General features: G+C 42.7%; 23 protein-coding genes and 2 pseudogenes. All 25 read left to right on the forward strand.

Annotation, left to right across the window (positions count from 1 at the left end; genetic code table 11):
- The first annotated feature begins 1,416 nt into the window (after positions 1 to 1,416).
- The gene (locus E4T79_RS08340) at positions 1,417 to 2,121 is read left to right on the forward strand and encodes an HAD family hydrolase (protein ID WP_135029402.1); all 705 of its coding nucleotides are present in this window, start codon (positions 1,417 to 1,419) and stop codon (positions 2,119 to 2,121) included.
- Positions 2,122 to 2,247: 126 nt separating this feature from the next.
- The gene (gene ybeY, locus E4T79_RS08345) at positions 2,248 to 2,745 is read left to right on the forward strand and encodes an rRNA maturation RNase YbeY (RefSeq protein ID WP_135029404.1); all 498 of its coding nucleotides are present in this window, start codon (positions 2,248 to 2,250) and stop codon (positions 2,743 to 2,745) included.
- Positions 2,726 to 3,127: a diacylglycerol kinase gene (dagK, locus tag E4T79_RS08350; RefSeq protein WP_135029406.1), complete on the forward strand. Its 402-nt coding sequence runs from the start codon at positions 2,726 to 2,728 to the stop codon at positions 3,125 to 3,127. The genes ybeY and dagK overlap by 20 nt, the downstream gene beginning before the upstream one ends.
- Positions 3,128 to 3,136: 9 nt before the next feature.
- Positions 3,137 to 4,036 carry a GTPase Era gene (gene era / locus E4T79_RS08355; RefSeq protein ID WP_135029408.1) on the forward strand — a complete coding sequence of 300 codons (900 nt, stop codon included), beginning with the start codon at positions 3,137 to 3,139 and terminating at the stop codon, positions 4,034 to 4,036.
- A gap of 245 nt (positions 4,037 to 4,281) precedes the next feature.
- Positions 4,282 to 4,584, forward strand: a pseudogene (locus E4T79_RS11340) (GNAT family N-acetyltransferase); the annotation flags it as partial.
- 345 nt (positions 4,585 to 4,929) lie between these two features.
- Positions 4,930 to 5,754 carry a DNA-formamidopyrimidine glycosylase gene (gene mutM, locus E4T79_RS08365; protein ID WP_135029443.1) on the forward strand — a complete coding sequence of 275 codons (825 nt, stop codon included), beginning with the start codon at positions 4,930 to 4,932 and terminating at the stop codon, positions 5,752 to 5,754.
- Entirely contained in the window at positions 5,751 to 6,347 is a 597-nt protein-coding gene (gene coaE, locus E4T79_RS08370; protein WP_135029411.1) for a dephospho-CoA kinase, read from the forward strand. The genes mutM and coaE overlap by 4 nt, the downstream gene beginning before the upstream one ends.
- Positions 6,348 to 6,351: 4 nt before the next feature.
- A complete protein-coding gene (locus tag E4T79_RS08375) occupies positions 6,352 to 7,554 on the forward strand; it encodes a multidrug efflux MFS transporter (RefSeq protein WP_194183811.1) in 1,203 nt (400 codons plus the stop codon).
- Positions 7,554 to 7,703, forward strand: a complete 150-nt coding sequence (rpmG, locus tag E4T79_RS08380; protein ID WP_075099873.1) for a 50S ribosomal protein L33 — start codon at positions 7,554 to 7,556, stop codon at positions 7,701 to 7,703. Before E4T79_RS08375 ends, rpmG begins: the two co-directional genes overlap by 1 nt.
- Positions 7,704 to 7,748: 45 nt before the next feature.
- Entirely contained in the window at positions 7,749 to 7,982 is a 234-nt protein-coding gene (secG, locus tag E4T79_RS08385; protein ID WP_135029413.1) for a preprotein translocase subunit SecG, read from the forward strand.
- Between the two features lie 1,805 nt (positions 7,983 to 9,787).
- Positions 9,788 to 12,143 (forward strand): annotated as a pseudogene (gene rnr / locus E4T79_RS08390) (ribonuclease R).
- Positions 12,130 to 12,597 (forward strand): SsrA-binding protein SmpB, encoded by a 468-nt coding sequence (smpB, locus tag E4T79_RS08395; RefSeq protein ID WP_135029417.1) that lies wholly within the window; start codon positions 12,130 to 12,132, stop codon positions 12,595 to 12,597. The pseudogene rnr and the gene smpB overlap by 14 nt, the downstream one beginning before the upstream one ends.
- Before the next feature lie 1,506 nt (positions 12,598 to 14,103).
- A complete protein-coding gene (locus E4T79_RS08400; protein ID WP_135029419.1) occupies positions 14,104 to 16,569 on the forward strand; it encodes a heavy metal translocating P-type ATPase in 2,466 nt (821 codons plus the stop codon).
- 568 nt (positions 16,570 to 17,137) lie between these two features.
- The gene (gene tpx / locus E4T79_RS08405; RefSeq protein ID WP_135029421.1) at positions 17,138 to 17,629 is read left to right on the forward strand and encodes a thiol peroxidase; all 492 of its coding nucleotides are present in this window, start codon (positions 17,138 to 17,140) and stop codon (positions 17,627 to 17,629) included.
- 1,231 nt (positions 17,630 to 18,860) lie between these two features.
- Complete coding sequence (locus tag E4T79_RS08410; RefSeq protein ID WP_135029423.1) at positions 18,861 to 19,562, forward strand: ABC transporter ATP-binding protein; 702 nt, start codon at positions 18,861 to 18,863, stop codon at positions 19,560 to 19,562.
- Between the two features lie 9 nt (positions 19,563 to 19,571).
- A complete protein-coding gene (locus E4T79_RS08415; protein ID WP_135029425.1) occupies positions 19,572 to 22,934 on the forward strand; it encodes an ABC transporter permease in 3,363 nt (1,120 codons plus the stop codon).
- Between the two features lie 201 nt (positions 22,935 to 23,135).
- Positions 23,136 to 23,768: a hypothetical protein gene (locus E4T79_RS08420; RefSeq protein ID WP_135029427.1), complete on the forward strand. Its 633-nt coding sequence runs from the start codon at positions 23,136 to 23,138 to the stop codon at positions 23,766 to 23,768.
- 11 nt (positions 23,769 to 23,779) lie between these two features.
- The gene (locus E4T79_RS08425; protein ID WP_135029429.1) at positions 23,780 to 24,220 is read left to right on the forward strand and encodes a hypothetical protein; all 441 of its coding nucleotides are present in this window, start codon (positions 23,780 to 23,782) and stop codon (positions 24,218 to 24,220) included.
- Entirely contained in the window at positions 24,220 to 30,882 is a 6,663-nt protein-coding gene (locus E4T79_RS08430; RefSeq protein ID WP_135029431.1) for a putative Ig domain-containing protein, read from the forward strand. The genes E4T79_RS08425 and E4T79_RS08430 overlap by 1 nt, the downstream gene beginning before the upstream one ends.
- 270 nt (positions 30,883 to 31,152) lie before the next feature.
- Complete coding sequence (locus E4T79_RS08435) at positions 31,153 to 33,507, forward strand: G5 domain-containing protein (RefSeq protein WP_167752659.1); 2,355 nt, start codon at positions 31,153 to 31,155, stop codon at positions 33,505 to 33,507.
- A gap of 289 nt (positions 33,508 to 33,796) precedes the next feature.
- Positions 33,797 to 36,436 carry a DNA polymerase I gene (polA, locus tag E4T79_RS08440; RefSeq protein ID WP_135029435.1) on the forward strand — a complete coding sequence of 880 codons (2,640 nt, stop codon included), beginning with the start codon at positions 33,797 to 33,799 and terminating at the stop codon, positions 36,434 to 36,436.
- Between the two features lie 17 nt (positions 36,437 to 36,453).
- Complete coding sequence (locus tag E4T79_RS08445) at positions 36,454 to 37,215, forward strand: hypothetical protein (RefSeq protein WP_135029437.1); 762 nt, start codon at positions 36,454 to 36,456, stop codon at positions 37,213 to 37,215.
- A gap of 491 nt (positions 37,216 to 37,706) precedes the next feature.
- Positions 37,707 to 38,174, forward strand: a complete 468-nt coding sequence (locus E4T79_RS08450; RefSeq protein WP_135029439.1) for a deaminase — start codon at positions 37,707 to 37,709, stop codon at positions 38,172 to 38,174.
- A gap of 864 nt (positions 38,175 to 39,038) precedes the next feature.
- The gene (gene metK / locus E4T79_RS08455; protein ID WP_135029441.1) at positions 39,039 to 40,232 is read left to right on the forward strand and encodes a methionine adenosyltransferase; all 1,194 of its coding nucleotides are present in this window, start codon (positions 39,039 to 39,041) and stop codon (positions 40,230 to 40,232) included.
- A 529-nt stretch (positions 40,233 to 40,761) separates the two neighbouring features.
- Positions 40,762 to 41,502 (forward strand): PHP domain-containing protein, encoded by a 741-nt coding sequence (locus E4T79_RS08460; RefSeq protein ID WP_135029448.1) that lies wholly within the window; start codon positions 40,762 to 40,764, stop codon positions 41,500 to 41,502.
- Positions 41,503 to 42,009 lie beyond the last annotated feature (507 nt).

A 42,009-nucleotide genomic window follows, 5' to 3' on the forward strand; every position in this document is an offset into this window, starting at 1 on the left:
TATATTGAGTTTTACAATACACGACGCTATCAGACCAAATTAAATAACCTGACTCCTATAGAATTCAGGAATCAGGTTGCTTAATATCTTTTATTATTTGACTGTCTACTTGACAGGGAGCCGTTCAAAGAGTCCCAGCCTTTTAACTTTATGAACCGAATGACGTTGACGCAGTGGTTGCTTGCTTCAATGGCTATTATGCCCTTGAAGATTGGAAATGACATGCTGCTTTTTTTCAGGGACAGGGAGCAGGCTAAAAAGCTCCACTGGAGCTTTTGATAGTCTTTTAGTTTGCTTTTAGTACTAGGCAAGGAGCTGCAGGCAGTACTAGAGTATGGCAAAGTGAGTTAACGAAGTAATAAAAGATAAACGAAACGATTATACTCATATTTGTTCGTGTTTCCCACTCCACATCTGACCTCTGCGACTGATGCGAATTCGTTGGCTTCATTTCCAACTTCCAACAGTCATTACTCTGACTGTTGGAGCTATGCAGGGGCATATGCTTCCTAGGAAGTAGAGTGAAAACCTCCACAGGAGCTTTTCACTCGTCGTATTTTCTATTTTTACAGTAGCTGTTGTAGGCTGTGCCTGCTTTACAGATATGGAAGAAACTATCCAGCGGAGAGTTTCTTAGACACAGGGTACATTCGCTTTTACACGCTTTTGTATCTTAATATAATTGAACTCGGGTTAAAAGCTCGGAAAAAAGATAGACTTCCTTGTGTTTACTGCACACAGCGTCAGTCTCCTATTTTTCATTCGCTTTTTACACGCCCTTGTATCTTGGTGTAACTGAACTCGGGTTAAAAGCTCGGAAAAAAGATAGACTTCCTTGTGTTTACTGCACACAGCGTCAGTCTCCTATTTTTCATTCGCTTTTTACACGCCCTCGTGTCTTGATGTAATTGAACACGCCCTAAACTCTGTGCAAAAAAGAAACGAAGCCGTTGCGAACCATGTTCGCTTACGGATACGGCTCCCTTTAGGTGCCAATCTCATTGGTTGCAAGTCACCCAGCTTCGATTGTTTAGCGGTAGCTATCTGGCTCCTCCCTGCATTTCATTTGTGATGAGCCTAGCTATCTTCGCAGGGGTTTCACTACGAAGTGTTCCACTTCTGTTCGGCCGCCTATTTTTATCTTGCTCGCTTCAACAGTCTAGAAAGACTGTTGAAGGTGGCAGATAAAACGAGTGAAACTCGTGTCAAACGGCTTTTGTATCTTATGCTGCATTTGGTTATAAGTTGAGTTGTAGGTTGAGCCTAGAAACTAAAAAGCGGTGTTACGGTACTTGAACAGAGAAATAATAGAGGATAGGTGAGACTTCAACATCACAATCTTATCTCATTCCCTATTCGGTGATTCTCTGGGTCTGATTTCAGCAATAAATCTCAATTTTTGCTAGACATAGAAGAATGAAAGCATTGATTTTTGATTTGGACGATACCTTATATAATCAAGAAGAGCCTTTTAAGCGAGCTATTCAGAACTTTCTTCCTATCCAAGATGAGCAAATAGAAGCCTTATATATTGCCTTTCGAAAGTATGCCGATGAGGTATTTGAGGCGACAACGATAGGTGAAATGACACTTGAGGCTAGTCATATTTACCGCATGAAGCGTTCCTTGGCAGACTTCGGCTACCATGTTCCAGAAGAGCAGGCTCTCATTATACAGAAAGAGTATCAAAAAAATCAAGGAAACATCGTACTCAGTCCAGAATTTCCAGCTATTTTTGACTACTGTCGGAAAAACAAGATTTGCCTGGGTATTATTACCAATGGTCCACATCTTCATCAGTTGCGCAAGTTGCAGTCCTTGAGATTACATGAGTGGTTCTCAGAGGAGTTAACGATTATCTCTGGTCAAGTAGGGATTACCAAGCCTACAAAGGCTATCTTTGACTTGATGTCAGAGAAGTTACAGGTATTACCAGGGGAGATTTGCTATGTCGGTGCTTCCTTTGAAAATGATGTTGTAGGTGCAAAAGGAGCAGGCTGGAAAGCCATTTGGCTCAATCATCGGAGGCGGAAAATTCTTGGTAGTCCTTACAGGGCAGATGCAGTGGTTGAAAAACTTGGAGATTTGTTCGGCGCGATTCAAAAATTAGCTAATTGCTAAGCTTGGTCATTTTAGAGCGGATGCAGACTAGCTTGAATATTGAATTTCTGGCAAGTGATAGGCTGGCACTTTTTCCTTTCCCCCTACTTTGTGATATAATAGTGGGAAGAAAGAATGTGGTGAAACATGTATATTGAAATGGTTGATGAGACAGGGCAAGTGACAGAGGAGATGCAGCAGCAGATTCGAAACTTATTGGGACTTGCGGCTCAAAAAATTGGCAAAGAGCAAAAAGAAATGGCTGTAACCTTTGTTGACAATGCACGTGTGCATGAGGTGAATTTAGAATATCGAGGAATTGATCGTCCGACAGATGTGGTAAGCCTAGAGTATAAACCAGAAACAGAGATTGTCTTTGACGAGGAAACTCTGCTGGAAAACCCTGACTTGGGTGAGTTGCTTGAGGATTTTGATGTCTATATTGGCGAATTGTATATTTCCATTGATAAGGCATACGAGCAGGCAAAAGAGTACGGTCATAGTTTTGAACGCGAAATGGGCTTTTTAGCAGTACATGGTTTTCTGCATATTAACGGGTATGATCATTATACACCTGAAGAAGAAGCGGAAATGTTTGGATTACAAGAAGAGATACTGACGGCTTATGGACTTACACGAGAATAATTCACAGAAAAAATGGAAGAATAGAGATTTAGTTGCCAGCCTTGAATTTGCGGTGACAGGCCTGTTTACGGCTTTTAAGGAAGAGCGCAATATGCGCAAACATCTCGTATCAGCGATTCTCGTCGTGATAGCGGGAATCATTTTTCAGGTTTCGATGACAGAGTGGCTGTTTTTACTGTTGAGCATCAGTTTGGTCATCGCTTTTGAAATCGTCAATTCTGCGATTGAAAATGTCGTTGATTTGGCTTCAGATTACCATTTCTCCATGTTGGCAAAAAATGCCAAAGATATGGCAGCAGGAGCAGTATTATTTGTATCAGGATTTGCTCTTTTAACAGGGGGCATCATTTTTGTTCCAAAAATTTGGAATTTAATTTTTTAAGAGGTATATATGACATTTAAATCAGGCTTTGTAGCCATTTTAGGACGTCCAAATGTTGGGAAATCAACCTTTCTTAACTACGTTATGGGACAGAAAATTGCCATTATGAGTGACAAAGCGCAGACAACGCGCAATAAAATCATGGGGATTTATACAACAGAAGCAGAGCAGATTGTCTTTATTGACACGCCTGGAATCCATAAACCCAGGACAGCTTTGGGAGATTTTATGGTCGAATCTGCCTATAGCACCTTGCGCGAAGTGGACACAGTTCTCTTTATGGTCCCTGCAGATGAGCCACGGGGTAAAGGTGATGATATGATTATCGAACGCCTTAAGTCGGCTAAGGTACCTGTGATTTTGGTGGTGAATAAGATTGACAAGGTACATCCAGATCAGCTCCTGGAGCAGATTGATGATTTTCGCAAGCAAATGGACTTTAAGGAGATTGTTCCAATTTCTGCTACCCAAGGAAATAATATCAATCGTCTCATGGAAATCTTGAAAGAAAGTTTAGATGAGGGATTTCAATATTTTCCGCCAGAACAGATTACGGATCATCCAGAGCGTTTCTTGGTGTCTGAAATGATTCGTGAAAAAGTCCTGCACTTGACCCGGGAGGAAATTCCACATTCAGTAGCCGTTATCATTGACAGTATGAAGAGAGATGAAGAGACAGATAAAATCCACATTCGGGCAACGATTATGGTCGAGCGTGATAGCCAAAAAGGAATTGTCATTGGAAAGGGCGGTACGATGCTCAAGAAGATTGGCTCTATGGCTCGCCGTGACATCGAGTTAATGTTGGGGGATAAGGTCTTTTTAGAAACCTGGGTCAAGGTTAAGAAAAATTGGCGCGACAAGAAGTTAGACTTGGCGGACTTTGGTTATAGTCAGAAAGAGTATTAGTCTATTTGGTTTTGAGAAAGTCTCGTTTCAAGACGGAAAATGATTGAACAAACGGGTAGCAATAGCATAGCCCGTTGACTTTTTAGATAAGTGCAGTAGGTGGAGCATGACAAATGACTGAAAAGATAGTTCCAGTGAAAAAAGACGAAGTGAAAATTTGGCTAAGCTTTGCAAGCCAGGTTTGCTCTAGCGATATGGATTATTTGCAGGAAGCTTTTTAAAATGAGCAATTTCCGCATGAATTTCTATACTGGAGGGCAGGTAAAGCATTGGCATGGCTGAGCTTGTCCATCCGAAAGGAATATGTTGAGGGATGTTCCCACCTACCGCTTGCTTATCTAGAGGGTGTTGCTGTTACACAAGAAGCTAGGCAGCAGGGAATTGCTCAAGAATTACTCGAATTTGCTAAATTATGGGCTAAGGCTCAAGGTTGTGTTCAGCTGGCTTCGGACTGTTCGTTAGAGAACATTGCTAGTCAAGCATTTCATCACAAAATGGGTTTTCGTGAAGTAAGTAGAAGTGTTCATTATATCTTGAATGTAGATTAGACGTTGACATCATTTTGTTATAGTCATTTCGTTTATCTTTTATTACTTCGTTCACTCGCTTGGCCGTACTCTAGTCCAGCTTACAGCTTGTTGCCTCGTACTAAAAGCAAACGAGAAGACTATGGTATTTAGAGAAAGAGAGTATAGAGGCTTGTTGTGAGCTAGCCTTTAACTCTATGAAAAAAGCTTGTTTTCCATATAAAACGAATAAAGAAAGGATAGGGTGTAAGGTGGCCTGAACCCGAGTGAAAAACTCGGAAATGAGAGAGGATATCATGTGTGTCAGCACACTTCGGTCTTTCTCCTAGATGTCAGTCGCTTTTTGTCGCTCTCGGTATCGTCATTATGCCAGAATTACCAGAGGTTGAAACGGTCCGCAAGGGATTGGAAAGACTGGTTGTTGGAAAAAGAATTCAGAAAGTAGAGATTGCCTATCCGCGCATGGTCTTGACTGGAGCAGATACTTTGACTGAAGCTCTCGTCGGTCAAGAGATTTATGGCATTAAGAGGCGTGGAAAATACCTCCTATTTGACTTGACAGACTTTGTTTTGGTTTCTCATTTACGCATGGAGGGTAAGTATCATTATTTCCCAAATCAAGTGTCAGAAAACAAGCATTTTCATGCCTTTTTTACTTTTACAGACAGGAGCCATTTAGTCTATCAAGACGTACGAAAATTTGGGACGATGGAGTTGTTGGGAAAAGAGCAAGTGGCAGCGTACTTCCTCTCTAAAAAATTAGGACCAGAGCCGACAGAGGAAGAGTTTGTTTATGCTCAATTTCAAGCCCAGCTTGCCAAGTCGAAAAAGCCGATTAAGGCTGCCTTGTTGGATCAGACCTTGGTTGTGGGGCTTGGTAATATCTATGTGGATGAAGCCTTGTTTCAAGCAGGGATTCACCCTGTAAGGACTGGTCAAAGTCTCTCAGCCAAGGAAAGTAGAAGCTTGCACCAAGCTATTATTGCTGTCTTGCGACTGGGTGTTGAAAAGGGAGGGTCGACTATTCGAACCTATAAAAATGCACTCGGTATGGACGGCACCATGCAGGATTATTTACAAGTTTATGGAAAAGGGGGGCAGGCCTGTCCACATTGCCAGACGGAGATTGTGAAATTCCAGTTGGCTGGTCGTGGAACCCATATTTGTCCCTTGTGTCAGGTGGCTCCATGACACAGGTAATTGGGATAACAGGTGGCATCGCTTCGGGAAAGTCCACGGTGACAGCTTATTTACGAAAGCTTGGTTATCAAGTGCTTGATGCAGATCAAGTTGTCCACCAGTTACAGCAAAAAGGTGGTAAGCTTTATCAGGTTTTGGTGGAAGAATTTGGTACGACTATCTTAACTAAAAATGGAGAATTAGATCGCGAGCAACTAGGGCGCTTGGTCTTTGAACATGCAGAAGTGCGCGACCGTCTCTCACAATTACAGGATAGGATTATTCGACAAGCATTGTTAGCAGAGCGTGATCGGCTAGCTGAGAGCGAAGATGTTTTCTTCATGGATATTCCCCTGCTCTTTGAATTGAACTACGAGGAAGTCGTTTCTGAAGTTTGGCTTGTTGTACTTGCGCCTGCTCTACAAATAGAGCGGCTAATGGAACGAAATCAATTAGAACAGGAGGCAGCTAGGCAGCGTATAGCTGCACAAATGCCTCTGGAAGAAAAGAAAAAGCGAACCCCTTATCAGATTGATAATGGTGGTCCAAAGCTTGCAACTTATGCACAAGTTGATCAGCTTTTACAGCGCATAGAAAGAAGATGATGATATTTTGAGTTCAGATATTTGGAAGCAAAATTTAAAGATTGCTTGGGTAGGAAATTTTTTGACAGGAGCCAGCTTTTCAATGGTCATGCCTTTTATTTCGGTGTTTGTTGAGGAATTAGGTGCACCGAAAAATCAGGTTGAATTTTATGCAGGTCTGGCTGTTTCAACAACAGCTCTGGCCTCAGCCATTATGTCCCCGATTTGGGGAAGTCTTGCAGACCGTTATGGACGAAAGCCAATGATGGTCCGAGCTAGCTCGGTCATGATTATCAGTATGGGAGGGTTGGTCTTTGTACCGAATGTATTTTGGCTGATTCTCTTACGGATCATGACAGGAGTATTTGCAGGCTATGTGCCGAACTCTACCGCTTTAATTGCTAGTCAGGTTCCTAAAGGAAAAACGGGCTACGCTCTTGGAACCTTGTCGACAGGCTTGGTTGCAGGAACCTTGATTGGTCCTATGCTAGGAGGCTTTTTAGCAGAAGTTGTTGGTATGCGTTTGGTTTTTCTAATTGTGGGGATTTTATTATTACTTGTGACCATCGTGACCTATTTCTATATTAAAGAAGATTTCACACCGATTAAGGCTGGTCAGGAGATGAGCTTGAGAGAAGTCTTTCATCAAATTAAAGACAAGCAGATTGTCCTTAGTTTGTTCGTGACCAGTATGATTATTCAAATGGCAGCTCAGTCGGTGGTGCCTATATTAACTCTTTATATTCGGTATTTAGGACAGGTGGAAAATCTCTTGTTTATCTCAGGAGTGATTATCTCAGCCTTGGGTATTTCATCTATGATTAGCTCGCCCCAACTTGGAAAGTTAGGGGATAAGATTGGAAATCACCGCTTGTTACTTGCGGCTCTGTTGTATAGTTTTGTAATGAATTGGCTTAATGCACATGCTACAACACCTTTGCAATTAGGAATTTTTCGCTTTTTATATGGCTTTGGGACAGGGGCTCTCTTGCCTTCCGTCAATTCCTTACTCGCAAAATTAACACCTAAAGAGGGGATTTCACGGATTTTTTCATTTAACCAAACCTTTATGTATATGGGCTCTGTCCTGGGTCCAATGTTGGGATCAGGAGTTGCGACTTATCTAGGTTATCGTTGGGTCTTTTATGTAACTTGTAGCCTAGTTATGGTCAACCTTATCTGGTCGCTCTTTAGCTTTAGAAATTACTTGAAAGTAAAGGAAATTTAGTGAGAGTTAAAATCAATTTACAATGTTCAGAATGTGGTAGCAAAAATTATTTGACCAGTAAGAATAGTAAAACACATCCGCAGAAGATTGAAGTCTTAAAATATTGTCCCAAAGAGAGAAAAGTAACACTACATCTTGAAACAAAATAAATTTTATGGTATACTGTGGGGAGTTCTTAAAGAAAGAGAAGAAATATGTACAACGCTTTATTAACCATTCTTTTAATTTTATCTGCTATTATTATTATTGCAATCTTTATGCAACCAGCTAAAAATCAATCTAGTAATGTATTTGATGCTAGTTCAGGAGCCCTCTTTGAGCGAACAAAAGCGCGTGGCTTTGAGGCTGTTATGCAACGGCTAACAGCTGTTCTCGTCTTTTGCTGGATGTTGATTGCGCTGGCCTTGGTAATTATTTCAAGTAAGTAAAAAGACTGGGACTTGTTCTTAGTCTCTTTTTTATCATTTGCTAGTGGGAAGAAATTAGGACACAAAGACCCGATATTCTGTGGAGGTCAAAAGCCTAGGTTGTCAGCCTGTCTCTGTGAATATCCGTTCTATCCTTGCCTTAATTTTTAACGTGCTTGTGGCTTATTTAACTGAGTTCGGACTAAAAATGTTAGAAAAAGGGACGAAGCCGTTGCGAACTATGTTCGCTTACGGATACGGCTCCCTTTAGGGGGACGAAGCCGTTGCAAATTTTATTTACTCTAAAGGTACGGCATACCTTTGGTGCTGTGGTTCCCTTTAGGTGCAATCTCATTGGCTGCAAGCCAACCTGCTTCGATTACTTAGCGGTATCTATCTGGCTAGTCCCTGCATTTCATTTGTGGCGAGCCTAGCTATTCTCGCAGGGGGTTCACGACGAAGTTGGTTGCAACTTCTGTTCGGCCGCTTGCCGGTAGCTAGCTGGCAATTCCCTACACTTCCGTTTGGGACTAGCCTAGCTATCCTCGTCGGGGTCTCACGAGGAAGTTGGTTGCAATTTCTGTTCGACCGCTTGCCGGTAGCTAGCTGGCAATTCCCTACACTTCCGTTTGGGATTAGCCTAGCTATCCTCGTCGGGGTCTCACGAGGAAGTTGGTTGCAACTTCTGTTCGGCCGCCTATTTTTACCGTAGCTGTTGCAGGCTGTACCTGCTTTACAGATATGGAAGAAACTATCCAGCGGAGAGTTTCTTAGACACAGGGTACATTCGCTTTTTACACGCCCTTGTATCTTGATGTAATTGAACTCGGGCTAAGAGCTGTGTAAAAAAGAGACGAAGCCGTTGCGAACTATGTTCGCTTACGGCTACGGCTACCTTTAGGTATAGATTTCCTTGTGTTCATCGAACACTACGTCAATCTCCTATTTTTACTTTGCTCTTCACACCCTCGTATCTTGGTGTAATTGAACACGGGCTAAAATTTTAATGAAAAAGAAACGAAGCCGTTGCGAGGTTACTTGCTTACGGATACTTTTAGGAAGTAGGCTGAAAACCTCCACAGGAGCTTTTCACTCGTCAAATTTCCTATTTTCGCTTTGAGTTTTTAACGGGCTTTGTATCTTGATGTAATTGAACTCGGGTTAAAAGCTCGGAAAAAAGAGACGAAGCCGTTGCGAACCATGTTCGCTTACGGCCACGGCTACCTTTAGGTGCCAATCTCATTGGTTGCAAGTCAACCTGCTTCGATTGCCTATTTTGTCTAGGAGTTGTTTCACGCCCTTGTATCTTGATGTAACTGAACTCGGGCTAAAAGCTCGGAAAAAAGATAAATACTCCTAGAAGCAGAAGCTTCTTCGTCGTATTTTCTATTTTTCATTCGCTTTTTACATGCCCTCGTATCTTAATGAAATTGAACTCGGGCTAAGAGCTGTGTAAAAAAGAGACGAAGCCGTTGCGAATTATGTTCGCTTACGGCTACCTTTAGGTATAGATTTCCTTGTGTTCATCGAACACTACGTCAATCTCCTATTTTTACTTTGCTCTTCACGCCCTCGTATCTTGGTGTAATTGAACACGCCCTAAACTCTGTGCGAAAAAGAAAAATTCTCCTAGAAACTAACGTTTCTTCGTCAAATTTCCTATTTTCGCTTTGAGTTTTTAACGGGCTTTGTATCTTGATGTAATTGAACTCGGGCTAAAAGCTCGGAAAAAAGATAAATACTCCTAGAAGCAGAAGCTTCTTCGTCGTATTTTCTATTTTTCATTCGCTTTTTACACGCCCTCGTATCTTAATGAAAAGAGAGAAATGAAAAAAGAAATTATTAACTATATTCAAACAGTTGGTCCTGTGACCATGAATCAGCTTGCAGACTATTTGCAAGCAAGGTCTGCCAAAGAGTTTGTACAGCTGGTCAAGCAGGTGTCTAATATGGAAAGACGCCGGCAATTATGCTTTGACAGTAAGGGCAGAATTGCCTTACCAGAAAAGAAGAGCCCCCATCGCGTGACCCTAACAGGTATTTTTCGTGCCAATAAAAATGGTTTTGGTTTTGTAACGGTTGATGAAACAGAAGATGACATCTTTATCGGGAGAAACGATGTCAACCATGCCATTGAGGGAGATAAGGTTGAAGTGGCTATTAAAAAAGTGGCTGATCGCTTCAAGGGTACAGTGGCAGAAGCAGAGGTGATTGATATCTTGGAGCATAGTCTTAAGACGGCTGTCGGCCAGGTCATCTTTGATGAAGATAAAAAGGAATATGCAGGCTATATCAAATCGAAAAATCAAAAGATTAGCCAGCCGATTTACCTGAAAAAATCAGCCCTGGTTCTAGATGGGACAGAGATTGTCAAGGTTGCTATTGAGCAATATCCTAACAAAAAACGAGATTATTTTGTGGCAACAATCCTGGATGTCATTGGGCATAAGGATGATGTTGGGATAGATGTTCTCGAAGTGTTAGAATCAATGGATATTGTTGCAGAATTTCCAGACGACGTTCTGGCAGAAGCGAATCGAATCTCAGACCACCTCTTAGAGAAAGACTATGAGGATCGCTTGGATTTGCGTCAGGAGATTATTTTTACGATTGACGGAGCAGATGCCAAGGACTTGGACGATGCAGTTCATATCAAACAATTAAAAAATGGTAATCTAGAACTCGGAGTTCATATAGCAGATGTTTCCTATTATGTGACTGACGGATCTGCCTTGGATCGAGAGGCCCTTAATCGTGGGACATCTGTCTACGTGACAGATCGTGTGGTACCGATGTTACCTGAGCGCTTGTCAAATGGTATTTGTTCCTTGAATCCCAACGTTGATCGCTTGACCCAGTCAGCTATTATGGAGATTGATCACAAGGGGCGTGTAGTGAAGCATTGGATTGGTCAGACCGTAATCAATACTACTTACCGTATGACCTATGCAGATGTTAATCTGATGATTGCTGGAGATAAGGCGAAGCTAAAAGAATTTTCAAGAATCGTACCCAGTGTCGAGAAAATGGTTCGGCTTCACGAAACGTTAGAAACCATGCGCTTTAGGCGCGGTGCGCTTAACTTTGATACCAATGAAGCTAAGATTATTGTCAACAAAGATGGTATGCCAGTTGATATTCAATTACGCCAACGTGGTATTGCCGAGCGTATGATTGAATCTTTCATGTTGATCGCAAATGAAACAGTTGCCGAGCATTTTAGTAAATTAGATTTACCGTTTATCTATCGGGTTCATGAGGAGCCAAAGGTAGATAAACTGCAGAAGTTTATCGATTATGCGAGTAGTTTTGGAGTTGGAATTGCAGGTACGGCAAGCTCTATCAGTTCAGAATCCTTGCAGGCTTTGATGAACCGTGTGGCAGATGAGCCCTACGCTGATGTTCTTAATATGATGTTGCTACGTTCGATGCAACAGGCCCGCTATTCGGAGCATAACCATGGTCACTACGGGTTAGGTGCGGATTACTATACGCACTTTACTAGTCCGATTCGACGTTATCCTGACCTCTTGGTGCACCGTATGGTACGAGAATACAGTACTGTTACGCCAGAAGTAGTAGCACATTTTGAAGCAAGCATTCCTGCGATTGCTAAACAGACTTCCAACTTAGAACGCCGTGCGATTGATGCTGAGCGTGAAGTAGAAGCTATGAAAAAAGCAGAGTACATGCAGGAGTTTGTTGGGCAAGAATTTGACGGTGTGGTGTCCAGTATTGTCAAATTTGGTCTTTTTGTTGAGTTGCCAAACACTGTTGAGGGATTGATTCACATTCAAAATCTACCTGAATTTTATCAGTACAATGAGCGAACCTTGACCCTCAAAGGTGAAAAATCAGGGCGTGTGTTCCGAGTGGGTCAAGCTATCCGCGTAAAACTAATGCGAGCCGATAAGTTGACAGGAGAGATTGATTTTGCCCACCTACCGTCTGATATGGATGTCCTTGAACCACCACTCAAGGCAATTCGAAAGAGTAAGAGCCATGCCAATCGTGATCGTTCAGACCGTACGGGGCGTGGCAAAGGAAAGGGGCATAAGCAAGAGGAGAGAGCTTATCGTTCCAGTAAAAACATTCCGTCAAAGGACAAGAAAAAGAAGCCATTTTATAAAGAAGTGGCCAAAACAAAACGCAAAAAAAGGAGATAGAGATGGCAAAGGGTGAGGGAAAGGTTCTCGCACAAAATAAGAAAGCCCGTCACGATTATACCGTTGTTGATACGATTGAAGCAGGTTTGGTCCTAACAGGGACAGAAATCAAATCCATTCGAGCAGGGAGGATAAACCTAAAGGATGGCTTTGCACAAGTTCGTAAGGGAGAAGTTTGGCTCAATAATGTCCATATTGCACCTTATGACGAGGGCAATATCTGGAATCAAGATCCGACCAGAACGCGTAAATTGCTGCTACGTAAAAAGCAGATTGCTCATCTTGAAAATGAAGTGAAAGGAACAGGTATGACCCTAGTTCCGCTCAAGGTCTACCTCAAAGATGGCTTTGCTAAGGTTTTAATCGGTCTTGCTAAAGGAAAACATGATTATGATAAACGTGAATCGATTAAACGCCGCGAGCAACATCGAGACATCGCGCGTACTATGAAAGCAATCAATGCGAGATAGGAACAGATGCTCTATCGAAATCCAATTCTGATGAACTTTCATACTTGAGAATGGTGAAAGGTTAGGGATAGGGAGCGGGAAATAGACGTTTGCAGAGCAACCTGCTTCAATTACTTAGCGGTATCTATCTGGCCCACCCTGCATTTCATTTGTGAGGACCCTAGCTATCCTCGCAGGGGTCTCACGACGAAGTTGCTTGCAACTTCTGTTCGGGTGCTTATTTTTACCGTAGCTGTTGCAGGCTGTGCCAGCTTTATAGATATGGAAGAAACTATCCAGCGGAGAGTTTCTTAGACACAGGGTACAGTCGCTTTTTAACGCCCTCGTATCTTGATGAAATTGAACTCGGGTTAAAAGCTCGGAAAAAAGAGACGAAGCCGTTGCGAACCATGTTCGCTTACGGATACGGCTACCTTTAGGTGCCAATCTCATTGGTTGCAAGTCAACCTGCTTCGATTGCCTATTTTGTCTAGGAGTTGCTTCATGCTCTTGTATCTTGATGTAATTGAACTCGGGCTAAAAGCTCGGAAAAAAGATAAATACTCCTAGAAGCAGAAGCTTCTTTGTCGTATTTCCTATTTTTCATTCGCTTTTTAACGCCCTCGTATCTTGATGTAATTGAACTCGGGCTAAGAGCTGTGTAAAAAAGAGACGAAGCCGTTGCGAGGTTTACTTGCTTACGGATACTTTTAGGAAGTAGGCTGAAAACCTCCACTGGAGCTTTTCACACTCGTCAAATTTCCTACTTTTACCGTAGCTGTTGCAGGCTGTGCCTGCTTTACAGATACGGATGCCCTAGGGGTACGCTTTGAGTTTTTTACGGGCTTGGTATCTTGATGTAACTGAACCCGCCCTAAACTCTGCGTAAAAAAGAGAAGCCTTTGCTAGACGAAACGTCTTCGCAAAGTTTCCTATTTTTACCTTGAGTTTTACGGGCTTTGTATCTTAATGTAACTGAACTTGGGCTACAAGCTGTGCAAAAAGACAAAATAGTCAAAAAATGACTACCAAACCACAAAATAAATATTTTTTCTTAGCGGTATCTATCTGGCTCCACCCTGCATTTCATTTGTGAGGACCCTAGCTATCCTCGCAGGGGTCTCACGACGAAGTTGCAAGCAACTTCTGTTCGGCCGCCTCTTTTTCTTTCCGTGCTTACCTCTTATTTGAATTTTATAGCTATTTAGTTTACATTTTTATTACTTCGTTCACTCGTCTTGCTGTACCATTGAGAAAAGTTACACTTTTCTTATCTGTCACTTGAAATAGTTATCAACTATTTCAACTACCTGCGACTCGTTGCCTAGTACTAAAAATAAACGAAACGGCTATATTTTCGCAGTGGATAAGGGGGAGAAAGTGATATGTGATAACTATAAAAAATCTGCATTCAGCTAACCAGTGGATACAGTTTTTTTTTAAAACAATATTGTTTACAAATGTAGTCAAAAGAAGTATACTGGTTTTATATAGAGATTACAACTGTAAACGAAAGGAGATGCTGATATGAAGAAAATTTATACAGTTGAGGGGATGAATTGTGCCTCCTGTGCCATGACGATTGAAAAAACGCTCCAGTCCTTGGTAGGTGTGACGGAAGCTAGTGTTAATGTTGCAACCGAGCAAGCTACTGTTATCTATGAAGCAGAAAGAATCAAAGAGGCAGCGTTTTTAGATGCTGTGGCAAAGGCTGGATATCGCTTAATCTCAAATGCAGTCGAGGAAACCTATCAGGTCAAGCGCATGAGTTGTGCTTCTTGTGCTATGGCTATTGAAAATAGTGTTGGAAAGTTGGATGGAGTGGAGGAGGCAACGGTCAATCTGGCAACAGAGAGCCTTTATGTGCGTTATGATGCGAGTGTGCAGTCCGCGGCAACCATTCAGCAGGCAGTGAAAGAAGCAGGCTATGAAGCCTTTTTAGAGGAAACGAATCAGCCAGTTGATAAAAGTGTTGAACAAAAAGAGCAAGCAAGAAAATTGTGGCAACGTTTTGTGTGGTCAGCTCTATTTGCTATACCACTGGTTTATCTTGCGATGGTTCCCATGATTTCGTGGAGCAATTTCCTACTTCCAGCTATTTTTCAACGAGCTTCAATTTCAGCCCTTGTTCAGTTAATCCTAGTGCTACCCATTGTATATCTAGGACGAGGCTTTTATCAAAAAGGTCTGAAAACGTTGAAGAAAGGACATCCCAATATGGATTCCTTGATTGCGCTTGGAACAGGAGCAGCCCTGATTCAGGGAATCGTTATGACAGCCCTCTTATGGCTAGGGAGGGTTGAGGCGGTGCATGGTGCCCATGCGGAATTGTATTTGGAATCGGTAGCAGTTATCTTGACCTTGATTACGCTAGGGAAATATCTAGAAACGGTATCAAAAAGCCGAACATCCGCAGCCATTCAACATCTAATGGCCTTGACGCCTCCAACTGCTCGCGTTCTCCGAAATGGTCAAGAAGTAGATGTTGCGCTTGAGACTGTCATGGTAGGGGATCAGATTTTGGTACGTCCGGGTGAAAAAATTCCTGTTGACGGAGAGTTGCTAGAGGGGCAATCAACGGTTGATGAGGCTATCTTGACAGGGGAAAGCCTCCCTGTTGTAAAGAGGGCTGGTGATGTAGTATTTGGTGGTTCTATCAATAAAAATGGAGCCTTTCGCATGGTGGCTACTAAAGTTGGCAAGGATACAGCTCTTTCACAGATTGTGCGCTTAGTAGAGGAGGCACAAGGATCGAAAGCTCCGATTGCCAAATTAGCAGATCAGGTAGCAGCAGTCTTTGTTCCAGTTGTGATGCTCTTAGCTTTGGGAGCAGGGCTTTTCTGGCTCTTAGTAGGTGAATCAGGGACCTTTTCACTGTCCATTATGATTGCGGTCCTCATTATTGCCTGTCCTTGTGCCTTGGGACTTGCGACACCAGCAGCTATTATGGTTGGAACTGGAAAAGGGGCTGAACAGGGTATCCTGATTAAGTCAGGTGAGGTGCTTGAACAGGCAGAGAAACTTGATACTATCATTTTGGACAAGACAGGAACATTGACACAAGGCAAGCCAAAGGTGACGGATGTGTTGACCTACCAAGATATATCAGAAGATGTTATCTTACAACTAGCAGCTAGTATGGAGCATTATTCAGAGCATCCACTGGGTGAGGCTATACTTTCTCGAGCGACAGAAAAGGGACTTTCTTTACAGGTAGTGAGTAATTTTCAATCTCTTTCTGGAAGAGGTCTAATCGGCAATATCAATGAAAAAGAAATTCTTCTCGGTAATCTTGCTTTAATGAGTGCCTACGATGTGGTTTTGGGGCAGGCAGAAGTTGATAGTCACATACTTTCTCAAAGGGGAAAAACACCTATTTTTCTCGCTATGGACAAGCAGGTAATCGGTGTCCTTGGTATTGCAGATAAGTTGAAACAGACTAGTCCTGAGGCTATAAGACAATTACAGGCAATGGGCTTGGAAGTTGTGATGTTGACAGGTGATATACAGGCTACAGCTCAAGAAATTGCTACTCAAGCAGGGATTCAAACGGTCATCAGTCAGGTCTTGCCAGAAGATAAGGCAACTATTGTCAAAAACTGGCAGGAAAAGGGTAAGATAGTTGCAATGGTTGGTGATGGGGTTAATGATGCACCAGCACTTGCACAGGCAGATGTAGGCATTGCGATTGGATCTGGTACAGATGTGGCCATTGAATCAGCCGATATCGTTTTGGTGCGCAGTGACGTGATGGATGTGGTACACACGATTCAATTAAGCCAGGCTACTATGCGGGTCATCAAGCAAAATCTTTTCTGGGCTTTTGCTTATAATGTTATTGGTATTCCTATTGCTATGGGGGGCTTATACTTATTCGGTGGGCTTTTACTCAATCCTATGTTGGCCGGGGCGGCTATGTCGTTGAGCTCTGTATCGGTATTGGCCAATGCTCTTCGTTTAAAGAGAGCACGTTTGGTGAATGATGCCCATTGAGAAAGACTATCTCCATATCCCCTCTAAAAACCAACCTCTAACTGGTTTGGAGACAAGGATAGTGACGAAGTAGAAAAGGTGGAACGGAAATTCAGTAAGGTGAGCAAATGGCAGAAGAAATGGATGTTTGACTAGTGTTACGGGTTATTTTCCATGCTTTCCATTTTTAGGCTTGGCTAGCAAATGCTAAACAGCTGAAACGGAATGATGAAACTTCAACGAGCTTTACTTGTATCTGTACTGGCTAAGAAACGATTAAAACCAGGAAATATTGGGGATGAAACATGGTTCAAGTAGAGGCGGGAAATATTCTGGGTATAAATGAAGAGGAGATTCCAATCAAAATACTAGCATTTCAGAGGTGAAATGCTTACAATAGACATACTAGATCTATCTCACAGTTCACGACTTTTACTTTTCATTTAAGGCTTCGTTTCAGCTAAACATCGCTCGTTTTGCCAACATAGGGTCCATATGTCTGTAAAAAGATGCCTTGATAATCGAAAAACAGCTTTTAAATGAAAGTCCCTTACTTGTGAGTATAGTTTTTTAAGAAAAGGAGCCTACTATGACAACATTTATCGGAAAACCAGTTACCTTGGTTGGACCTCAACTACACGTAGGAGATCAAGCGCCTGACTTTCTCTTAATGGCCAATGATTTAACCTTGAAAACCCTCAATGACTTTGCTGGGAAACGCAAGGTGATTAGTGTCGTTCCGTCTATTGATACAGGAATTTGTGATACACAGACTCGTCGTTTTAATCAAGAGTTAGCGGACACAGACAATATGGTTGTCATTACCGTTTCGGCAGATTTACCTTTTGCACAAGCTCGTTGGTGTGGTGCAGCAGGTCTTGAGGATGCGATGACCCTATCGGACTATTATGACCATGCCTTTGGAAAATCATATGGTCTTTTGATGCAGGAATGGAATCTTTTGGCGCGAGCGGTCTTTGTCCTCAATGAAAACAATGAAATTGTCTACGTTGAATACCTGGACAATGTCAATGCACATCCAGATTACGATGCAGCCCTAGAAGCGGCAAAGAGCATATAATACATAAAAAGCGAGTAAGGATCACCTACTCGTTTTCTAGTCCTTTCGTTTATCTTTTATTACTTCCGTAACTCGCTTTTCCCTACTTTAGTACAGCCTGCAAGTTCGTTTTCTAGTACTAAAAGACCATATTTGATGAATGTCAGAAATGCTGAAATTCGAGAAAATGTACGTTTCGGGAGTGGGAAAGAACTCGACAGGTCAAAAAAGAGTTCGGTTTTACCTTATTTCCTACATTCTAGCTTAGGCTGAAACAGTCTATTCCCAGACCGTTTCACTTCCTCCCTCATAGCTCCAATAGTCAAAGTAGTGACTGTTGAAGCTTGGAGATGAAGCCAACGCGTTCGCATCAGTCGTAGAGGTCAGATGTGGAGTGTGAAGCACGAACAAATATGAATATAATCGTTTCGTTTATTTTTTATTACTTCCGTAACTCGCTTTTCCCTACTCTGGTACAGCCTGCAGTTCGTTTTCTAGTACTAAAAGACCATATTTGATGAATGTCAGAAATGCTGAAATTCGAGAAAATGTACATTTCGGGAGTGGGAAAGAACTCGACAGGTCAAAAAAGAGTTCAGTTTTACCTTATTTCCTGCATTCTAGCTTAGGCTGAAACAGTCTATTCCCAGACCGTTTCACTTCCCCCCTCATAGCTCCAATAGTCAAAGTAGTGACTGTTGGAAGTTGGAAATGAAGCCAACGCATCAGTCGTAGAGGTCAGATGTGGAGTGTGAAGCACGAACAAATATGAGTATAATCGTTTCGTTTACCTTTTATTACTTCGTTAACTCACTTTGCCATACCCTAGTACAGTCTGCAGCTCCTTGCCTAGTACTAAAAGCAAACTAAAAGACTATCAAAAGCTCCAGTGGGGCTTTTGAGCCTGCTCCCTGAAAAAGAGCAATATTTCATTTCCAATTTTCAAGGGCATGATAGCCATTGAAGCAAGCTACCATTGCATCAAGGTCATTCGGTTGATAAAGTTGAAAGCTGGGACTTTTTGCCAGCCTCGGGTTATATTTTCATAAAGAAAGATAAGAGTAGACTCCTCGATTAAGCTATAGGTGCTGTAATGCTAGGTGTAAGGAAGCCCTACTCATTTTTTCCGTTGAAAGCGAAAACATGGTATAATGATACTTAAGGAAAATCAAATAAGGTAAAGCCATGAGAAGCTAGCCTGACGATGCAGTTGGGAAGAGTGAGATGAGAAGTGGAAGAAAAGAGGTAGGGGATGGCTTATATTGAAGTCAAGAATAGTTCAAAATCTTATGCTATGGGCAATACCCGCATCGTTGCAAATAAGGATATTTCTTTTGAGATTGAAAAAGGAGAGTTGGTCATTATTCTAGGTTCTTCTGGTGCAGGAAAATCAACCTTGCTCAATATATTGGGTGGTATGGATACCAATGATGAGGGCGTGGTCCAGATTGACGGGGTGGATATTGCTCAGTTCACCAATAAGCAGTTGACCAAGTACCGCCGTGAGGATGTTGGATTTGTCTTTCAATTTTATAATTTGGTTGCAAATCTGACAGCCAAGGAAAATGTGGAATTGGCTTCAGAAATTGTACACGATGCCATGGACCCGATCGAAGTTTTGGAAAAAGTTGGATTGGGACACCGTTTGGATAACTTTCCAGCCCAACTGTCAGGAGGAGAGCAGCAACGGGTGGCGATTGCGCGTGCAGTAGCTAAGCGCCCTAAGATGCTCTTGTGTGATGAGCCGACAGGAGCTCTTGATTATCAGACCGGCAAACAGATTTTACAGATTTTACAAAATATGTCAAAAAAAGAAAGGGCAACTGTAGTTATTGTCACCCACAACGCAGCTCTTGCTCCTATTGCAGATAAAGTGATTCAAATGCGGGATGCGAGTGTGCATTCGATTCAGGTCAATCCCAGTCCACAGGACATTATGACCTTAGAATATTAGGAAAAGAAGATGAAAAAGAGGATGTATTGGAAAACGATGTGGCAGTCCTTGCTGTCATCAAAGGGTCGTTTTTTCTCCATTTTTAATCTGATGTTGATTGGTTCTATGACCTTTATAGGCTTGAAGGTCGCAGCTCCTAATATGGAAAAAACGGCGCAAGATTATATTGAGCAAGGACAAATGTTGGATATAGCTGTTATGTCAGATTTGGGTATCAGTCAGGCAGATAAGGTGGAGTTGGATAGGGTGACAGGAGCCCAGATTGAATATGCCTATTTTAAGGATGTGACGTTCGAGACAGGAAAAGAAGCCATTCGGCTATTCTCTATCCCCAAAAACATCTCGCGTTATCAGCTAAAAGCAGGTAAGGCTCCCTCATCAGCTAGGGAAATCCTATTGTCAACCAATCTTGATGGAGCCTATCAGATTGGTGATAAAATCACCATTAAAGAGGGAGATAAGCAGGCATCGATTTTAAAAGAAACAGTATTTATAGTGACAGGCTTTGCGGATTCGTCTGAAATTTGGGGGAAGATTAATCTTGGACCAGCCAGCACAGGGACTGGTCAGTTAGCTGCCTATGCCTTTGTACCTGAGGCTGCTTTTGATTCAGAGGTCTATACGATGGCTCGGATTCGCTATGATGATGTGAGCAAGGTTCCCTACTATCAGGCAGTCTATAAGCAAAAAGTTATCAGTCACCAAGATGAGCTCAATAAACTTTTGGCAGATAACGGTAAGGAACGGCTCGCGAATATTCGCAAGGACGGAAAAGACAAGATAGATGATGCTGAGAGAAAAATGACAGCTGCCCAAGACCAACTGGAAACAGCGGAGAAACAGCTTGCAACAAAAGAAGCGAGTTTAGAAGCAGCCGAGCAGCAACTAAACCAAGGGCAAGCGGACTTGGAACTGAAAGCCAATAGATTAGATCAGATTGCAGCAGATTTAGCAGCCGCCCAAAAACAGCTAAACAGTAGCTACAGTCAATTACAGGCAACCAAAAAAGAATTGGATACCAAGCGTACTGACTTAGACAAAAGAAAGCGGGAATTGGAGCAGATAGAAGCAGGGCTTCTCTCCACTCAGTCCGACTTGAAAGGGAAAGAGCAGGACTTGGAAAAATTGGCTGATCGAATCAATCAAGCAAAGAGTGATTTTGAGGCAACGACCCAGGCTATTCAGGATCAGATTGCTGTGGCGGTAGCCATGGGAGAAAATCCAGGCGATATTCCGGAGCTTGTCGAGTTTCAACTTCGCTTAAAGCAATTAGAAACAGACATTGCTACTATGCAGCAGGCGTATCAAACAGGGCAAGTCGCCTATGAAACAGCAGTGGTTCACTATCAGCAGCAAGAAGCCACGTATAGGAGTGCTAAGGAGCAGTACGAATATGGAGAAGCTCAGTATCAAGTAGCTCTAAGTAGCTATCAAGAGGGTGTTACTGCTTATCAGATAGGTCTTTCTGAGTATGAATCGGGTCGTCTTGCCTTTGAAAATGGTCAGAATCAATTAGAGCTTGCTCGCACTAGTTTAGCGGATAAACAAGCAGAAAGCGACCGAGGAAAAGCAGAACTTCAAAAGGCTAAGAAAGATTTTGAACGGAAGCGTGCAAAGGCTGAAGAAGAAATCAAGACGACACGCAAAGATTTACAAGTTGCACAAGCAAATCTAGCACAGCTTAATACACCAGAATACAAAAGTTATACTAGGGATAGCTTGCCTGGGGGCAATGGGTATGCCAACTATGTTAGTAGCACCAAGAGTATCTCAGCGGTAGGCAATATCTTTCCTATTGTTCTCTATGTAATAGCAGCTCTTGTAACCTTTATGACCATGACCCGTTTTGTCGATGAAGAACGAGTCAATGTGGGGATTTTAAAGGCTCTTGGGTACACGAACGGGCAGATACTAATCAAATTTGTCCTCTATGGCTTATTATCTGGTTTGTCAGGCACCATTATGGGCTTACTCTTGGGAAATTTTCTCCTTGCTCCTATGATTAGTCGAATTATTACAGATACGACTGTCATCGGAGAGAGCCAGTTGTCTGTTTACCCTAAGTGGATAATGCTAGCACTTATCTTTTCTCTCCTTTCTTCTGTTTTACCAGCCTATTTGGTGGCACAAAAGGAATTAAGAGAAAGGCCGGCGCAATTATTGCAGGCCAAGCCACCGGTTTTGGGAGCTAAGATTTTCTTAGAATGTTTTCCTTTTATCTGGCGGCGAATGAGTTTTACGCAAAAGGTTACAGCAAGAAACATCTTTCGCTATAAAAAACGTATGTTTATGACCATTATTGGAATAGCAGGATCCGTTGCTCTCTTGTTTGCAGGCTTAGGCATCCGTTCTTCGATTTCAGGTGTCATGCATCAGCAGTTTACCCAGCTCCTCCATTATCATATGGTTGTGGTTGAGCAAGAGCGAGCTAGTAAGGAAGAAAAAGCTAAGGTAGAAACGGTACTTCGTTCAAAAGACATCAGAGATACCTTGTCTATTGCTTACTACAGTTTAAATGAGACAATTAAAGGGCAAGACGAAGCCCTTACCGTCAACTTCTTTGTCAGCAAAGAAAAGGATTTATCTTCTTTTATTACCCTGCGTAATCCCGAAACAGGTCAGTCACTTGTGCTTCCAGAAAAAGGGGCGATTGTCTCTGAAAAATTCGCCCAACTTAATCAGGTTGAAGTTGGAGATAGGATTACCATTCATCTCAATCAAGAACCTATTAGCCTTAAGGTAGCGGGCATTACAGAAATGTATGCAGGTCACTTTATCTACTTATCTGCACCAGCTTACCAAGAGGTAACTGGGAAGTCCTACCAGCCAAACGCAACTCTCGTGATGTTAGCTGATGATCGGACCAAAATGGTTGAAAAAGTCTCAGCAGACCTTCTTGATATGAAAGGAGTGGTTGCTGTTGTGCAGAACACCTCCTTGATTACCTTACTTGAAACCATCGTCCAGTCGCTCCAGTCTGTTATGATGATTTTGATTGTTTTGTCTGTTTTATTGGGGATTGTGATTCTTTATAATTTGACCAATATCAATATGGCAGAGCGAGTTCGAGAAGTGTCTACCATTAAGGTTCTGGGCTTCTATGACCGCGAAGTGACATTCTATATCTATCGGGAAACCATGACCTTATCTCTTGTGGGAATTGGTCTAGGATTATTTGTAGGTTTCTTTCTGCATAGACTGCTTCTTGTTGTAATTGCTTCCCCAGCCATTCATTTTGCTCCGACGGTGTCCGTTGATGTTTACCTCATTCCGATTGGTGCAGTTCTGAGTATCTTAGCAATTTTGGGTATATATGTTCATCACCACTTGAGTAAACTTAATATGCTAGAAGCTCTCAAATCTGGTGAATAAAAACTGAAAATACTTATGACAGATGTGAAAATATCCTGCTTATAAAGCAGGATATTTTCACATCTTTTTTTTTTAATATATACCCCTTGACAAAATCGGGGGGGGGGGATAAAATGTAGTTTAAGATATAGGTATCTGTCTGTTTTTTTGATTATTTCCAGAATAACTGTACAGGAGTATCGAACATTTAAGGAGGAACATATGGCTGAGTTGAAAGGGACATTGTTTTTGGGTTACTCAAAAGCTTCTGTCCATAGTGTTTTGGATGCTCAACGTAGAGAGCATGAAAGTGAGTTAAATCGACAACGAGGAGACTATGAAAAAAAGATCCATGATTTGGAAGAATTGAATGCGACCTTACAACAGACAATTAAACGCTATCAAGAAAAAGAACTCTTTATTTCAGAAGCTTTGACGGAAGCAAAACGAATTTCAAGAGATATTCTGGCTGACTCAGAAGTGAAAGCCGAAGAATTAATTCGTCTAACGAAAGAAAATCTTAGTGAGCGCGTACGGGACACTGAGGAGAAGTTACAAGAGTTAGATGAAGCTCGTCGGAGGATTGTGAACCATGAAGAGTTCATGAAAGTTGAACTTCGTCAACTACTCAATCGGCATATGGAGATGATAGACCATATTGAGTTAACAGATTTACATGATCGTAATTCGGAATTGAATACGATTCTGGAGAATAGTCGAAAAGTGCTCTATCTCACCAAACAGATAGCCAATGAGTCTGATAAGAGCGTGAAAAATTCGTCTCAAATCGAAAACGATGAGGGTAATAAAGAGGACATAGAAGAAATTCCTCTCTACTCAGTTGGTCACCAATAGGAGTGGGGTTCATGTCGGATTTAAACCAAACATTTCAACAGTTGTTAGAAGACAAAGGTTTCCCTCTCAAAGTGAAAGAAGAGGAAGATGCAATAGTCTATAAAGGGAGGCTATTGCTTTTTGAGGAGCATCAGGTAGATTTTGCCCTCTCGATGTCGAAGGGAGCATCAGAGTGTATTGCGCAGATTGTGTTTAATAATTTGGCCACTCTAGCGAATGAAGATGAGCGCTCTCTTTGGTTGCAAGGTCTCAATCTTCTCAATTTACATCATGGACTCTATTATTATTTTGCACTGAATGAAGAAAATCGATTGTTTGCACGTTATGTGACTAGAGTTTCAGGAGATATAGAAGACCTATTTTACATTCTTAGTAAGGGAGGCTATATTGTTGAGCGCTCTCTAACGTTTTTAACAGATTATATACTAAACCACAAAGGAACGATGAAGTAATGAGTAAAAAACAAAGAAATAAAAAACGCTTGCGTTTGGAACAGAAACGACTGAAAGCAGTTGTTGCAGCTGCGGCTATCGGAACGACAGTAGGTGTCGGAACACCTCTTCATGCAGAAGAAGTGCCTCTTAGTAATGTTGGTACAGAACAAGTAGATACGAGTGTAGCAGAAAAAGAAGCATTGATGGCTGAGGGAAGCTCGGCAGAAGCTGAGGTATCAGAAAAAACGGTTTCAACTGAAGAGCCGATAGAAACGACTCTTGTTGATAAAGCAAGCTTAGCACAGACATTAGATACCTTAAATGCATTGATTGAACAAAGTGCAAATACAGATACCAGTGATAAAACAGCAGAGAGCGTGACAAGCTATGAGGCAGCCCTTGCAGTAGCTAGGCAGGAACAAGAAAGAGCAACTGCTCTTAAGGCAAACTTGTCCGCGACCCAAGCAGAGATAGATGCTCAAAATCACGCATTAATAGCAGCGATTTCGACCTTATCTCAAGCTCGTGCGGCATTGGTTGTATCCATTCCTGCTGGAGAAGAAAGCGCAAAAAGTGAGGAGCTTGCTAGGCCAGTCAGTGAGCCTCTTGTTGCTGTAGCAAGTGGTGAAACGATTGAGGTAGCACCTGTAGAGCGTGAGGTCGCTTTAAGCTATAAGGTAGTGTATCAAGATATCGAGACAGGTGAGCGAATCGCCTCTGAAAACCATAGTGTCACCTTCATGACGACAGATGAAGTCGGCGAAACGAAAGTGACAGAGGTTGCTCGTGCCATTGAGGGCTATGTCCTAGCGGAAAATCAAAACCCAGCAGTGGTCTTTACCATCCGTGAAAAGGAACGCAATATCCTTATTTTCAACCTCGCAAGGGCTCAGCAGCCAAATGACACTGTAGTCAATAAGGACAAGGCTACTTTCCGGGCAAATACTGCAGTGGATAATGATAAACCATATATTACCATTGAGCGGTATTGGGGAACTGGTGATCGGAGTCGTGTTGAGATGACTTCAACTAAAAATGGAGACACGGTTGAACTCATCTATAAAACAGGTCTCACTCGCATTACTTCCGATGAGGTAGAGTTGACAGAAGACGCGAAAAAATTAGGCTTGACCTATGATCCTGTAGCCAACTATATTCGTGGGAATGTAGAGTTGGGCGTAGCTCTAGCAATTGGAGATTATCAGATTGGACTCGTCTCAAAGAGTGATTCGACTGTTAAGGCGACTGCACTTTGGAAAGTGCAGAGTCACAAAGGCTTTGTACCGAGAGTAGATGCCACGTACACTGGAGAGTTAGGAGAGGACTTACCTAGCAGGACATCCTATAACGTAACAGGTCCGTCGGTATGGATCGGTGGCGGTGGTTCCGATAATTTTAATTGGTATGTGAAAGAGGGAAGTTTTCAAAGTACCGATGGAGAAACGGTACAAGTTGGTGGGGAGTTTAGTGATGGTCACAATCAACCAGCTACAAATCTTCGTTATCGAGATTTGAAAGTAACAACGACACCTTTTGGTTATTATATAGGTAATGGAACTATTGAAAATGCGACCTCCACTACCCAGCAGTATCAAGCACGTTTCTCGCTTCTAGGTTTGGATGATCTAGGCACATTTTCAAAGCAGCTCACGATTGCTGAGTTTAAGCAAACAGGAGGATCAGCAGGTGTTGAGCTAGAATTTATTGATAAAAGCGAGCTTTACCCAGCAAATACTTATTGGACACTGTCAGGGTATCCTCCTTCAGGAGGAAGCTCTGTTGATGCTATGCGTACAACACCCTACTTGGTTAACTTCAAAAAGCTTCCTGATTTAGCAGGTAACTATTATGTGACCTTCCAAGTGACAGATAATCTAGGCTTAACGAAAGATTTTCGGATTGATTTTACAACTATTGAACGTTCACAAAATGGTGCTCTAACCAATGCAGACATCAAGTTTGAAGGAAATAAAGACTACACATTAGATGAACCAACCAAGGTACGTGTGCCGATTAGTTCGGAAGAACAAGAACTCGGTGTTATTACTAAAAATAAAGAGAACGCTACGCTCAAACCGGTTCGTTTCCCTGACGGAACAGAACTCACTGCCGATGGACGTTTGGTGAAAAAAGCAGGGGCTGAATTGTTGCCAGGTAAATACACCTTTGATGTTGGGGTCATCGATGGACACTTTGGAGATAATGCACCGACTCGTACCTTTGAGTTTGAGGTGGTAGATGCTATCAACCCAATTTCACATCAAATCTGGAAAGAGGGGGAGCCTATCACGCCGATTTCTATCACCATGAAGAAGAATACTCCATTGGCAGAAATAAAGGTCATCCCAAATGACGGAGATACTTTTGCAGTACTTTCCGCCAACAATACAGATAGAACGCTCGTTGGTCATGGTTTGACTCGTACAACTGAGCCCAAGACAGCTCGTGTGGAAGCTCAATATCTAAATGCCAATGGCGAAACGGTAACAGTGGTGACACACTTCACCTATGAAGTCCAGCCAGGAGAAGAGACAGGGCTAGAATTAGATGTTACAAATGCCAACCAGACAGTTGTAGAGGGTACACGTTGGGAAGATATGGTGATTACCCATACAGAAGGAGCAACCCTAACGGTTGATAGAACGAAACTTCCAGCCGGTGTACGCTATAATAATCGGACTAAGACCATCTCTGGTCGTGGCTTGTATGAGGGAACCTATAAAATTCCGATTACAGTAGAAAAAGATGGTAAATCCTTGACCAAAATGGTGAATCTGACTGTGACACCAGGTGAATTTGTCGTTGCTCCAGTAGATGAAACTGTCCAAGTTCTTGACAGCTTCAATTATAGGTGGGACTTGCCTGAAAACTATCGCATTTCTTATGCAAAGAAACAAAGAGAATGGGATATCGAACCTCAACCTTTTGAGATTCCTGGTATTTCTATTCGTGACTTGAAGCTTAATGGAACTCCGACTAAGGCAGGAACCTATGAAACCCAAGTTACTGTTATTCGGGTACGCGCAGATGGTACGAAACAATCAGCTAATACAACCTTTAAATTGACCGTTACACCACTTCCCCACATTATTGAAGTCAGCAACGATAACCAGACGATTACTCGAGGAGACAGTATTACACCCATGGTAGTGACTGGAACAGAGCAAGCTACCAGAACCCTTGATACTGAAAACCACTATCTCAATGAATTTAGTAAACTTCCAAAAGGTTTAATCTATGATTCTGAAACAGGTATAATTAGTGGCATACCTGAGAAAGCAGGGACATATAGATTTGATATTCTCTCAAAAATTCACAAAGATTTGACAGGGGAAAGCTATTATTATGATGACTATGATGATGCTAAGTATAGTCAAATACGGAAAACAGTGACGATAACAGTCTTACCTAAACCACTAGAAATTGGTGCTCCTGATCGTGAAGTTACCGTTCTTTCTCCGATTGAGCCAATTATCATCAGTCATACAGACGGAAGTATTTTGGATGAAAGCTTTGTTCGATATTTACCAGAAGGTGTGACGTATGATTCTGCTACTAAGACCATTAGTGGAACTCCTACTCGGGCTGGAGAGTATAGAGTTTACCTCTTTGCTAACTATGAGGGCAACGGTCAAGGGATTACAGAAAAAATGTTCACAATCAAAGTAAATCCACTTCCTGCTAGTATTGAAGTCAGCAACAACGGTCAAACCATTCAGCTAGGTGAGCCAATTAAGGCTGCTCTTGTGACGAATAGTGAACATTCTTCTATTGTTGGACGCTACTTATCTACAGAATTGGAAGAGGCCGATCTTGTAGATTATATTGCAAAAGAATATGGTTTAACTTATAACCCAGCGACGAAGACCATTAGTGGTACACCTAAAGAAGCAGGAGTACATCGTATTCGTTTTGGTGCACAAAACCCTGATGAACTTGGTAGAGCGTCTGCAGAAACAGTATTTGAATTTACTGTTTTACCAGATTCGCCAATTTCATTGAACGTGACAAATGATAGACAGTTTATCCTATTGGGAGATAGTGTCCGTCCGTTAAACATCAAAAATAGTGATAATACAACCTTGACTGTGGATGAGACGACGCTACCAGAAGGTTTGGTGTATGATGCAGCTACTAAACAGATTACAGGTACTCCAACGAAGACAGGGAAATATGATTTTGTTGTAACTGCGACTAGTCAAGATGGTAGCAAAACATTAACACATACAGTGTCGATTGATGTGATTGAATTACCTAAGAATGATCATGAAAGAACTCAGTCAGCTGATCCACGTATTCATTCAGTTATTGAGGGGCAAACGACGGTATCTGGTACGGGTCTAGCAGGTGCGACAATCATGGTGGCATTGCCAGATGGTAGCACACAAACGGCAACAGTAGCAGCTGATGGGACATGGTCTGTCGAAAATAGTAGGCCTTTTGTCAAAGGTCAATCTGTTACAGTGAAGCAGACAGAAAGTGGCAAAACACCGAGTGATGCAATCAACGCGACCGCTGTGCCAGTTATCACACAAGGCGATAAGGGTGAGCCAGGTAGAGATGGTGTTGACGGTAAGTCCCCAACTATCACAACTGAGCGTGGTACAGATACTGTCAATGGTGAGGAAGTCACAGGTACATGGATTATTGTGACACCAGCAGACGGTGGTGAAGCAACACGTACCTTTGTGTCAGACGGTAAGAACGGCACAAATGGTCAAGACGGTGCTCAAGGTGAAAAGGGTGAAAGTGGCAAATCTCCAACTGTTACAACCGAGCGTGGTACAGATACTGTCAACGGTGAGGAAGTCACAGGTACATGGATTATTGTGACACCAGCAGACGGTGGTGAAGCAACACGTACCTTTGTGTCAGACGGTAAGAACGGCACAAATGGTCAAGACGGCGCTCAAGGTGAAAAAGGTGAAAAAGGCACCGACGGTCATGACGGTGTCGACGGCAAAACTCCAAGTGTAGAAACAGTCAGCGGCAAGGGTACGAACTCCGACGGTGTAGAAGTAGACGGCACATGGATTATCACCAAAGACGGCGACGGTAATGAGGTTCACCGTACCTTTATTCCAAACGGCGCTCAAGGCGAAAAGGGCACCGACGGTCGTGACGGTGTCGACGGCAAAACTCCAAGCGTGGAAACAGTCAGCGGCAAGGGCACGAACTCCGACGGTGTAGAAGTAGACGGCACATGGATTATCACCAAAGACGGCGACGGTAATGAGGTTCACCGTACCTTTATTCCAAACGGCGCTCAAGGCGAAAAGGGCACCGACGGTCGTGACGGTGTCGACGGCAAAACTCCAAGCGTGGAAACAGTCAGCGGCAAGGGCACGAACTCCGACGGTGTAGAAGTAGACGGCACGTGGATTATCACCAAAGACGGCGACGGCAATGAGGTTCACCGCACCTTTATTCCAAACGGCGCTCAAGGTGAAAAGGGCGAAAAAGGCACCGACGGTCGTGACGGTGTCGACGGCAAAACTCCAAGCGTGGAAACAGTCAGCGGCAAGGGTACAAACTCCGCCGGCCTAGAAGTAGACGGCACGTGGATTATCACCAAAGACGGCGACGGCAATGAGGTTCATCGTACCTTTATTCCAAATGGCGCTCAAGGTGAAAAGGGCGAAAAGGGCGAAAAAGGTGCTGACGGTCGTGACGGTGTTGACGGCAAAACTCCAAGCGTGGAAACAGTCAGCGGCAAGGGCACAAACTCCGCCGGTGTAGAAGTAGACGGCACGTGGATTATCACCAAAGACGGCGACGGTAATGAGGTTCATCGTACCTTTATTCCAAACGGCGTTCAAGGTGAAAAGGGTGAAAAAGGCACCGACGGTCGTGACGGTCGCGATGGCGTAGACGGTAAGTCTCCGACAGTCAAAACTGAACCAGGTAAGGATACGGAAGGTAACACAGGTATCTGGGTGATTATCAGCGATGGTGATGGCAATGAAATCAGTCGCGAATTTGTCCGAGATGGAAAAGATGGTAAGAGTCCGACAATTAAGACTATTCCAGGTAAGAATACAGACGGTCACATCGGTGTTTGGGTCGTTATTACAGACGCTTCCGGTAATGAAATCAGTCGTGAGTTTGTTCGTGATGGCGTAGACGGAAAAGATGGCAGAGATGGGGTATGTACTTGTATCAATAAACCAACCCCAGAGGGAGAAAACCCAGGTAAGCCAACTCCACCAACCCCAGAGGGAGAAAACCCAGGCAAGCCAACTCCACCAACCCCAGGGGGAGAAAAGGACCCAGGTAAGCCGACCCCACCAACCCCAGGGGGAGAAAACCCAGATAAGCCAACTCCGCCAACATCAGGAGAAAAAGACCCAGATAAGCCAACCCCACCAACCCCAGGGGAAGAAAAGGACCCAGGTAAGCCAACTCCGCCAACCCCAGGAGAAAAAGACCTAGGTAAACGAACTCCACTAGTTCCAAGTGTTACAAAGGATACAACAGGTATGTCTTCTATACCAAATGTACTCCCATTGAAGACATTTAACTCTGACAGTACAACTCCTCAAAGAATGACAGTTTCAAATTCAAATACCCAATTACCGAATACAGGTACAGAAACAGCTTCATTCTTGAATCTTCTAGCCTTTGCAAGTCTAGGCTTGGCAGGAGTCATCCTTTCTAGAAATAGAAAACAAGAAGAGTAAATGGTGAATAAACTGAATACAGCCTAATATTGATAGGCTGTATTTGGTGTATACTGGCATAAAAAATGCCATATGAACAAGGTATAGTCATTTCGTTTATATTTTTTATTACTTCGTTAACTCGTCTTGCTGTACTCCAGTACTACCTGCGACTCGTTGCCTCGTACTAAAAATAAACGAAACGGCTATATATTTAGGAGACAATGAACACTTGTTCTCTTGTCAAAGCCCAATTTAAAAGACGATACAGTTATTAGAGAGGAGACGATTGTGAAAAAATCTTCATTTGATTGGAATAGAGTTGGAAAGTATGCGATTCGTAAATTTTCTGTAGGAATAGCCTCTGTTATGGTTGGTAGTATACTTCTTCCAAGTATCGTTCCTATTTCTTATGTCTATGCAGAAACACAGCCAGTAACAGCCCGGGATATTTTTGACCTTGAGAGTAGAGTAAAGTCGAATTTGAATTTCTTTACAACTCCAAGTCCTAGTTATGAAAGCATTGAAACATCGATTACGACGATTCGTCGTGAGGAGGTAGCGAGTGCGAATCGTCATCCAAATGACTACACGAACGAGAGTTATGCAGCCTATGTAGCAGCCTTGGCACAGGCAACGACCTTGGCAAATTCCCTTGAGAGTGCGGTATCAAAAGGGCGTGCGATTCAGGGGTTAGCTCCTGGTTATTTCTCTGAAATTTCTGGTTTAATTGATGCAAAGCGTGCAGATATGGCTTATAATACGGTATCCCAAGAGGAAAAGGTTTCGATTTATAGCCGTTTGCAGGAAATCTTGGTAGAGGTCAATTATCAGACAGAGTTTGGGAATACTGCAAATCCTCTTGCAATCGAAGCGACTGTAAATGCCTTGGATAAAGCAGTGAAAGGACTGTCACTGACGATTGCAAAAGAACTAGAACCAGATTTCCAGAATCCGATTCCAGAGAATTTAAGGGTATCTGTCGATCATTTTGAGAATGTAACAGCGAGTGATTTAGCAAAAATTGATCAGTTGTTAGATGATAGATACTATATCGGTGAGTATGCACATACCTTATCTTATGAAGGACGAAATCTCATCATTACCTATACAGATGATGGGTCGCAGACAATAGTGCCCATTGAAGCTGTGGCGATTGCGCGTAATATAGCTCCGCAACCCTCTCAGCCGGTTGTCGAGACGAAAGAAGAGATCCGTACGGAACCTGTTGCCTACAAGACAGTCCGTCGTGCCAATGCTAGCTTAGCTGAGGGACAGGAGCAAGTAATCCAACAAGGTCAAAATGGTGTCCGCACGATAGTTGAAACGGTGACCTTGACAGACGGTCGTGAAACCAGTCGTGTGGAGAAATCCAGCAGTATCACAACAGAGCCAGTAGACGAAATCATCGAATACGGCACGCAGAAAGTACCTGTTGTTGAAACGAGAGAGGAAATTCGTACGGAACCAGTTGCCTACAGGACAGTCCGTCGTGCCAATGCTAGTCTGGCTGAGGGCTTCGAACAAGTGGTTCAACAAGGCCAAAATGGTGTCCGCACGATAGTTGAAACGGTGACTCTGACAGACGGTCGTGAAACCAGTCGTGTGGAGAAATCTAGCAGTATCACAACAGAGCCGGTAGACGAAATCATCGAATACGGCACGCAGAAAGCGCCTGTTGTTGAAACGAGAGAGGAAATTCGTACGGAACCTGTTGCCTACAGGACAGTCCGTCGTGCCAATGCTAGTCTGGCTGAGGGCTTCGAACAAGTGGTTCAACAAGGTCAAAATGGTGTCCGCACGATAGTTGAAACGGTGACCTTGACAGACGGTCGTGAAACCAGTCGTGTGGAGAAATCCAACAGTATCACGACGGAGCCGGTAGATGAAATTATCGAATACGGCACGCAGAAAGTACCTGTTGTTGAGACGAAAGAAGAGAGTCGTACGGAACCTGTTGCCTACAAGACAGTCCGTCGTGCCAATGCTAGCTTAGCTGAGGGACAGGAGCAAGTAATCCAACAAGGTCAAAATGGTGTCCGCACGATAGTTGAAACGGTGACTCTGACAGACGGTCGTGAAACCAGCCGTGTGGAGAAATCCAACAGTATCACAACAGAGCCGGTAGACGAAATTATCGAATACGGTACGCAGAAAGTGCCTGTTGTTGAAACGAGAGAGGAAATTCGTACGGAACCTGTTGCCTACAGGACAGTCCGTCGTGCCAATGCTAGCCTGGCTGAGGGCTTCGAACAAGTGGTTCAACAAGGCCAAAATGGTGTCCGCACGATAGTTGAAACGGTGACCCTAACAGACGGTCGTGAAACTAGTCGTGTGGAGAAATCCAACAGTATCACAACAGATCCGGTAGACGAAATCATCGAATACGGCACGCAGAAAGCGCCTGTTGTTGAGATGAAAGAGAAGACAGCTCTTGCTTCAAATAAGAAATCTAATTTCCTATCAGTGGATGATAAAGAGGATAAAGAAACGACACTCACTTCAAAGGATATAGATATAAAAGAGCAAAAGCATCAAAGTGTTCTTCCGAAAACAGGAGAAATCGAACAGCTCTTTCTTCCCCTAGCAACTTTTATAATCGTAACAGCTTCAGCAGTTATTGATTTAAAACCTCGAAAAAAATGATATAGAGGTTTTTGGAGGATGTAAGTAGGAAAGTAGTTTTGCTATCCCCAGCTTGATAGGTTGGGGATAGCTATTTTATACTCTACAACAATCAATATTTTTCGTCGTTCCCTTGCTGAACGCAGTTTTGTTGCTCGGACAGGGTTTGACTTCTATAGAGTAATCAGCTACTAGAAAGCTTGTGAAGACAGGCGGATTGGAGTCTAAAAACGAGTTCGATTTTATAGAGCTCGTTTTCTTTCTACCTTTATAGATAAGAAAATAGAAGTAGGTATGGTATAATAAGAGCATGGATAAAAATAGATTATTACTAATAGACGGTTCATCTGTAGCTTTCCGTGCATTCTTTGCACTCTACAATCAAATCGAACGCTTTAAGAGCCCGACTGGTCTCCATACTAATGCCATTTATGGATTTCACCTCATGCTTGACCACATGATGAAGCGAATCCAGCCAACCCATGTACTTGTGGCCTTTGATGCGGGTAAAACGACCTTTCGCACAGAGATGTATGGTGACTATAAGGCAGGACGGGCCAAGACACCAGAAGAGTTCCGCGAGCAATTTCCTTTTATTCGTCAGATGCTAGAAGTCATGGGCATTTGCCACTATGACTTGGAGCGCTATGAGGCAGATGATATTATTGGAACCTTGGATAAAATAGCAGAGCGAACAGACGTTCCGTTCGATGTCACGATTGTTAGCGGCGATAAGGACTTGATTCAGCTGACAGATGAGAATACCATTGTTGAAATTTCTAAAAAAGGGGTGGCAGAATTTGAAGAATTTACTCCAGCCTACCTCATGGAAAAAATGGGCATTACACCAACCCAGTTCATCGATTTAAAAGCTCTCATGGGAGATAAATCAGATAATATTCCTGGCGTGACAAAAATCGGTGAGAAAACAGGTCTTAAACTTCTGACCACTTACGGGTCGCTTGATGGTATTTATGACAATATTGATAGCATGAAACCCTCCAAAATGAAGGACAATCTGATTCAGGATAAGGAACAAGCCTTTCTCTCTCGAGCCTTAGCAACCATTGACACTCAGGCACCGATTACCATTGGTTTAGAAGATATTGCCTATCAAGGACCAGAGCTAGAACAACTTGCGCGCTTCTATGAAGATATGGGCTTTAAAGCTCTTCGCGCCCAGCTCGGAAGTGAAGCAACTGCATCAACTGCTAGCAAGAATGACTTTGTAACAGTTGAAAAAATTGAAGCAGACATGCTTCATAAAGACCAATTTTTTCATTTTGAAATCTTTGGGGACAACTACCACAAGGAACCGATTATCGCTCTAGCTTGGGGAGATGAGCAGACGATTTACGTAGGGGGAGAAGACTTACTCTCACAAGATATTTTGAAGGAGTTTCTGGCGAATACAGCGATTAAGACCTATGATTTTAAACGTAGTAAGGTTCTTCTTTCTCACTACGGTATTGATTTAGGGCTGGCAGCTTTTGATAGTCGTTTAGCAAAATATCTGCTGAACACTGTTGAAGATAATGAAATTGCAACTATTGCTATGCTTTACGGCCAGCATAGTTTGAATGGTGATGAAGTGATTTATGGCAAGGGGGCAAAACGTGCGTTACCAGATCAAGAAAGCCTCTATCAACATTTGGCCAATAAACTAGCGGTACTGGTTGAAACTGAGCCAATCATGCGGACCAAGTTAGCTGAAAATCAGCAGTCAGATCTGCTCTTTGATATGGAATTACCACTCGCAAACGTCCTTGCCAAAATGGAAATGACAGGGATTAAGGTTGAAGCTGAGACTCTGAAAGCCATGCAGCTTGAAAATGATATCTTAATCGAACAGTTGACGCAGGAGATTTATACCTTGGCAGGTGAAGAGTTTAATATCAATTCGCCTAAGCAATTAGGGCATATTCTATTTGAGAAAATGGGATTGCCACTTGAATTTACAAAAAAGATTAAGACAGGCTATTCAACAGCTGTTGATGTCTTGGAAAGATTGGCACCGATAGCACCGATAGTATCGAGGATTCTTGAATATCGTCAGATTACCAAGTTGCAATCCACTTATGTGGTTGGTCTGCAGGAATCCATTATGGAGGACGGGAAAATTCATACCCGTTATGTCCAAGACTTGACCCAGACAGGTCGTCTGTCCAGTACAGACCCTAACTTGCAGAATATCCCTGTTCGTCTAGAGCAAGGGCGTCTGATTCGTAAAGCCTTTATCCCAGAATGGGAAGATAGTGTTCTGCTTAGTTCGGATTATTCACAGATTGAATTGCGGATTTTGGCACATATTTCGCAGGATGAGCATTTGATTGAAGCATTCCGCCAAGGAGTTGACATCCATACTTCAACTGCTATGCGGGTCTTTGGGATTGAAAAGCCAGAAGATGTGACAGCTAATGACCGCCGCAATGCCAAGGCCGTAAACTTTGGAGTGGTCTACGGGATTTCAGACTTTGGTTTGTCCAATAATTTAGGGATTAGCCGTAAAGAAGCGAAAGCCTATATCGAGACCTATTTTGATCGTTTTCCAGGTATTAAGAACTATATGGAAAGTATAGTCCGTGAAGCACGTAACAAGGGTTATGTAGAAACTATCTATCACCGCCGTAGGGAAATCCCAGATATCAATTCGCGCAATTTTAATGTTCGGAATTTTGCTGAGCGGACAGCTATCAATTCTCCCATTCAAGGATCTGCAGCAGATATACTAAAGGTGGCCATGATTAATCTAGATAGGGCTATGTTAGAGGCTGGTTTGCGTACGCGGATGCTCTTGCAGGTGCATGATGAGATTGTTCTTGAAGTGCCAAATGATGAATTGGCCACTATCCGCTCTATGGTTAAGGAAATTATGGAAGCAGCGGTTTCCCTCTCTGTTCCATTGATTGTTGATGAAAATGCAGGTAAAACTTGGTATGAGGCTAAGTAGAAAGGATAGTGATGACGATGAAAAAGAGAGTTTTATATGTAGGAATAGCGACCCTACTCTGCTTATCAGCCTGTGGCTCTAAGGAAGAAATAGAGTCATCTAATCCTGTAATAGAAAAAAATATATGGGAGCAGAGTCAGTCAACGACAGGAGTCATCGAGTTTCAGAAACTTGCAGAAGCAGAGGCTCGTGCCTTTGAAACGACTAAGGAGCAAGAAAAACTCTATTCTGCTAAGAATGGTGTGATGAAAACTGTTGGAGTTGGAGATGGTACAGAAGAAGAAGTGTCGTATCGTCCCTATCAAATACCAGATAGTTGGCAACCCGACCAGGTAGATGGAGGGACGCAACCGATGAATTATATCTATAGGGTCTCTGAGAATGGATTAAAAATGGGTGTGCAGCTATATACTCTAAACGCCTATCAGACTTCACCTCTTTCAGGTGGAGAAATCATGAAGAAAGAAGAAGTGACGCAAGGCTTGAAAGCAGACGGTCAGGACTTTATTCAGGAGACGAGTATTTCCATCAATGATCAGGAATGGCAGGTGGGTTATGAGGTAAAGCCTGAAAACAAGGCTGCTAAAATCACCTTTTATCGCCTGGAAGATACAGGTAATTTTGATGATTCTGTCATCGTGGGATCTGTTGTCTACCCTCTTTCCTCGGAGTATTTAAACCAGGAAGAGACGGTGATGACCACCGTTTCCCAACTCAAGACTATCTTGTATCAGGTAGCGGCCAATCGACAGACAGAAATTGTAGCGGTAACACCTTAAAAATGTTCAGGCTTCGACTTTTTCACTCTTAGGCAGGAAGATGTTGAAGTATACGCACAATCAATTTTAGTGCAGTGGTTGATTGGCAAATTGGGTCGTGTTTTACTTCCCAATAGGGTCTAATCAACTGTGCAGGGGTGGACTAAAACAGTCAATTCCCAGACTATTTCGGCCCGAACTTAGAATGTAAGAAGTCTGGCAAAACCGAACTCTTTTTTCTACCCGTCGCCTTCTTTCCCGTTCCCAACCCTTTGCCATTCTGAAAGCTCGTCAGATATTGATGTTTATAGGGGATCAGTCGCTTATCTATTTTTATTGTGACAGTTTTACAAAATAAAAAATGCTACTTTAATAAAGTTTATAGATGGATTGGCATCTATACTTTTTTCAGGCCTAGGCAGAAAAAGAGGATGAAACCAAGCTCTTTCTTGTTCTCTTTTTTCTGTAAAAACGTGGTATAATAGGGGAAAGATCTATGAGGAGGATAGGAAATGTCGGACAAACGCTTAGCATGGGATGAATACTTTGCAACGCAGGCACTCTTGATTGCCAATCGTGCGACTTGTAAACGAGCTAAGGTTGGTGCAGTCCTTGTGAAAGACAACAAGGTTGTGGCAACAGGCTATAATGGTTCTGTCTCAGGGACGGAGCATTGCTTGGATCAGGAATGCCTGGTGGTGGATGGTCATTGTGTGCGCACCTTGCATGCCGAGGTCAATGCTATTTTACAAGGAGCAGAGCGGGGTATTCCCAAAGGCTTTACGGCCTACGTAACTCATTTTCCTTGCCTTAATTGTTCCAAACAGCTTCTCCAAGTGGGTTGCAAGCGCGTGGTCTATATCAATGAGTACCGGATAGATGACTATGCTAAATACCTCTATCAAGAAAAAAATTGTGAACTCGTTCATCTACAGATTGAAAAGGTGAGGGAGGCGATTGCTCAGACGGATTGGATTTGATGTAGCCATTTCGTTTATCTTTTATTCCTTTGTTTAACCCGCTTTGCCGTATTCTAGTACAGCCTGCAGCTCCTTGCCTAGTACTAAAAGCAAACGAAAAGACTATAGTAGCACCTATCCAATTTTTTATATGAACTGAGCAGGGAGTATCGTCAATCAAATGGACGATGTTAAGCTTGAGCCTAAACGTTGGAAAACACGCTGAATCTAGTGGCTCTGTTCGTCTGAACATAGAAATAAGAGAGTGAGGGAATCAGGACTTCGGAGTCATGGTTTCCTTACTCTCTTTTTTGTATGGACTTTAAAATTGACTCAAAAAATCTGAAATATCTTTCTAAACATGGTATACTAAAGAAGTTATAAGTCCCGAAAAGGCGATTGTTCATGAAGATTGGATAATCGGTGCTTTGTAACTTTTAACTTGGCAAGAATGTCGGTAGCACAGCTACACGTCATTGTATGGCAGCCGCTATCTGCGGTTAGCCTAGCCAACTTACTAGAGTGAGAAAGGTCTTGATGTTGAATCCCTTTCCCGCTCGTCGTAACTGTGCTAAGAAAATCGACTTCCAGCTCGCAGGCTTTTCATGGTTGACACTATTTACGGAAATCCTAAGCGCCTTACTAGCTTTTCCCAGCGAAACGATTGGGAAAAACGTCGTGACCTAGGTGTTTAGTCAAGTCGATCGTAATCGATCTGTCATTCGGCGGAGTGCTTAACTAACTGACTAGAGTGAGGAGTTCCTACTATCTCGTTGTCTGGGAATGGTGCTACTCCTTGCTCGGCTTTATCTATGGAATGTAGGCAAGCGGGAGAGTAGGCAGTTGTTTTTCTAGTATCAATTTTATTTAAAGGGGGACATGAAGATGTCAGAACGTAAACTTTTCACTTCTGAATCGGTATCTGAGGGACATCCGGATAAGATTGCGGATCAGATTTCTGATGCGATTTTAGATGCGATTTTAGAGCAGGACAGTGAAGCTCATGTGGCAGCCGAAACAGCTGTTTATACAGGCTCTGTCCATGTGTTTGGAGAAATCTCAACGACGGCCTATGTCGATATTAACCGTGTGGTTCGTGATACGATTGCAGAGATTGGCTACACCAATACGGAATATGGATTTTCAGCTGAAACAGTAGGGGTCCATCCCTCCTTGGTAGAACAGTCACCAGATATTGCTCAAGGAGTTAATGAGGCCTTGGAAATCCGGGAGAACTCAGACCAAGATCCACTCGATCAGATTGGGGCTGGTGATCAAGGGTTAATGTTTGGTTTTGCTGTGGATGAAACACCTGAATTGATGCCACTACCGATTTCACTTAGTCATCAGTTGGTTAAAAAATTGGCAGATTTGAGAAAGTCCGGTATGATTACCTATCTCCGTCCAGATGCTAAAAGTCAGGTTACAGTTGAATATGATGAAGAGAACCAACCCTTGCGTGTTGATACCGTGGTCATCTCAACCCAGCATGACCCAGAAGTGAGTCAAGAAATCATTCGTAAAGACATCATCGAACAAGTCATTCAAACGGTTATTCCAGCCCATTATCTGGATGAGCAGACTAAGTATTTTATCAATCCGACAGGTCGATTTGTCATCGGAGGACCGCAGGGAGACTCCGGCTTGACTGGTCGTAAAATCATTGTGGATACCTATGGCGGTTATTCACGCCATGGTGGTGGTGCTTTTTCTGGGAAAGATGCAACCAAGGTCGATCGTTCAGCCTCTTATGCAGCGCGTTATATCGCTAAAAATATCGTCGCAGCGGGTCTTGCTAAGAAAGCAGAAGTTCAATTAGCTTATGCAATTGGAGTAGCGCATCCTGTATCAGTGCGAATTGACACATTTGGAACGAGTAGAGTTGCAGAAAGTCGCCTTGAGGCAGCTGTTCGGGAGTTATTTGACCTCCGTCCAGCAGGCATTATCCAAATGCTGGATTTGAAACGCCCGATTTACCGTCAAACAGCAGCCTATGGTCATATGGGACGGACCGATATTGACCTGCCTTGGGAGCGGGTGGATAAGGTAGAAGCGCTAAAAAATATCCTCAAAGCTTAAATCAGAGAGTGGGAGTCAGTCATCATTTCAAAGAATTGATTGTCCCACTCTTTATTTGTAGTTTGGGGGATTAAGACTACTATAGTCTTTTAGTTTGCTTTGGGTACTAGGCAAGGAGCTGCAGGCTGTACCAGAGTGCGGCAAAGCGGGTTAACAAAGTCACAAAAGTTGATATAGCCGTTTCGTTTATTTTTAGTACTAGGCAAGGAGTCGCAGGTAGTACTGGAGTACAGCAAGACGAGTGAACGAAGTAATAAAAATATAAACGAAATGACTATAACAGCAAAACTCTTCCACTTTTAACAGGGCAGAGATTTAGGGGGATACAGGTGTTCTAGTCTTGGTGACGTTTGACACCATATCCACTGGGTCGATGATAGGTCTTAATGAGGTAATTACTCTTGTTCTTACCTCTTTTCTTTTACCTCAAATATGATATACTAAAATAAAGAATAGTAGGCCAAAGATGGTCAGGGAACTTCGCTGGCCTAGACATCTAATTGGGATTTCCAAATTAAAGGAGAAAAGCATGCGGGATAATCATTTACATACCTATTTTTCTTATGATGCCGAAGCACGATTTGAAGATTATTTAACGATTTACGAGGGAGAGATTGTGACGACAGAACACTTTGATTTGTCCAATCCCTATCTAGGTGGTCCTCGTGATGATGTGCCAGACTACCAGGCTTACACTGAACAAATTGCATGTTTGAACCGACAATATGGCAATCGAATCAAAAAGGGAATTGAAATTGGCTATTATGCACCTCGAGAAGCAGATACGCTGGCTTATCTAGAGGGGAAAGACTTTGATTTGAAACTATTATCGGTACACCACAATGGTAGCTTTGATTACTTGGAAGATGAGGTTTTATCTCTAGATCGAAACGAGCATATCGTGGCGTATTTGCAAGAGATAGAACGAGCCATCGAACGGATTCCAGCAGATGTGTTAGCACATTTTGATTATGGTTTTAGGAGATTATCTCTTACTGTTGACGAGTTGCGAGAATTTGAGCCAAATCTACGTACTCTCTTTCAAAAGATGATGGACTATCACTTGGCTTTTGAGTTAAATAGTAAGTCCATGTACTTGTATGACAATGAGCCCCTCTATCTCTATGCCCTTTCTATTTTGCAGGAAATGGGCTGTAAGCGCTATTCAATCGGTTCAGATGGGCATTATCAACGACATTTTCGATTACAATTTGACCGTATCAAGCAAATCTTGGACGACTATGGTATTCAAGAAGAGTGGTTGGTATAGTGCTTGTTTGGCTTACGACTCCTATATAGTCCTTTCGTTTCTCTTTTATCACTTCGTTCACTCGCTTTGCCGTACTCTCGTACAGCCTGTAGCTCCTTGCCTAGTACTAAAAGCAAACGAAAAAACGATAATAGAGCTAGTTAAAAACTTTCTTTGCTTGTATATCCCTTGGCTTGTGTTTAGTAGTATAGTCCTTTCGTTTCTCTTTTATTCCTTCGTTCACTCTCCAGTACAGCCTGCAGCTCCTTGCCTAGTACTAAAAGTAAACTAAAAGACTATATCAGAATGATATACTCCCCTTATAGTAGACAGTGAAAAAACAAAAATTCACTAGACACTATAAGGGGAGTTTTCGTATGTCTAAAAGAAGTCCAAAATCAGTAGAAGAAAAATGTGAAATCCTTCAGTTGTATCTGAGCCATAAGCAGTCCCTCAGTCAATTAACGAAAACCTACCAAGTGTCTGATTATACTATCAGACACTGGATGAAGCGATATGAAAGCGACG

The sequence above is a fragment of the Streptococcus sp. LYSM12 genome (genome assembly GCF_004569635.1).
Classification (GTDB): domain Bacteria; phylum Bacillota; class Bacilli; order Lactobacillales; family Streptococcaceae; genus Streptococcus.

Coding starts and splice junctions, on each gene's coding strand:
- E4T79_RS08340 (WP_135029402.1), top strand. CDS start 1,417: ATGAAAGCATTGATTTTTGATTTGGACGATACCTTATATAATCAAGAA.
- ybeY (WP_135029404.1), top strand. CDS start 2,248: ATGTATATTGAAATGGTTGATGAGACAGGGCAAGTGACAGAGGAGATG.
- dagK (WP_135029406.1), top strand. CDS start 2,726: ATGGACTTACACGAGAATAATTCACAGAAAAAATGGAAGAATAGAGAT.
- era (WP_135029408.1), top strand. CDS start 3,137: ATGACATTTAAATCAGGCTTTGTAGCCATTTTAGGACGTCCAAATGTT.
- mutM (WP_135029443.1), top strand. CDS start 4,930: ATGCCAGAATTACCAGAGGTTGAAACGGTCCGCAAGGGATTGGAAAGA.
- coaE (WP_135029411.1), top strand. CDS start 5,751: ATGACACAGGTAATTGGGATAACAGGTGGCATCGCTTCGGGAAAGTCC.
- secG (WP_135029413.1), top strand. CDS start 7,749: ATGTACAACGCTTTATTAACCATTCTTTTAATTTTATCTGCTATTATT.
- smpB (WP_135029417.1), top strand. CDS start 12,130: ATGGCAAAGGGTGAGGGAAAGGTTCTCGCACAAAATAAGAAAGCCCGT.
- E4T79_RS08400 (WP_135029419.1), top strand. CDS start 14,104: ATGAAGAAAATTTATACAGTTGAGGGGATGAATTGTGCCTCCTGTGCC.
- tpx (WP_135029421.1), top strand. CDS start 17,138: ATGACAACATTTATCGGAAAACCAGTTACCTTGGTTGGACCTCAACTA.
- E4T79_RS08410 (WP_135029423.1), top strand. CDS start 18,861: ATGGCTTATATTGAAGTCAAGAATAGTTCAAAATCTTATGCTATGGGC.
- E4T79_RS08415 (WP_135029425.1), top strand. CDS start 19,572: ATGAAAAAGAGGATGTATTGGAAAACGATGTGGCAGTCCTTGCTGTCA.
- E4T79_RS08420 (WP_135029427.1), top strand. CDS start 23,136: ATGGCTGAGTTGAAAGGGACATTGTTTTTGGGTTACTCAAAAGCTTCT.
- E4T79_RS08425 (WP_135029429.1), top strand. CDS start 23,780: ATGTCGGATTTAAACCAAACATTTCAACAGTTGTTAGAAGACAAAGGT.
- E4T79_RS08430 (WP_135029431.1), top strand. CDS start 24,220: ATGAGTAAAAAACAAAGAAATAAAAAACGCTTGCGTTTGGAACAGAAA.
- polA (WP_135029435.1), top strand. CDS start 33,797: ATGGATAAAAATAGATTATTACTAATAGACGGTTCATCTGTAGCTTTC.
- E4T79_RS08445 (WP_135029437.1), top strand. CDS start 36,454: ATGAAAAAGAGAGTTTTATATGTAGGAATAGCGACCCTACTCTGCTTA.
- E4T79_RS08450 (WP_135029439.1), top strand. CDS start 37,707: ATGTCGGACAAACGCTTAGCATGGGATGAATACTTTGCAACGCAGGCA.
- metK (WP_135029441.1), top strand. CDS start 39,039: ATGTCAGAACGTAAACTTTTCACTTCTGAATCGGTATCTGAGGGACAT.
- E4T79_RS08460 (WP_135029448.1), top strand. CDS start 40,762: ATGCGGGATAATCATTTACATACCTATTTTTCTTATGATGCCGAAGCA.